Consider the following 56749-nt stretch of genomic DNA (forward strand, 5'->3'; position numbering starts at 1 on the left):
TCGCTTACTGCCGCCGACCGTCAAAACCTTCTTTGGGCTTGGACAATTGCCTGCCCTTGCCCGCCTAACCCGAACTCACGTTATTTAAGCGCTCTCCCCGGTTATGACAATGTCCGCAGGATTTTAAGACCAATATTACTTCATTCCCCGGGGAAACCGGTCTAAAATCTATAGGTTGAGATTAGCATAGCTTAACCCAGAAAAGCTTCTCAGGCAAAGGATCTTGCCGGGATGACCGGCAGATGGAACTCAATTTGTTACAGGAGTATTCTTCATGAGTACACGCCAATATGTTACGATCGACGGCAATGAGGCGGTTGCCCATGTGGCTTACCGTCTCAGCGAGGTGATTGCCATTTACCCGATCACCCCCTCTTCTGCCATGGGCGAATGGTCTGACGAATGGTCGGCCAAAAATGTACCCAATCTGTGGGGCACCGTCCCAATGGTGGTCGAGATGCAATCGGAGGGTGGCGCGGCAGGTGCGGTGCATGGTGCTTTACAGACCGGTGCCCTGACGACCACTTTCACGGCTTCGCAGGGCCTCTTATTGATGATCCCGAACATGTTCAAGATCGCCGGTGAATTAACCCCGGCGGTGATCCATGTTTCGGCCCGCACACTGGCAACCCATGCGCTTTCCATCTTCGGGGATCATTCGGACGTGATGGCCTGCCGCTCCACCGGCTTTGCCATGCTGGCTTCGCGTTCAGTTCAGGAAGCACACGACCTGGCGTTGATCGCCCATGCGGCCACGCTTGAGGCGCGGGTGCCCTTCCTGCACTTCTTTGACGGCTTCCGCACCTCGCACGAGGTTCAAAAGATCGAACAGCTCAGCGAGGAAGATTTGCGCGCCATGATTGACGAAGAACTGGTGGCCGCGCACCGCGCGCGCGCCCTCAACCCCGAACGCCCCGTTCTCCGCGGCACAGCGCAGAACCCCGATGTGTATTTCCAGGCGCGCGAGACGATCAACCCCTTCTATATGCGGGCGCCCGAAGTGGTGCAGAAGACGATGGATAAATTCGCCCGGCTGACCGGCAGGGCCTATCACCTGTTTGAATATGCGGGTGCGCCCGATGCTGAACGTGTGATCATCGTGATGGGCTCTGGCGCTGAGACTGCCGAAGAGACGGCGCTCTATCTCAATCGCCAGGGCGAAAAAGTGGGTGTGATCACCGTGCACCTTTACCGCCCCTTCTCAGCAGATCATCTGCTCAAGGCGCTGCCGGCCACGGTGCGTTCAATTGCAGTGCTCGACCGCACGAAAGAACCCGGTGCGATGGGCGAACCGCTCTACACCGACGTGGTCGCTGCGATCAACGAAGGCCTGGCCAACGGCAAGGCGCCCTTCCAGCAGATGCCCCGGATGATCGGCGGGCGCTACGGGCTTTCTTCCAAAGAGTTCACCCCGGCTATGGTCAAGGCCGTCTTCGATGAGATGAAGAAGGCTGAACCCAGGAACCACTTTGTGGTGGGTATTGTGGATGATGTGACCCACAACAGCCTGGACTTTGATCCTTCCTTCTCGATCAGCGATCCCACCACCGTGCAGTGCGTCTTCTTTGGTTTGGGTTCCGATGGTACGGTGGGGGCCAATAAGAACTCCATCAAGATCATCGGTGAAGAGACCGAGAACTACGCGCAGGGCTATTTTGTATACGACTCGAAGAAATCGGGGTCGGTGACCATTTCGCACCTGCGCTTTGGCCCCAAACCGCAGCGCGCGCCTTATCTGATCGACCAGGCCGATTTTGTGGCCTGCCACCAGTTCTCCTTCCTGGAGCGGCTCGACATTACCCGCTACGCCAAACCGGGGGCGGTCTTCCTGCTCAACAGCATTTACGGGCCGGATGAGGTCTGGGATCATCTGCCGCGCGAGGTTCAGAAAGATATTATCAAAAAGAAACTGCGCTTCTACGTCATTGACGCCTACGAAGTGGCGCAGAAGACCGGCATGGGCGGGCGCATTAACACCATCATGCAGACCTGCTTCTTTGCCATCTCCGGGGTGCTACCGCGCGAACAGGCCATCGAGGAAATCAAGAAATCGATCAGGAAGACCTACGGTAAACGCGGCGAAGCTGTGGTGCAAAAGAACTTTGAAGCGGTGGATAGCACCCTGGCACACCTCTTTGAGGTGAAAGTTCCGGCGCAGGTGACTTCTACCTTCAGCCGCCGGCCGGCAGTGGCGCCGGATGCGCCTGAATTCGTGCGCGCAGTGCTTGCCCCGATGATGGTTTTTGAGGGTGATAACCTGCCTGTTTCGGCGATGCCGGTGGATGGCACCTTCCCCACGGCCACAGCTCAGTACGAGAAGCGCAACATTGCACTGGAAATCCCTGAGTGGGATCCGAACATCTGCATTCAGTGCGGTAAGTGTGTCATGGTCTGCCCCCATGCGGTCATTCGCATGAAGGTTTACGATCCGGCCCTGCTGGAAGGGGCGCCAGCCACCTTCAAGTCTACCGAGGCCAAGTTCCGCGAGCTTCCCGGCACCCGTTACACCATCCAGGTGGCCCCTGAGGACTGCACGGGTTGTGCGCTGTGCGTGGAAGCCTGCCCGGCGAAAGATAAGACGCAGGTTGGGCGCAAGGCGCTCAATATGATCCCTCAGCCGCCGGTGCGGGAGCAGGAACGCGAAAACTGGAACTTCTTCCTCACCCTGCCCGATATTGAACCGGGGAAGATCTCCGTCTCGACGGTGAAAAATGCTCAGCTGCTGCGCCCGCTCTTCGAGTTCTCGGGTGCCTGTGCTGGCTGTGGTGAAACTCCTTACCTCAAACTGCTCTCTCAGCTCTTTGGGGACCGCACGGTCATTGCCAATGCGACGGGGTGTTCCTCGATTTACGGTGGAAACCTGCCCACCACCCCGTGGGCGAAGAACGCCGAAGGCCGCGGCCCGGCCTGGGCGAACTCGCTCTTCGAAGACAACGCCGAATTTGGCCTGGGCTTCCGTCTCACGCTTGACAAGCTCGGTGAATATGCCCGCGAACTGCTGCTCGCCCTGGCGCCGCAGCTGGGCAGCCAGCTTGTGGATGGCCTGCTCAACGCAGACCAGAGCACTGAACCCGGAATCCGCGAACAGCGCGAGCGCGTGGCTGCCCTCAAAGAAGCGCTCAAGAGCGTTAAAGACCCGCGCGCCATTAGCCTTGCGGCAGTGGCCGATTACCTGGTGCGCAAGAGCGTGTGGATCGTCGGTGGGGATGGCTGGGCCTACGACATTGGTTATGGCGGCCTTGATCATGTGCTGGCTTCGGGGCGGAACGTGAACGTGCTGGTGCTCGACACCGAGGTCTACTCCAACACGGGTGGTCAGGCTTCCAAGTCCACCCCGCGCGCGGCGGTGGCCAAATTCGCCGCCAAGGGCAAGGGTTTGCCCAAGAAAGACCTGGGGATGATTGCCATGGCCTACGGCTATGTTTACGTGGCGCGCGTGGCCATGGGCGCTTCTGACCAGCAGACTCTGCGCGCCTTCCTCGAAGCGGACGCGTATGAAGGGCCGTCGCTGATCATTGCCTACAGCCACTGCATTGCTCACGGCATCGATATGCGCAAGGGCCTCGATCAGCAGAAGCTGGCGGTCAATTCGGGTATCTGGCCGCTTTACCGCTACAACCCGATGCTCATTGAGGAGGGGAAGAACCCGCTGATCATCGACTCGAAAGATCCCTCGGTGGATCTCCAGGAATACGCGTATAATGAGACGCGTTACCGGATGCTGGTTCAGGCCGATGAAGCCCGCGCTGAACAGCTCTTGAAGGAAGCGCGCGAGGACGTGCGCAAGCGCTGGAACCTCTATAAACAAATGGCCGCCATCCAGTACAACGGCCACGATAAAGAAGAGTAACCAGATTTGAAGCCCGGGCTCCACTATCCACTGCTGGAACAGTGGAGCCCGGCGGCATTGCTTGAAAGGAGGCCCTTTATGCCAGATTTGACGACAACATACCTCGGTTTGCAGTTGAAAAACCCGGTGGTGGCTTCGGCCTCCCCCATTTCAAAGAAGCTGGAGGGCATCCAGCGCCTTGAAGAAGCCGGCGCCTCGGCAGTGGTGATGTACTCGCTCTTCGAGGAGCAGATCACCCACGAGAGTCTGGCGCTGGATCACTTCCTCAACCGGGGCACCGAGACCTTTGCCGAGTCGCTCACCTATTTCCCCGACCTGGAGCGCTACAATATCGGGCCTGAGGATTACCTTGAGCTGATCCATAAAGCCAAACAAAAGGTCAGCATTCCGGTGATCGGCAGCCTGAATGGAGTCTCTACCGGAGGCTGGGTGGAATATGCCCGAAAGATCGAAGAAGCCGGCGCCGATGCCCTGGAATTGAACGTCTATTACCTGGTTACCGACCCGGCCATCACTGGCGCGGAACTGGAACAGAATTATATCGAGCTGGTCAGGAACGTGCGCGCACAGGTCAGGATTCCTCTGGCGGTCAAGCTCAGCCCCTTCTTTACTTCTTTGCCCAATCTGGCCGCACAGCTGGCGTCTGCCGGGGCCAACGGGCTGGTGTTATTTAACCGCTTCATGCAGCCTGACCTGGATATTGAAACCCTGGAAGTGACCCCCAATCTGCAATTGAGCACGTCGGCTGAGCTGCGCCTGCCCCTGCGCTGGATTGCCATTCTCTACGGGCGTGTGGCGTGTGATTTTGCGCTCACCTCAGGGGTGCATACCGGGCAGGATGTGCTCAAGGCCATGATGGCCGGAGCGAATGTGGCCATGCTGGCCTCAGAGCTGTTGCAGAATGGCATCGGGCGCATCAGTGAGATTCTCGGCGAGATGACCGCCTGGATGGAGCAATATGAGTACGAATCCATTCAGCAGATGCACGGTTCGATGAGCCAGAAGAACGTCGCTGAACCTGCCGCTTATGAGCGTGCCAATTACATGAAGGCCCTGCAGAGCTTCGATAACAAAAAGTTGTATTAAACAAACCACTGGATCGCGTTTGACCCGGGGTAAACGCCCCGGGTTTTTTTATCCTGTGTGTGAGGAGCGGGGGAAAAGTACGTCAAAGATCGGTCAAGGCGAGACCAGCCGTGAGATCTGCTTGTTATAATGGGGAAGGATTGAGGGTATCAGGGAGGTTACCATCCATGTTTCCAGGCCATCCGCTTATCGAGACGGAACATCTGATCAAACGTTACGGTGAGAAGACTGCCGTCGATGACGTCAGTTTCAGCGTTTCAGGGGGAGAAATCTTTGGTTTTCTGGGGCCGAATGGCGCCGGGAAGACCACCACGATCAAGATACTGGTGGGGTTGCTCCAGCCCACCTCAGGGGTGGTGAAGGTAGCGGGTTACGATGTGCTCCGCCAACCTCTGCAGGCCAAGGCTGCCTGCGGGTATGTGCCTGATGAACCCAACCTCTACCCGAAGTTGACCCCGCGCGAATTACTGCGTTTTGTGGGCGACCTCTACGGGCTGGAAAGCTCCCTGGTTACCCGCCGTTCGGAAGAACTGCTCCGGCTTTTTGGTCTGAGCGAAGCCGCCAATGACACCATCGATTCGTACAGTCATGGGATGAAACAGAAGACCTCGCTGGCGGCGGCGCTCGTCCATGACCCACGGGTGCTCATTCTGGATGAGCCAACGGTCGGGCTTGATCCCCGTTCGGCGCGTTTGATCAAGGATATTCTGCGGCAGATGGCCGACCGGGGCGCGGCGGTGATGCTCTCGACCCACATTTTAGAGATCGCCCAGGCGATGTGCGACCGCATCGGCATCATCAACCAGGGTAAGCTGATTGCCGTGGGCACCATGGAAGAACTGCGTCAGCTGGGGAAGGGAGAAAGTAGCCTGGAAGATATCTTCCTCAGCCTTACGGGTGGCGTGGAGTACGCCGAAATTGCCGAGGTGCTTCAATGAATGAGCAGGGAATGCCCTTTCGTGAGCCCGGCCTGTGGGCGAGCGTCTGGAAGTTGCTGCGCCTGCGCTTGCTCATTCAGGTGAATGGCTTTCGGCGGGCAAAATTACGCACCAAAATTGCCCTGATCCTTGGGGTTTTGGGTGTGCTGGCGCTTTCGGGGTCTGTGCTTTTTATCAGTATCTCCCTGCTTCAATTCCTGCGCTCTCCAGAACTGGCCCGGCTTACCGGAGATTTAACCGCCGTGCTGGAAGGTTTCCCGGTGATGCTGGTGAGTGCGTCAGCGGTGGGCATTTTAGTCACCGGGTTTGGGGTGCTCCTGCAGGCACTTTACCTGGCCGGAGATATGGATTTTCTGATGAGCGCGCCCATTCCCATTCGCGCGGTGTTCATTGCCAAGCTGGTGCAGGCCATCCTGCCCAATTTCGGCATCCTGAGTTTGTTTACCCTGCCGCTGCTTTTTGGGCTGGGGGCTTCAGGCGGGTATCATTTCCTTTTCTACCCTTTAACGGTGCTCATGCTGGTGATGCTCACCCTGGCGGCGGCTTCTCTGGCTGGCCTGCTGGTGATGGTTGCGGCGCGCTTTGTCCCCGCGCGGCGTCTGGCTGAGGTGCTCGGTTTTGTGGTAGGGACGGCAGTGTTCGCGTTCTCGCAGGGGTCGCGCTACTATAATTTTGAGCTCAATCCTGAGCAGATGCACTCTCTGCTGAGGGTGGTGGAGCGCTTCGATCAGCCGTGGTCACCGCTGGCATGGGCCGGACACGGGCTGATTGCACTGGGAAAGGGAAACTGGCCTGAGGCAGGGGGGTGGTTGACGGCGGCAATGCTGGTCACCGGCGGGGTGTTTTTCACGGCGCTGAGGTTGAGCGAACGGTTGTATTTTACCGGATGGTCGAGGATGCAGAACAACCGGCGCCGCAGGCTTCCGTCGGCTTCGGAACAGTCGGCGGCAGGGGAGCGTGGACGGCTGACGCAGAGACTGGGCAGGATGATCCCGGCGTATGTCCGCGCCATTCTGGTGAAAGACTGGCTCTCATACCGGCGAGATTTGCGCAACCTCTCGCGCCTGATCACCCCGCTGATTGTGGGAGTGGTGTACGCCATCGGCCTGCTGCGCCCTGAAGGGCGAGGAATCGAGGGAGAGGGGAACGCTCCCGCCTTTGTGACGGAAATGCTACGCGGGATTCTGCTTTACGGCGATGTGGCCCTGGCGCTTTTGCTGGGATGGATGCTGGCGGTGAACCTGGCCGGGCCGAGCATTTCGATGGAGGGAAAGTCGTACTGGGTGATTAAGTCGTCGCCGCTCAGCCCGGGACAATTGCTCACGGCCAAATTTCTGGTGGCTTACCTGCCCACCCTGGGGGTGAGCGGGGTGTACCTGATGGCTCTGCAGTTGCTCAAGGGAAGCCCGCCCCTGACCATGGTCATCAGTCTGTTTGCGGTTGCCCTGGCCTCAGCCGGTCTGGTGGGGTTGTTCATGGCGCTGGGGGTACCCCGTTCAAAGTTTGACTGGGAAGATCCGCGGCAGACCAATACCGTCGGGTGCCTGGGCTCGCTCATCGGGTTTGCTTATTTACCCGTGTGTTTTGGGCTTTTTATTGGCCCGGTTTTTCTGGCCAATCTTCTGAAATTCCCCACCCTGGCGGGGCAGCTGGCAGGGCTGGTGCTGGGTGGAACGCTGGCGGTGATGCTGGTGGTTGTGCCGCGCCCGTGGTTGATCCGCCGCATCCCCCGGCTGGGAGAATGACGGCCCAGGGCAGAAAAAGACGCCGGGAGAAGGTGGATGGGTGAGCCACATTCTCCCGGTTTTGGTTTGCCGGGGGTCTCTCTGACCAGCCCGGCGCCTGCTTGCTTCTCTATTCGGGGAAGTTGCCGATGATCTGCTCGATGGTTTCTAACACATCGTCGGTAAGGCGTTCGACGAGGTCGGCGGCCTGCAGGTTTTCATCGAGCTGTTCCAGACTGGAGGCGCCGGTGATGACCGAGGAGACTTCTTTGCGGCGCAGTACCCAGGCGATGGCCAGCTGAGAGGTGGTTGCGCCGATCTCACCGGCCAGAGCGGTGAGCTGGCGCACGATCTGGATCCGTTCGGGGGTGATACGGTCGCGCATCCAGGCCATGCTTTCAAGCGAGGCGCGACTGCCTTCGGGGATGCCGTCGTTGTACTTCCCGGAGAGGATGCCGTAATACAGCGGGCTGAAGGTAGTCAGGCCGATGCCCTGTTCGCGGCAGACCGGAGCGAGGAAGTTCTCTACCCGTTTGCGGTGGAACATATTGTACTGGGGTTGTTCCATGGTGGGGCCGATGAGGTGATTGGCGCGGGCCACTCCGATGGCTTCCATGATCTGGTGCGGTTCCCATTCAGAGGTGCCCCAGTACAGAACTTTGCCCTGATGGATCAGGTCATTCATGGTGTAGACCACTTCTTCGACCGGGGTGTCGGGATCAAAACGGTGGCAGAAGTAGAGGTCGACGTAATCAGTTTGCAGGCGCCGGAGTGAGGCGTGAATCGACTCGGTGACGTGTTTGCGTGAAAGCCCCCTTCCATTGGGGCCGGGCATGGTGGGCCAGAATACCTTGCTGGAGATGACCAGGGCTTCGCGGGGCAGGTCGCGGATGGCTTTGCCCATCAGCGTCTCAGCCTGCCCGTTGGCGTACATATCGGCGTTATCGAAGAAATTCACGCCCTGGTCATAGGCGGCATGGATGAGTTCGTCGGCAAGTTTTTCGTCCACCTGGTTGCCAAAGGTTACCCAGGCGCCGAGAGAAATTTCACTGACTTTGAGGCCCGAACGGCCCAATCGACGGTAGTGCATGGTTTCCTCCAGAAATGGGTTGGTATGAATCGGCAGACCCTCAACGAGGCCCGCGGTTGAAGGATGGGTTATGGCTCATCAGGATGGTGCACATCTCCGATGCCCAGGGGCTTCCATTTTTCGTCATTGGCGCGCAGGCGGTGAACTCCGCCGCCCCGATTGTGGAGTTCATCGAAGTGCTCCGGTTTGATGAACATGGCTTCGCCCTCCAGCAGGCCGGTGATGCCCGACTGGCCAGGTTCGACGCGCGGGTTCTGGCAATAGGGGCAGGTTTTGGGATCGTGAGGGTGATATTCGATGGGTTCTTCGTAGGTGGTGATGAACCCCTCGTAATTGCGCAGGACAATTTTATGATCAGACATGCTCACCAGGTAGTTGGGCATGAGCGGGATTTTCCCGCCGCCGCCGGGAGCATCTACCACATAGGTGGGCACCGCATACCCTGAGGTGTGCCCGCGCAGCCCTTCGATAATTTCGATGCCTTTGGCCACAGGGGTGCGGAAGTGCCCGGCTCCCTCGACCAGGTCGCACTGGTAGAGGTAATAAGGGCGCACGCGAATGCGCACCAGGTCTTGCACCAGGCGGCGCTGGATGTGCACACAATCGTTCACCCCGGCCAGCAGCACGCTCTGGTTGCCCAGAGGAACACCCGCGCGGGTAAGCCGGTCACAGGCATCGGCCAGTTCCTGGGTGATTTCGTTGGGATGGTTGACGTGAATGTTCATCCATAAGGGATGATACCGGGCCAGCATGTCGCACAATTCCTGCGTCACCCGCTGGGGTAAAAAGACCGGCACACGGCTGCCGATGCGAATGATCTCGATATGCTCAATCTCACGCAGGCGGCTCAAAAGCTCTTCGAGCAGTTTGGGAGCCAGGGTTAGCGGATCGCCACCGGAGAGAAGCACATCGCGTACCTGTGGGGTGCGGCGCAGGTATTCGAGCTGCATTTCAAATTCGGCGCGCGAGAAGGTGGCGCCGGGGTCGCCAACGATGCGGGAGCGGGTGCAGTAGCGGCAGTAGGAAGCACACTGCGTGGTGACCAGCATCAGCACCCGGTCGGGGTAGCGATGCACCAGGCCGGGCACAGGCGAGTGGCGGTCTTCGGCCAGCGAATCTTCCATCATCCCGGTGAAGGGGACAATCTCTTCGGCGCGCGGCACCACCTGCAGGCGGATGGGATCGTGGGGGTCTTCGGGGTTGATCAGCGAGATAAAGTAGGGGGTGATATCCACGCGGAACAGCCCCTGAGCATTGAGAGCTTTGCGTTCGCTTTCGGTGAGGGGGAGAACTTTCTCAAAATCCTCTACCGTATTCAGGCGGTTGCTCAATTGCCAGCGCCAGTCGTTCCATTTTTCATCCGGCACATCGCGGTACAGAGGGGCGCGCTGGTTGGCTTTGAATTTGACTGGAGACATAACACCTCGTAAGATCTTCGCACAGAAAAATCTGTGGATAGAAAGGGCCGCACGGATGCAGCCCTGATATTCACCGGTAGCAAAACCCGGTGTGGTAACTGCTCAACTTGATTCTACGAGACAAAACCTTTCAGGTCAACAGCGTATCGGCCAGGGGTGCGCGGCGGGTTTCGAGGGGTAAAAGCAGGGCGGCAACACCGGCCAGGATGTAGCTGATGGCAAAAACTGTGAGGGGCAGTACCAGCCCCGAACCGAGAAGCACCGCGCCCAGGCTGGGGGCGATGGCGCCAGCGATGCGGGTGAAGCCGCTGGCCGCACCCATGCCGCTCCCGCGCAGGTTGGTGGGGTAGGCTTCAGGGGTGTAGGCATACAGTGCTCCCCATGCTCCCAGGGTGAAGAACGACATCCAGATTCCCATGGCTACGATCCAGTTCAGGGAGGTAGCGGCGGCAAAGAGGTAGGTGAAGACGCCGCTGGCAAGCAGGTAAAAAGCCAGTGTACGGCGGCGCCCCCAGCGCTCTACCAGCCAGGCGGCCGAGAAATACCCCGGCAGCTGCGCCAGCGCCAGGATGAAAGCATTCTGGTACACCGGCAGCAGCGTCATGCCGGAGGCGCGGAAGAACCCCGGCAACCAGGTGAACACCCCGTAATACCCCAGCGAAATGGCAAACCAGATGAACCACAGCAACAGCGAGGTGCGCCGGAGGCGGGGATGAAGCAGGTCGGTGAGGCGGCCTGGGGCCGTTTGGGGGGGCGGGGCCAGGGTGAAGTCGGCCAGGGTACGGCCATTTTCAGCCGCTACCTGCCGTAAAACGGCGGTGGCCTGCTCAGGCTTGCCGCTGATCATCAGGTAGCGCGGCGACTCGGGGATGTAACGGCGGATAAAGAAGATGATCAGGCCGGGAATGGCCGAAATGCCCAGCAGCCAGCGCCACCCCAGGTGAGGGACGATGAGCCAGGCCAGCCCTGCGGCAAAGACGGCCCCCAGTGCCCAGAAGGCTTCCAGCAGTACCAGGTAGCGTCCGCGTTTTTCGGCGGGCAGATATTCCGCGAAGATGCTGTAATCGACCGGGAGCGTTCCCCCCACACCGAAGCCCGTGAGCGCGCGCAGTGCCACCAGCCACCCGAAGCTGGGGGCAAAGGCCGAAGCCAGCCCGAATATGGAATCGATGGCCACAGTGGAAATAAAACCAATTTTTCGTCCAATCAAATCGCTCAGGCGGCCCCACAGCCAGGCGCCGGCCAGCATTCCCAGGAAGATAGCCGTACCCAGCAGGCCCTTCTGAGCGTTGCTCAATCCCCATTCTTCTCCGATGGCGGGCAGGGCGAAAGAAATGAGCAGCACTTCCATGGCGTCTGCTGCCCAGCCAAGCCCGCAAATGATCATCAATTTACGCTGGAAACGACCCAACCCGGCGTGTTCAATCGCCTCGTCAAAGGTTAATAAAGTGGTCATGACGTCTTTTACCTCCGTTGGGGAGGCATTATACACCCATTGTGTGAAAAATACACTAACTATGTGCGAGAAAACCTGGCCCGGTGAGGGTGATTTTTCTCCCCCCGGAGGGGTGCTTCTCCCTTTGTTTACCGCCCAAAGAGCACGTAGCTGACGAGCGCGGTTGCCGAGCCGAGGAGGACGCCGGAGAGCACCTCCAGCGGGGTGTGGCCAATGACTTCTTTAAGTTGTTGCTCGCTGATCGGCTGGCCGCTGAATAACTCCTGGAAAAGCAGGTTGATACGTTCAGCGTGACGCCCGGCTTCGCGGCGCACCCCGGCGGCGTCGTACACCACCACCATCGCCAGCGCCAGCGCCAGCGCAAACAGGGGGGTGTCGAAACCCACAAAAAGGCCAATGGCGAGCATGGCGCTCACCACCAGCGCTGAATGCGAACTGGGGTTTCCCCCTGAGCTGAACCACAGTCCCCACAACCACCGGCGTGTTTCCAGGTACTCCAGGAACGGCTTGAGGAATTGTGCCAGAAACCAGGCGGCAATCGTTGTCCAGAGGACCTGGTTGCGTAATAATTCAGCCAGCATCATCCAGAATCCTCATCGTTTTCTTCCACAACCACCTGCCGCACGCGCAATTCAGCCTGATCGAGCAGGGCGGCGCAATGTTGCAGGAGCGTCTGGCCGCGCTCGAACAGAGCGAGCGACTCTTCCAGCGAAGCCGGGTTTTCTTCGAGGGTGGCAATGATCTCTTCCAGCTTCTGCATGGCTTCTTCATAACTCAGTTGATTCACAGGCTCAAGGGGTTCGCTCACGGTTGAATCTCCACATGGTGAATCTGGGCTTCCAGGGTGCCATCGGCCAGGCGCAGACGAACCTCGTCACCGGGCGCGGCCTGGGCGGCGCGCGTCACCAGCTCGCCGGTAGGGCGCTCAATGACGGCAAAGCCGCGCTGAAGCACTGAAAGGGGATTTAAAGATTGCAGGCGTGCCCGGTGCGCGGCCAGAGATGCCCGGGAAAGTTCGAGACGGCGGTAGAGAGCACGTGCAAGCCGTTCGCCACGGGCATCGAGGCGCTGACGTTCTTCGCGCACCAGGCCCAGGGGTGAACGGCGTTGCAGGCGTTCCCGGTGGAGCGACAACGCTGCCCGCGCCCACGTCAGGTGTTGCCGCATGGCCCCTTCCAGGCGGCGCTGCTGGCGTTCCAGCTCGATGCGCAAATCGGCGCGGTCGGGGGTGGCCAGCGTGGCGGCGGCGGTAGGGGTGGGGGCACGCAGGTCAGCGGCAAAATCGGCCAGGGTAAAATCGGTTTCGTGCCCCACACCGGTGATCACCGGCACTGCGCACGCGGCGATGGCGCGTACCACCTGCTCATCGTTGAAGGCCCACAGGTCTTCGAGAGAGCCGCCTCCGCGTGCCACCAGAATCACATCCGGCTGTTCTTCGAGGCGCTGCAGGGCCTTCAGGGCGCGCACAATTTCGGCGGGGGCTTCTTCTCCCTGCACCGAAGTGGGGGCCAGCAAGACCTCGGCCAGGGGGTACCGGTGCCGCAGGATATTGAGCATGTCCTGAAGGGCGGCGCCAGTGGGCGATGTAACCAGCCCAATGCGGCGGGGAAAGGGGGGAATCTTCCGCTTGCGGGCGGGATCGAAGAGCCCCTCGGCTTCGAGGCGAGCCTTAAGGCGCAGGAAAGCCTGGAAAAGGGCCCCCTCACCGGCTGGCCGTACAGCATCAATGTAGAGCTGGTAAGCGCCATCGCGCTCGTACACGCTGATCGCCCCGTGTGCTTCGATGGCCATCCCGCTCTGTAAGGCGATGGGAAGATGCGCGGCGGTGGTGCGCCAGATGACACAGCGCAGAGCCGCCTCGGCATCCTTGAGGGTTAGGTAGATATGCCCCGACGTGGCGCGGGTGTAATTGGAAATCTCGCCCTGCACCCATACATCCTGCAGAAGCTCGTCGCCTTCCAGCAGGTCACGCAGGTAACGCGTCAGTCGGCTGACGGTAAGCGAGGGGGGAGGAAATAAGGGTAGGGTTTCCAAGAGGCGGTGCGGCTCCTTGTGCGGTATTAAGATACCAGCCCTGCTTCAAGCTGTCAATTCAAATTCAATTGTATGCTACAATTGGCGTGAGGGTTGGTCGAATGATCTCAAATTAAAGAGAGGATGTAGCCTCGAATGGAAACGTTATGGTCTCCATGGCGCATGAAATATATGATGAACCCGGACCCAGTGCAAGATTGTATCTTTTGCAAAGCCCTCCGCGAAGAAGATGGCCCTGAGAATCTCATTGTTCTTCGTCGCAATCATGCTTTTGTCATCCTGAACCGGTATCCCTATACCACAGGGCATATTATGGTGGTGCCTTATGCCCATGTCGATTCGATTGAGGCCCTGACTCCTGAAGCGCGGGCCGAATTAATGGACCTCATGGCCGAAATGATGGTTCTCCTGCGTGATCTTTACCAGCCTCAGGCTTTTAACATCGGTGCTAACATCGGCAAGGCCGCCGGTGCCGGTGTGGCCGGGCATGTGCACATGCATGTTGTGCCGCGCTGGTCGGGAGATACCAATTTTATGTCCACCATCGGCGAAACCCGTGTCCTCCCGGAGGAGCTGGAGGTCACCTATCGCCGGATTCGAGAACGATTGGCGCGCTGAACGTCAGCGGGAGGGGTGATAGCCGCCCCTCCCGCTCTGTTTTTAGAGGTGGATGCCCTGTTCGGCACGGATCTGCGCGATGCGCGGATGGCCGCTGTAAAAGCCGTGGTAAGAATCGGGCAGGAGGGCGGCGATGCGCAGCATGATCTCGTCGGCGTACGCTTTCAACTGTTCGCTGCGGTTTTCCCGTGAGAGGGGTTCCAGCCAGAAGGGCTGGCCAAAACGCAGGGTGACCTTCGGAAAACGCAGGGTGAGCGCTCTGGCGAAGAAAACTTCTGATCCGGCGATGCCCACCGGAACGATCGGCACATTGGCGCGTAAGGCCACCAGCGCTGTACCCGGTTTGCCCTCCTGAAGTTGAGCATTCCGGCTGCGGGTTCCTTCAGGGGCGATCCCCAGCGCCAGCCCCTTTTTCAGAGCCTCGACGGCGGCGCGCATGGCGCCAAAATCGGCGTTCTCGCGGTCGAGCCAGATGATCCCCCCTGTGTCGAGAATCCATTTGAAAAAGGGATAGCGTTTGTATTTGTCGGCCACCAGGGCGGTGATGTCGGTGCGTACGGGGTTAATGAACAGCATGAGGGTATCGATGCGGCTCATGTGGTTGGTGGCAATGATGACCCCGCCGGTGGGAGGGATGTTTTCTACCCCCAGAAAGACAGGACGGCTGAGGGTGTGTAGCAGACGGTGTAAAATGCGGCGAAGCGTTTCTCGTTGCATAAAGGTTCAAACCTACTCAGCAGGCGCTGGCCTTGCTTTGAGTTTCTCTTTGACAAACTCAAAAACGGCCGGCATCAATGAGATCAGAATGATGGCGATGATCACCAGAGAGAAATTGTTTTTGACGAAACTCAGGTTCCCGAAGAAATACCCCAGGCCGATGAAAAGCCCCGTCCAGACGATGCCCCCGATGACGTTGTAGCTGATGAAATAACCGTAGCTCATGCGCCCGATGCCCGCCACAAAGGGGGCAAAGGTGCGGATGATGGGGATAAACCGCGCCAGGAAGATGGTCTTCCCGCCGTGTTTCTCATAAAAGGCGTGGGTTCGTTCCAGATATTCGCGCTTGAACCAGCGCGACTCCTGGGTGAAGACTTTCGGTCCGACGAAGTGACCGATCCAGTAATTGGCGGTGTCTCCCAGAATGGCTGCCCCTGCCAGTAAAAGGAACATGGGAAAGGGAGAAAGGTGGGTGGTGGCCGCGACTGCCCCGGCGGCGAAGAGGAGTGAATCGCCGGGAAGGAAGGGGGTAACCACCAGCCCCGTTTCGATGAAGATGATGACGAAGAGCACCAGATAGGCCCAGATGCCAATATCGTTGACGATCTGCGGCAGGTGCTTGTCCATGTGAAGGACAAAATCGATGAACCAGTGGATCAGTTGTAAAAGTGTTTCCATGGGATGACCTTTATCGGATGAATTAACCCGCCTGCGGAGGGATAGTGACGCTTAATGATCGCCGCAGGAAGCGATTGAACGACAGGAGAAGCACGAAGCAAAGCCCGGCCAGCAGACCCAGCCCATAAGGGGCCAGTTGTCCCAGGGATTGAAGGACGGGTGCTTCACCGGGAGAAGCCAGTGCGGCCAGGGTGTTGAGCACGCTGAGGGCATTCCACAGGCCGTGGAGGCAAACCACGCCGAAATAGATCAGGCCGAGGCGGAGGAAGCGCCCTTCAGACCAGGCTGATACCAGAGCATAGCCCATCCATGCGGCGGTGGTGATGTGCAGCAGGCCAGTCCCTGCCCGACCGATGGCCAGCCAGAGCCAGCCGTCTCCGAGGGGGGAGACGAGGGAGAAGAGCGTCTCCAGCAGGGCAAAACCTGCCCCTGAGAGTGCCCCCACCACAAAGCCCCCGGCGGGGGTCAGCTTCCGGGCTCCCAGTGCCCACACGGCCAGAGGTTTCAGGGCTTCTTCAATGAGCGGAATGACCCCGCACAGACCGGCGAGCAGGGCAAAAATGACCCACGGGTTGGTCAGGAAGGGCCGGTAGAGGCGCAGAAGTGCCTCAGGGTTGGAGAGTGAATTGAGAACCCGGCGTGAGAAGGCTTCGAAGGCTTGTTGTAATTCGGGCGAAGTGCTGATGACAAATACCCCCACGGCCAGGACGCACAGGGCAAGGATCACCTCCACCAGGATGACCAGCGGGGTTGAGATGAAGAGGCTGAAATTAAGCACGCCCCAGGTGCGCTGTGGACTGAAGTCCGGCAGGTGGTGGCGTGCCAGTTCTACCAGCCACCAGAGCGGCAACCCCACGGCCAGAGCCTGCAGGGGGGGTAAAAAGATCCAGGCCAGCTCGCCGCTTTTAGAGAGGGCCTGCCCGGCTGCCAGCACCACAGGCCAGAGCAGCATGGCCAGGCTGGCGCGCCGCAGGGAAGACTGCCCCGAATGGCTGGCTGGCGGCTGGCCTGCGATCTGACGGGAGGCGTGTACCAGAGATGGCAACCCCACCAGCGAGAGGAGGGTTAACGTCCAGGTGAGGGAGATGAGGATGCCGGCCTGCTCGCGATAGAGAGCGTTGCCCGAGGCCAGGAGCATCAGCGCAGAGACGAGGGTGAAACCGGCGCCCACGGCGCAGGCCGCCACCCCCAGGGCGCTGACGAGCGCCTGGAGGAGCGAACCTGTGGGGAAACGGGAGGCCGGTGGGTTCATTTACTTCTCGACGATGGTCACGGTGAGGATCTTATCTGCGGGGGGCAGGTTGCCGCCCTGTTGCGGGTCGCGCGGGGTGAGGTTTTTCACCACGTCCATGCCGTTGATGACCTCGCCAAAGATGGTGTACCCACCGTTGAGGTTGTCTGCCGGGGCATAGGTGATGAAAAACTGGCTGCCGTTGGTGTCGGGCCCGGCATTGGCCATGGCCATCAGCCCTTCGCGGTCAAATTTGGCCTCGGTGTTTTCATTCTTGAAGAAATATCCCGGCCCGCCATAACCACTTCCAGAGGGGTCTCCGGCCTGAGCCACGAAGCCGGGCAGCACGCGGTGGAAGGGAACGTTGTTGAACCAGCCCTCGCGCGCCAGGAAGACGAAGCTATTCACGGCCAGCGGGGCTTTATCGGCATAAAGTTTTACGGTGAATGCGCCTTTGCTGGTCTCAAAGCTGGCTTCGTATTGCTTCTTGGGGTCGATGACCATGGGCGGGCAGGCGGTGTACTGGCGCTTTTCCAGTTTGAACAGTTCTACAATGCCGGTCAGCCCATCCAGGCTCATGTCTGACTGGTAAGGCAGGCCGTTGATGAACAGGAAAGGCGTGCCCGGGAGCTGGGCGGCGGTTGCTTCGTCGAGGTTGCGCTGTACCCGGTCTTTGACCTTCTGGCTGTCGAGGTCGGTTTCGAACCGGGTTGTGTCGAGCCCAAGGGCGCCTGCCTGGTCGATCACCCATTTGCGGGCGGTTTCAGCGTCACTGCCGGCCCATTGATCCTGGCTGGCGAAGATCACTTTTTCCATCTCGTAAAACTTGCCCTGCAGGGCGGCGGCTTCGCTGGCGTAGGCCATGAGCAACGAGTTGGGATGGGTGCTTAACGGAAAATGACGGTTGACGATGAGCAGATCATCCGGGTAGCGTGCGGCAAGCTGTTCCATCACCGGCGCCACCATGGCGCAGTACGGGCACTGGAAGTCGCTGTATTCGATGATGGTAATGGGGGCATTTTTTGGCCCGCGGGTATGGTCATCGGCCTGCACGGGGGGGATTTTCGCCTGCAGGGTGGGGTCGGGGGTGGGGAGCAGAGGCGTGACGGAACAGCCTTCCATCGGCGGCCCGCTGACGGGCTGGCCGGTGCTCTTCTGCGGCTGGCAGGCCGTCAGCAGGAAAGCAAGGATGAAGGTTAAAAAGAGAACGCGCTTGATCATGCGGTGGTCATCTCCTGAGTTTCGAAATGCGGGAAAGTTGCGGCAGGAAAGACACCGCAAAAGCCAAACGGATCCATCCTGTACATCCCCGCTGGGGATTCTAACAGAGAAATCTTAATTTTGTTTAAGCCAGCTTTCTCTCTGTTCATCGTTCTTCGATGACCACGGTTTGCAGAGTATCGCCGTCGGGTAACGCATCGGCGGCGGAAGGGTCGCGCGGGGTGAGGCGATGGAGCACGTCCATGCCTTCCAGCACCTGCCCGAAGATGACATAGCGGCCATCCAGCTCAGACGCCTGGCGCATGGTGATGAAGAACTGACTGCCGTTGCTGTTGGGGCCGGGGCTGGCCATGGCCAGCCTTCCGGGGCGGTCGAAACGCAGGTCGTTGACGTCGTCGGGGAAGGCATAGCCCGGGCCGCCGAGGCCGGTGGCGGAGGGGTCGCCACTCTGAGCCAGCAGGCCGGCTACCACCCGGTGAAAAGTCAATCCATCAAACCAACCCTGGCGTGCCAGGAAGACGAAATTATTCACTGCCAGCGGGGCCTGCCGGGGGAAGAGCTCGAGGGTGATTTCTCCCTGTGCGGTTTGCAGGCGGGCAAAATACCGCTTCTGCGGGTCGATGATAAAAGGCGGGCAGGCCTCGAACTGGCGCTCTTCAAGCAGAAGCAGGCGTACCAGCTGATCCAGTGAGCGTTCGTCACGCGGCCCCTGGTAGATCTTCCCGTTGACCAGCAACCACGGCATGAGGGGAATGCCGGTCTCGATTCCGAACTGACGGGCGCGCAGAAGCTTTTGCTCTACGGCGGTGTCTTCAAGGGTGGCAACGAAGCGAGCCACGTCGAGACCCATGCCCTGCACCTGATCCGTCAGCCAGGAGCGGAAATCTTCTGTCGAAAGGCCCACCCATGCTGGCTGGTTTTCCAGCAGAAGCGCGTTCATTTCCCAGAAATGCCCCTGTTGTCCGGCGGCTTCGGCGGCAGCGGCGGCCAGCAGAGACTGATCGTTGCCGGGCAGGGGGTAGTGGCGAAAGACCCGCCTGACCCGGGTGGGATATTTCTGGAGCAGGTGGGAAAGGCTGCGGTGAAGGATGGCACTGGCTTCAGTGGTGTAGTCGGTGTATTCCACGAAGGTTACGGGAGCATCCGCGGGGCCAAGAGACCAATCTTCGGGGGAAGGCGGGGGGAAGAGAGAAGGTTCGGTGGTTTCAGGGTCAGCACGGGCAGAAACCACCACGCAGGTCATTTCGGCGGGCAACGCGGTGATGGCGAGGCGGAGCGGAGGGGTGGGGGTGATGGAATTTTGCGGCGAAGTCAACGGGGCGCAGGCCGCCAGCAGGGGGATGGCAAAGCTCCACATCCAGTGGAAACAACGTTTGAAAAAGGTTACCGGGAACACTCCACCCCCCGTGATCATCGCCTCAACTTCTTCAGGATGGTTGCAATCGAGCGAGCACGGCCCGGCGGATGGCCGCCTGGACTTCCTCGCAGGGGCGCGATGCGTCAATGATCACCCAGCGTTGCGGGTCGCGCGCGGCCAGTTCCAGGTACCCGGTGCGCACCCGATGGTGAAAGGCTTCGGCGTAAGCATCCAGACGGTTCCATTCGCCGCCGTGCCGTTTTCGCGCCAGCCCGATGGCGGGGTCGATATCCAGCAGGAGGGTGAGATCGGGCCAGAGGCCATCGGTGGCAAATTCGAGCAACAGGCGCAGGCGGTCGAGGTCGTAGCCGTGACCATACCCCTGGTAAGCGAGGGTGGAATCGGCATAGCGATCAGAGATTACCACGTTTCCCGCACGCAACTGCGGGCGGATCACCTCTTCCACCAGCTGGGCGCGGGCCGCCAGGAAGAGAAGGATTTCGGTGCGGGGGTGCATGGCGGTGTTTTCCAGGCTGGTGAGAATGGCGCGTATCTGATCGCTGATGGTTGTGCCGCCGGGCTCGCGAGTGGTGCACACCCTCACACCCAGAGATTGCAGGTGGGCCTGTAATGCTCTGATCTGGGTGGTCTTTCCGCTGCCTTCCGGGCCTTCAAAAGTGATGAACATGGGTTGGGGTTCCGTTGGACGTGACCGAAAACAGGGCTTCAAAATCCTGCAGCCGGAAAAACCTTTCCGGCTGCAGGGGAGAGTCATTCGCGGTAAATCCGCACCCTGCGGTTGGGTTCTTTGCCGTAGGAGTGCGAGGTGAGGTCGGCCTGGCGGGCCATTTCGTGCTGCATGCGCCGGATGGCGGCTGAGGCGGGGGCCAGGTCTACATACCGTTCGCCGTTCATCACCAGTTGAATGGCGCGCTGGGTTTGCATGGCGGTTTCTTCCCAGTTGTCCAGCGCGGAGGGGTGGTACGTGAGGTTGAAGAGCTCGGCGAGCATCTGTTCGATCTGACTGTTGGTGTTGGCGCGGAGCACGTAAATGGGCAGACCGCGTTGTTCAGCCTCCAGGATGGTTTGCTGGCGTCCGCGGTAATAGGTGCGCAGGGTGATGAGCGCCTCGGCTTCGGAGAGTTCTCGCACCACAATTGCCGGCACGCCAAGCCGCTTGGCGCTCTGTTGCAGGCGGTTGCGGGCCACACCGTAGGGGTAAATGTGCACCGGCTGGAGGGGAGCTCCGGGCTGGGCGCTGGCGGCGGGCAGCTCAAGGTTCAGGCCGTTGGCCGAGCGGAGGGGTTGTTCCGCGGCGGGGCGGGGCTGAGTGGGCTGTTCAACGCCGCTGGAACGGCGCATACCCCCCAGCGGGGCGGGTGCGCTGCTGGCCATGCCCATTCCCACGGGGCGTACTGTGGTGGGCGGGGCTTTTTCGATGTGAATTTCGCCGTTCTCGTCGCGGTAGCGGATCTCCGGCGGGAGCGGGTAACTGCGCACCAGAGCGTCTACCGCGGCGGCCACATCGGCATGGATGGCCAGCCGGTCGCGTTCCTGAATTTCGATGAGCACGTCAAAGGTGGGCGGGGCCCGGCGTTCGAGAACGGTCTTCTGGGTGCCGCGGCGGCGGGCTTCGTCATCTGAGAGCGTCACGGCCTCAATCCCCCCCACCAGGTCTGAGAGGGTGGGGTTGAGGAGCAGGTTCTCGAGGGTGCGGCCGTGCGCTGTGCCGATGAGTTGCACGCCGCGTTCGGCAATGGTGCGTGCGGCGGCGGCTTCCAGTTCGCGTCCGATCTCGTCGATGACGATCACTTCGGGGTTGTGGTTCTCAACCGCTTCGATCATCACCTCGTGTTGCAGAGAAGGTTTGGCCACCTGCATCCGGCGGGCGCGGCCCACGGCCGGGTGGGGGACATCGCCATCTCCGCCGATTTCGTTGGAGGTATCTACGATGATCACCCGTTTTTTCTCGGCCAGAATACGCGCCGCTTCGCGCAGCATGGTGGTCTTCCCGATGCCCGGGCGCCCCAGAATGAGGATGCTCTTGCCGGATTCGATCAGGTCTTGAATGATGTCAATCGTGCCATAGACGGCACGCCCCACCCGGCAGGTGAGGCCCACAATATGCCCGCGCCGGTTGCGGATGGCCGAGATGCGGTGAAGGGTTCGCTCCAGCCCGGCGCGGTTATCGGCATCGAATTCACCAATGCGCGACACCACGTACTCGATCTCAGCATGGGTCACTTCTTCCTGGAGAAGCTCGTGTTCACCGGAAGTGAAGCGCACCATCGGGCGACGCCCCAGATCGAGGACAATCTCTAAGAGATGATCGCTATCGTTTGCCTGGATGACCGCCTGCGCGATTTTTGGGGGCAGTACCCCCAGCAGGGCTTGCAGGTCATCGGTTATTCGTCGTTGAGTCATAAGTTTCTGTCTTACCTTCAATCCACTTTCATTAATTATCGTGAATGGTCGAATGTTGAACGAGAGGAACAGTTACCTCAGGATTATACAACTCTCTCCCGGATTGGCGGGCAAGCAAAGCCGCACGCTGTGCCACGGCCAGGTGCCGCACCAGAAGCGCCCGGCGCGAGGAGGCCCGCCCCTGCAGGCGGTGAAGAGAGGGTTCGAGCCACGCCTGATACGAACGCGCGGCAATGTATACTGGCCGCTGCGGCTGGAGAGGCTGACGTGCCAGCAAGCCGCCGAGGACTTCGTCGAGGTTTTCCACGGCGGGATGAATCACCGGTTGCAGGTAGATGCCCTGTGGGCCGAAGACGGCATCGGCATAGGCTACCAGCTCGTGCCCTTGGTGGTAAACCAGCCGCAGCCCTGGCTGGAGCGGGATGGGTTCGGCGCTCTGCACGAGGGGCGGCACGAGGAGCTGGTAAAGGCTGCGCACGGCGTTTTCATCGGTGGCAGACGCCGGTTGCCAGAGCTCACTGAAGAGGCTTTCGGGCCGGGTGAGGAATTGCCAGTTGGTCTGCCAGGCATACACACTGAAGCCGTTCTCGCGGATGGCATCCAGCGCCGGGCTGTGTTCTTCTACCTCGATGAGCAAATGGAATGCCCCCCACCCACCGGCCGTCTCGGACATAGCCTCGAGGAGATCGGCCAGGTTGGGGTGCTCCAGCCCGTCGGCGGGGAGCAGGAAGGAGATGCGCGCCGAACGTTCACCGGCGGGGTAGATCATCTGCCCGATGAGGGCGGCGCGTCCGTTGCGCGACGGACAGACCCCCGTAAAGATGCCGCGGGTGGGGTCGAGGTGGGTGAGGATGGCCAGTGCCCCCACCGGGGTGCCGCGGGTAAGCGCGAGGGCGCTATCGGTGCAGAGGATGCGGTGGCGGTACCGATAGAGGGTAATCAGATCATGCCAGGCGAAAGATCGAACGTTTATCGTGCCAGCTCCAGAAAATAACGATGAAACCGGTTGTCTCCCGTAAGCTCCGGGTGAAACGAGGTGGCCAGCCAGCGTCCCTGCCGCGCCGCCACGATGCGCCCATCAGGCAGGGTGACCAGCGCCTGCGCCTCTCCTCTGACCTGCTCGATGATGGGAGCGCGGATGAAGATGGCCCGGAAGGGGCGTTGATTGGCCTGGCCCATGAAGTGTACATCCAGATCGGCCTCAAAGCTATCCACCTGGCGGCCAAAGGCGTTGCGCGCCACAACGATGTCCATGAGCCCCAGCAGAGGTTGCTCACGGCGGGCATCGGAAGAAAGGAAGATCGCCCCGGCGCAGGTGCCCCAGATGGCGTGTTCCTTGCCAAAGGCACGCAGAGGCTCGATGAGGCCGAAATCGACGGCGAGCTTGCCAATGGTGGTCGACTCGCCTCCGGGGATGATCAATCCCTGCAGGCCCTCCAGATGGCGGGGGAGACGCACCTGAACCACTTCTGCCCCCAGGCTTTCCAGCATGGCCTGGTGTTCGTGGAAATCGCCCTGTAATGCTAGGACGCCTATTCTCATGGATACCGACTACCACCCCCTCCCGGCGAGCAACTCGGCCTGCGGAATGGCGGAAACCTGGCGCCCAACCATGGGCTCGCCCAGGTTGCGGCTTACCTCGGCCAGAATCTGCGGGTCGTTGAAGTGGGTGACGGCTTTGACAATGGCGGCCGCCCGGCGAGCGGGGTCGCCAGACTTGAAGATGCCGGAGCCGACGAACACCCCGTCTACCCCGAGCTGCATCATCAGGGCGGCATCGGCCGGGGTGGCCACACCGCCAGCGGCAAAGTTGACCACCGGCAGACGTCCGAGCTGCTTCGTCTCAACCACCAGTTCGTATGGAGCGCCGATTTCCTTGGCGAAGGCCATTAACTCTTCTTCGGGCATGGTTTGCAACCGGCGGATTTCACCGAGTACGGCGCGGGCATGGCGCACGGCTTCAACCACATCTCCTGTGCCCGCTTCACCCTTGGTGCGGATCATCGCCGCTCCTTCCCCAATACGCCGGAGCGCCTCTCCGAGGTTGCGCGCCCCGCACACAAAAGGCACTTTAAAGGCGTGTTTGTTGATATGGTGTTGTTCATCAGCCGGGGTCAGCACTTCAGATTCGTCAATGTAATCTACCCCGATGGCTTCAAGGATTTGTGCCTCAACAAAGTGACCGATGCGGCATTTGGCCATGACGGGAATGGTGACCGCCTCCATGATCTTCAGAATCAGCTCGGGGTCACTCATGCGTGCCACGCCGCCCTGAGCGCGGATGTCTGCGGGGACGCGCTCCAGGGCCATCACGGCCACAGCACCGGCGTCTTCAGCAATGCGGGCATGTTCCGGTGTTACCACATCCATGATCACGCCGCCTTTGAGCATCTGCGCCAGACCCTTTTTAACAGCAAATGTTCCGGTAATGGTCTGGTCCATGAAACAATCCTCCATAAACTAAGTCAATCTTTCATTCTGATTCTACCACGCAGGGAGAGGGCGATCAACCGGGTGGCCGGGTTCCAGAAACGGCGGCAGATTAGGATTTTATTAATGAAAGGAAGGATGGCGGGTGGGGTCTTCACGGCGTAAGAGCAACGGGCCGAGGAGATCGATAACCCCGCCAAAGAGCCGCTCCAGCCAGGGGCTGAGTGCCAGGATAGGGGGCACGTAAGCTACCCTGCGCGGGTGGTTCATCACTGACCAGAGACACTCCGCCACCCGCTGCGGCGGCACAGCGAAACGTTCGGCGGGTACGGCGCGCCCGTTGGGGTGGCGCAGGGCCTGCTCAAAAAACTCGCTGGAAACCGGCCCCGGGCGAATACTGCACACCTGCACCCCGCTCCCCCGGGTTTCACGGTAAAGCGAGGTGGTGAAGCTATCGAGAAAGGCCTTGCTGGCGGCATAGACGGCCACACCCTGGTTGGGCATATTACCGGCAATCGAGGAAATGTTCAGAATACAGCCCCATCCGCGGGCCAGCATGGCGGGCAGGAAGAGCCGGGTGAGGTGGGCCGGGGCTTCTATGTTGACGCGGATCATGCTCTGCGCGGTTTCCCAGGGCATGTCATGATAGTAGCCGTACCAGCCGAACCCGGCGTTGTTGACCAGCACATCCGGGCAACCGGTTGATTCCATCACCGCCTCTGCCAGGCGCTGACGTTCCTCTTCCACAGAGAGGTCGGCAGGCCTGACGTCTGCCTGACCACCGGCATGGATGATTTCTTCCGCCAGGGCTTCGAGCCGGTCAACCCGGCGGGCGGTAAGGATCACCCGCAGTCCCTTGCGGCTGAGGAGACGGGCGGCGGCTTCACCAATGCCGCTGGAGGCACCGGTGATGAGGGCGGTTTTTCCCTGCCAGGATGGAATGCGTTTCATCATGCCTCTGTTGAAAATCAGACCGATCGGTCTTATTTTACTCCGGTTTGCCTTGCAGGGAGAAGATGGCCGCGAGTAAACCTGGCAGATTGGTTTATACTCAAGTCAGGTGTCCAATCCTCTTCAGGGGCATAGAGATGGATCTGCAGGAGGCGCCTGTTTGTGGCCAGGGGGTGGTGGTAGATGCCTGCCCGGTGATTCCCGGGCCGAAAGGCTGGCACCGGTATGGAGCTTGATGGGGGTGCGGGCGATCTTCGAACGTGCAGGCCTGGTGGAATGCCCCCGGCCCCCAGACAATCAAGCCATCCTGCACGGTTTTGTCGAGCCGGAAGCAGGAGGGGAGATGGAGAAAGTTCAGGGGTTGTGAAAAACCCCGCAATCTTGACTAAAATGATCAATGAATTTACACTGAGGATAGTCCAGCTTTTCGTTTCACGTTTTTGACTTCTAAGGAAGGTAGTAGGGCTCTATGTCTCGCCATCCCATTTCATGCATTCTCCCACCGTATATGCTCGATCAGATCGCGCAAAATGGTACACCCGAACAGCGCCAGAAAGCTGAGGTGACCGCCACACTCACGGCTCAATTCCGTGCCAGCCGGTTAGAAATGGCCGCGCGGCCTTCCGCAGTTCCCCGGGCGCCGGGGGTCGCCATGCGCCAGCGTGCAGTGTACACCGCCAATTTTGGCTCCAGCCTGCCCGGGCAGCTGGTGCGCGCCGAGGGCGCCCCGCCTTCAGGAGACGCGGCTGTCGATGAAGCCTACGACGGTTCAGGGGCAACGTATGACCTGTACTGGGATGTGTATCAGCGCAATTCCATTGATGGCAGCGGGATGCGTCTGGATTCAACCGTGCATTACCAGCAGGGCTACGACAACGCCTTCTGGAACGGCCAGCAAATGGTCTATGGCGATGGCGATGAAGACCTGCCGCCCGCTCAGCGCCTCTTCAACCGTTTCACCATTTCAATTGATGTTATCGGGCATGAATTGACCCACGGCGTTACCCAGTTCACCGGCAACCTGATCTATTCCAATCAGCCGGGGGCGCTCAATGAATCGTTCTCTGATGTGTTCGGTACGCTGGTGAAACAGCGCGCGCTCGGGCAAAGCGTTGATCAGGCCGACTGGCTCATCGGGGCAGGGCTGTTCACCGCCAACGTCCAGGGGGTGGCCTTGCGTTCCATGAAAGAACCCGGCACGGCGTATAACGATCCGGTGCTGGGGAAAGACCCACAGCCCGGGCACATGAGCGGTTACGTGAATACAACCAGTGATAATGGGGGGGTGCACATTAATTCAGGCATTCCCAATCACGCTTTTTACCTCACCGCTATGGAAATCGGCGGCTTTGCCTGGGAGAAGGCCGGGCGCATCTGGTACGTGACTCTCCGCGACCGCATCCGCTCCACTACCAATTTTCAACAGGCTGCTGACCTCACCTATACGGTGGCGGGAGAGCTTTTCGGCGTCAACAGCCTTGAGCAGATGGCAGTGAAGCATGGCTGGGCGGGGGTGGGAATTACCGTGGGATCATCTTCAGACGGCGACACTCCTCAGGGTTGCCTGCAGAGCGTGCTCAAAGTGTTTGGCATTCGCTGACCCTGGCAGAAAGGCGCGGGGCAGGAAAGGGAGGGTTCGGTTGATCATTATCTTCGAGCGGACGGGCGGATTTGCCGGCATCACGCAGCGTGCCGTGATTGACACGGCCAGCCTCAGCCCGGAAGAACGGCAGGCACTGGAAGCCCTCCTCGAACAGGCGGGATTCTTTGACCTTCCTCCCCGGCTGGCCCGGGAGGGGGAAGGCGTGGATCGCTTTCAATATCTGGTGACGATCGAGCATGGTGATCGAAAGCACACCGTGGTGTTGAGCGAAGAAGCCATGCCAGAGAGCCTGCAACCGCTCATGCGCAGGCTATCTCTGCTGGCACGGCGGTTTCGTTCACCCTGAACCAACCCCGCCTGGCAGGGGAAAGACCCATTTGTCAGACATGAAGGATGTACCCCCTTGCAGGGGAGGGTTATCACTATCCTCCCCTTCTTCTTTTGTTCATAATGAAGGTGTGCGGGAATCCGCATCATTTTTGCCCGATTTCTCGAACTAAGGAGGAATCTGAATGCCCGTTCAGGGACGTGTGGTGATCAGCGAGTTGTATTGTAAAGGCTGTGAGCTGTGTGTGGGGGCCTGTCCGCAGGAGGTCTTGCGGCTCTCCACCGAGCGTATCACCTCTAAAGGCTATCATCCGGCTGAGCTGGCCGGAGAGGGCTGCACCGGGTGCGGCATTTGTGCAGTGGTTTGCCCGGAAGCGGCGATTACGGTCTATCGTCAGGTGATTCGCCGTTCTACAGCGGCGGTGGGAGCGTAGGAGGTTCCAATGGCCAGGGAACTGCTGAAAGGAAATGAAGCCATTGCCGAAGCGGCCATTCGTGCCGGATTACAGGCCTACTTTGGGTACCCGATTACCCCCCAGACGGAGCTTCTGGAATGGATGGCCCACCGTATGCCCGAGCTCGGGAGGGCCTTTGTACAGGCAGAAAGCGAGCTCGGGGCGATCAACATGGTCTACGGGGCCGCATGTACCGGGGCAAGAGTGATGACATCCTCATCCAGCCCCGGTATTAGTTTAATGATGGAAGGATTGTCCTACATCGCCGCCACCGAAGTCCCCGCGGTGCTGGTGGATGTGATGCGCGGTGGGCCGGGGCTGGGGAACATTGCCCCCGCCCAGTCAGACTACAACCAGATGGTGCATGGCGGCGGTCACGGCGATTACCACACCATTGTGCTGGCCCCGGCGACGATCCAGGAGGCCATTGACCTGACCGTGCTGGCCTTTGACCTGGCCGAGAAGTACCGCTCCATTGCGGTGGTGCTTCTGGATGGGAGCCTTGGCCAGATGATGGAGCCGGCGGAACTGCCCCCCATGCGCCCGGTGCGGCAGACCTTCCCGGCCTGGGCGGCCACGGGAGCGGCTGGGCGTGAACGCAATGTGCTTACCTCCATTTACCTTGATCCCCCCAAAGAAGAGGAGGCCAATCTGCGCCTGTTGCGCCGCTGGCAGGAAATTCAGGCCAATGAGGTGCGCTTCCGCGAGTATTTCATGGAAGATGCCCGCTTTGTGGTGGTTGGTTTTGGTTCAGCGGGGAGGGTGGCGCTTTCGGCAGTACGGCAGGCGCGTGCTGAAGGTATCCCGGTGGGGTTACTGCGCCCCATTTCGCTCAGTCCCTTCCCCACCCGGCAGATTGCCGCTCTGTGTGAGCGCGCCGAGGCTTTCCTGGTGGTGGAAATGAACGCCGGACAGATGCTTGAGGATGTGCGCCTGGCGGTGAACGGGAAGCGCCCGGTGGAGTTCTACGGGCGGATGGGCGGGGTGATGCCCTTCCCGGATGAGATTCTGGGTGAGATTCGCCGCCTGGCCGCCGGAGAAGCCAGCTTTGAGGGGCATCCCCGCGACCGCTGGCTTCAGCGCCTGACTGGATCCAATTAATTACGAGGAATAACGATGGTCGTCGAACAGATCGTACCTGAAGAAATTGTCTATCAGCGGCCCAGATCGCTGGTGGAATGCGCCACCCACTACTGTCCCGGCTGTACACACGGGGTGGCTCATCGAATTATCGCGGAGGTGATTGACGAAATGGGCCTCCGTGAACACACCATCGGGGTGGCCTCGGTGGGATGCTCGGTGTTTGCCTATAACTATTTTGATTTTGACTGGGTGCAGGCCCCCCACGGGCGTGCTCCGGCCATGGCCACGGGTGTCAAGCGGGTGCTCCCCGACCGCATGGTGATCACCTATCAGGGCGACGGCGATATGGCCTCCATCGGCATGACGGAAGTCGTTCACGCTGCCGCGCGTGGTGAGAATATCACCGTGTTTTTTATCAACAACGCCAATTACGGTATGACCGGTGGCCAGATGGCTCCCACCACCCTGCCCGGTCAGAAGACCACCTCTTCGCCGCACGGGCGTGATGTGGAGCTGGCGGGGTATCCCATTCGCGCCAGCGAATTGCTGGCCACCCTGGAGGGAGCGGCTTACGTCGTCCGCCGCAGTCTGCACGACCCGAAGAACATCCGCCTGGCCAAGAAGGCCGTACGCACCGCGCTGGAGGTTCAGCGCCAGGGGCTGGGCTTTTCGATGGTAGAAATGCTTTCCATTTGCCCCACCAACTGGGGCATGAGCCCCAACCAGGCGCTGCAATGGCTGGCCGAGAAGATGATTCCCTACTATCCGGTGGGCGATTACAGGGTCAGTCCTTCGGTGGCTCAGCTCAAGGTGTAAAGGAGGCGGCAGATGCAAACGGAAATCATCATCGCCGGTTTTGGCGGTCAGGGTGTGTTATTTGCGGGCCAGTTGCTGGCCTACGCCGCGATGGACGAAGGGCGCGAAGTCACCTGGATTCCCTCTTACGGGCCCGAGATGCGCGGAGGAACGGCCAATTGTACGGTGATTATTGCCGATGAGGAGATCGGCTCTCCGCTGGTCAGGCACCCGGCGGCGGTCATTGCCATGAACCTGCCATCCCTGGATAAATACGAAGCGCTGATCCAGCCGGGCGGGGTGCTGGTGGTGAATGCCTCGATGGTCAACCGGAAACCTGCGCGCGGCGATCTGCGCGCGGTGATGGTGCCGGGCAACGAGATTGCCGAAGCAATGGGGGATCGCCGTATGACCAATATGGTGCTGCTGGGGGCGCTGCTGGTCAATTTGCCCGTTCTGCCGGTAGAAGCAGTGGAACGGGCGCTGGAGGCGCACCTGCCGGCGCGGCACCACCGCCTGTTGCCGCTCAACTTCCAGTGCCTGCGCAAAGGGGCCGAGTTTGTAGCTGAGACCGTGCGTTAGGTTCGTAAAATCACTCCGGGCGGGGTTTTCTCCCCTGAATCAGCCCCGCCCTGTGCCCCTGCTTCTGAGGCAGGGGCTTTTGATTCCTTTGCCGGGGCAGGTTCAGGGATGCCGGGGTTCGTCCTCGTCTTCTTCTTTTCCCAGGTCGTACATGTACCAATCGCGTGGGCGAGCCAGGCCGGTGAAGGCGGCCATGCGGGTGAGTTCACGCGGGGGTACCCCTTTGGAAATGGCCCAGGCGCGCCAGCGTTTGGTAGAAATGGACCACCATCCCCACCCTAAAAGGACTGCCCCTATCAGGGCAATCCACGGGTCGTTGGGGAAGAAGATGCCGCTGAGGATAAAAAGAACAAGCACGATGAGAAAGAGGGGAAAATTCACCACCAGTTGACCGATGAGAATGGCACGCATGACGCTCATGCGGGGGCGATCGGGTTGAGAAGGAGAAGGGTTCATGGTTCGTTTCCTGTCATTGAGGGTTGGGGGTGGAAAGCGGATGGAGCACAACGGAAAGCGAGGGGCTGGCTCTGCTTTTCCGCCCGGTGTTCCAGAAGGATTATACGCTAACGGACGGGTGAACGGGGCGTGAGGCCAGCCTGTGTTTAAAAACTCTGGCACGGGCCTGCCCGCCGATGCCTGGCCTGCAGAAATACAGTACAATCTTAACATCTCTTGCGTTGTTTTTAAAGGGGTAAGCCGGGGTGGTTTTACCCGTTGGCTCTGAATGAGGGCGGAGCTGGTTATGGAAAACAGAAAGCCGTACAACATTTTTGATATGGCGCAACAGCAGTTCGACCGCATTGCCGATTTGCTCGGGCTGGATCAACCCACGCGCGATTTTCTCCGCATTCCCATGCGGGAATATCAGTTCAGTTTGCCCGTCTTCATGGATGATGGCGAAGCCAGGGTTTTCCGCGGGTATGTGGTGCAATACAATGATGTGCTCGGGCCTACCAAAGGTGGAGTTCGCTTCCATCCCCAGGAAACCATTGATACCATCCGGGCGCTGGGAATGTGGATGACCTGGAAATGTGCCGTCACCAATTTGCCGCTGGGTGGGTCGAGCAGCGGGGTGGTGTGCGACCCACACACGTTAAGTTTTGCCGAGCAGGAGCGCATTTGCCGGGGGTTCGTGCGCAGGGTGGCGCACCTCACCGGGCCGACGTGGGATGTGCTGGGCCCCGATGTGATGACCGGGCCTCAGCACATGCTGTGGATGCTCGATGAATATGAAGCCATTCATCAACAGAAAAGCCCCGGTTTCATCACCGGAAAGCCCGTCGGGCATGCCGGGTCGAAAGGACGCCAGGAAGCCTGCGGCTACGGGGTGATGATCACCGTCCGCGAGGCTCTGAAAGACCTGGGGCTGGCCATTGACCAGACCAGCGCCAGTTTTCAGGGCTTTGGTATGGTCGGAATGTACGCGGCTCAGCTTTACCAGCAAATGGGCGGAGTCATTGCCTGTGTTTCCACCTGGGATCATGCTGACCGCACGGCCTACGCCTATCGAAAGAAGGGCGGGATTGACTTTGAGGAGCTGGCTTCGATCACCAATCCGTTTGGCGAGGTGGATAAAGCCAGGGCTGAAGCCCTCGGTTATGAGCGCCTGCCGGGTGAAGCATGGCTGGCGCAGGATGTCGATATCCTCGTGCCGGCGGCGCTGGAACATCAGATCCATGCAGGCAATGTGGGGCAGATCAGCCGGCGGGTGAAAATCATCGCCGAAGGTGCCAACGGGCCGACCGATTCGGATGTGGATGAGGTTTTGCGTGAGCGGGGAGTGATGATCATCCCCGATATTCTGGCCAATGCGGGAGGCGTGGTTTGCAGTTATTTTGAGCAGGTGCAGTCGAACATGAATTACTTCTGGAGCAAGGACGAAGTATTGAGCAAGCTCGATTCGCACATGACCTCGGCGTATATCGATGTCAGTACGTATGCCAACCGCCACCGGCTTTCACTGCGCGATGCGGCCTACATCCTGGCTGTGGATCGCGTGGCCCGTGCCTGTCACGAGCGCGGCTGGGTCTAACATTTTTTCGCCAGGAAAAGCCGATGATTTATGGTGATGCTCCGTTTCGTCTCATTTCAATGCGGCGTGGTTACCGGCCTGAGGAGCCCCTTCTGGATGGACTTGAGGAAATGGGAGGGAAGGCCCATGGCCTGCTGACGATTCAACAGGCGATTGCTGACCTTTCCATGAATGAAATTGTGGTCAGCATTCCCCGCATGACGGTGCTGGGCACGAGCGTCTTCGATGCGTTTATGCAGCGCAACCGATTGTGGGATGTGGCTCTTTCAGACTTGCCCGATGAGCGCATTGCCTACGCTTTTTTACGCGGCGATTTGCCCTTTGAGGTGCTGGGCGAACTGCGTGCCCTGATTCAGGAATGGAAGACTCCCCTGGCGATTCGCTCTTCAGGGCTGATGGAAGATACCACCCGCAGGCCGTTTGCGGGTGTGTACAAAACCAAGATGATCCCCAACAACTCGCACGATCCTGATGTGCGGTTTCAGAAGCTCGTCGAGGCGATCAAGTATGTGTGGGCTTCCACGTTTTTTCAAATTGCCAAGGATTACTGCCGGGCCACCGGGCTGCACCTGGGCGATGAAAAAATGGCGGTGATCATTCAGGAGATCGTCGGCAAGCGCTATCATGATCGCTTTTATCCGGAGCTTTCAGGAGTGGCGCGCTCGTTCAACTTTTATCCCGTCTCACCGGCCCGGCCAGAAGACGGGGTAGTGAGCCTGGCGCTGGGGCTGGGAAAGACAATTGTGGATGGTGGCAAAGTGTGGATGTATTCGCCTGCTTTTCCTCAGGCGCCGCCGCCGTTTAAATCGATGCAGGATATGCTCGAAGAAACTCAGAATGAATTCTGGGTAGTCCACATGGGTGAGCCGCCTGAATATAACCCGGTGAAAGAAACCGAGTATATGCGCCTGGAAAACCTGATGACCGCCGAGCGGGATGGCGCATTGAAGTATCTGGTTTCAACGTATGAGATAGAATCCGGGCGGCTTTCGATGGGAATGGGCGCCCGCGGCCCACGGGTGTTAACCTTCGCGCCCCTGCTGGTGTTGAATGAAATCCCTTTTAATGCGATGATTCGCGACCTGCTTGCCCGGTGTGAGCAGGTTCTTGACGGGCCGGTAGAGATTGAATTTGCCATGACCTTCGACCCGCACCGTCTGGGTTTTCTCCAGGTGCGCCCCATGATGATCCCGGGCGGCGAAATGAACCTTTCTCTGGAAGAGATGCATCAGCCGGACGTTTTCCTCGCGTCCGAAACGGTTCTGGGGAATGGGATCACCCGGGAGATTGAAGATGTGGTTTATGTGATTCCAGAACGGTTTGAATTGAAAAATACCCGTCAGATTGCCGATGAGCTGGAGAAGCTGAATCGACACTTGCTGGATGAAAAACGTCCCTACGTGTTAATCGTTTTTGGCCGCCTGGGGACGCTCGACCCGTGGCTGGGCATTCCGGTGACGTGGGGGCAAATTTGCGGGGCGCGTGTGATCGTTGAGGCCACCCTGGAGAACGTGAGGGTTGAATTGAGCCAGGGCTCCCATTATTTTCATAACATCATCAACCTGGGCATTTTGTATTTTTGTATGCCCTATACCGGGGCCTATCGGGTTGACTGGGAGTGGCTCAAAAGTCAGCCCGCCTGCTACGAAGGTGAATTTGTCAGGCATGTGCGTTTGCCTGCCCCGCTGGATGTGAGGGTGAATGGCCGATCCAGACGCGGGGTGATTTTCAAGCCCTGAGGGTTCCACCCGCAGGCAGCAGGGCCGGGGAAACTCAGGCCGCACAGACCCCCGCCCCGGCTTATGTTCTTCAACTCGGGTTTAGTATAGAAATTTACACCACTTTTTGGCCAAATGTGATATAACTGGCGAAATTAAAATCCATCCCCACCGCTAGATTGGAAAACTAAATATGAGCGCGATTCAGGACGTCATCGCCAGAGTTAAGGAGAAGGACAGCGGCCAGCCTGAGTTCCTTCAGGCCGTGCAGGAAGTCCTCACGTCGCTTGAGCCTACGGCTCAGAAGCACCCCGATTTTGTCAGAGCCAAAATTTACGACCGCATTGTCGAACCTGACCGGGTGATCATGTTCCGGGTTGCCTGGGTGGATGACCGGGGCGAAGTGCAGGTTAACCGGGGCTTTCGAGTTCAATTCAACAATGCCATCGGGCCCTACAAAGGCGGCCTGCGCTTCCATCCGTCGGTCAATCTTGGGATCATCAAATTCCTGGGGTTTGAGCAGACCTTTAAAAATTCGCTCACCACACTGCCCATGGGTGGCGCCAAGGGTGGTTCTGATTTCAACCCCAAGGGTAAATCGGATCAGGAAGTGATGCGCTTCTGCCAGGCTTTCATGCGCGAGCTGTACCGCCATATTGGGCCCGATACCGATGTGCCTGCCGGGGACATTGGTGTGGGTGAGCGCGAGATTGGATATCTGTACGGCTATTACCTCAAGATCGTCAATGCCAACACCAGTGTGCTCACCGGAAAAGGGCTGGAATATGGCGGAAGCCTCATTCGTCCTGAAGCTACCGGTTACGGGGCCGTCTATTTTGCCGCCGAAATGCTCGCCACGCGCAACCTGGATCTGCGCGGGAAGACCGCCGTGGTGAGTGGTTCCGGGAATGTGGCACAGTACACTGTGGAAAAACTCCTTCACATGGGAGCTCGCCCCATCACCCTTTCGGACTCGGACGGCACGATTGTGGACGAGGCCGGCATTGACGGTGAGAAACTGCGCTTTGTTTTTGAATTGAAGAATTATCGGCGGGGACGCATCCGGGAGTATGCCGAAAAATACAACGTGCCTTACTTTGCCAACCAGAGCGTCTGGGATGTGGTGCGTGAGCAGGGTCTGAAGGTGGATGTGGCGTTCCCCTCAGCCCATGAAAATGAGATTGATGGCCCCAGCGCCGAAGCCCTGGTGAAGAACGGCTGTTATTGCGTGGCCGAAGGTGCCAACATGCCCTCCAATCTGGACGCGGTGCGCGTTTTCCAGGAAAACCACGTGCTTTACGGGCCGGGCAAAGCCGCCAATGCGGGTGGAGTGGCAGTTTCGGGGCTGGAGATGGCGCAGAATGCCATGCGGCTTTCGTGGTCGCGCGAAGAGGTTGACCAGAAATTACAGGGCATCATGCGCAACATCCATCGGGCGGCGCTGGAGGCTTCGGAGGCCTACGGTTGCAAGGGGAACTACGTGATGGGGGCCAATATTGCAGGATTCCTGAAGGTGGCCAAAGCCATGCTGGCCTATGGGATTGTGTGAGTGACATCGCTTCAGCGCCGGGCTGACTGTGCCCGGCGCATGACCTCACCCAGCCGCCGGATGCCCTCTTCGATGCGCTCAGGCGGCTGGGTGGCAAAATTGAGGCGCAGGTAGCGTTCGCCTTCTACGGGGTCAGGGAAGAACCAGCTCCCCGGTGTAAACTCAACCCCGGCCTGAAGTGCCAGAGGGAGCAGCTGAAGGGTTGAGAAACCCTCAGGCAGGCGCAACCAGAGATACAACCCCCCCTGCGGGGGATCGAAGTGCACCCCCGGGGGCAGGTATCGGCGGATGGCGCTGAGCATGGCATCGCGGCGGGTGCAGTGAATGCGGCATGAACGCCTCAGGTGTGCCTGGTAGCGCCCCAGGCTTACATATTCGTCGAGCGTCCTCTGGATGAGCGTGGATGTGGTGAAATCGGTGACCCATTTTTCACTCAGCAGGCGGTAAAAGATGGGGCCACTGGCAATGAGAAAGCCCAGGCGTAACCCCGGCATCAGCATTTTGGAGAAAGTCCCCGTGTAGATGACATCGCCGCTCTGGTCGAGGGCTTTAATGGCCGGCAGGACACGCCCTTCATAACGCAGGTCTCCAGCGTAATCGTCTTCGAGAATGGGCACGTTGTAGCACCGGGCCAGCTCCAGGAGCATGCGGCGGCGCGCACTGCTCAGGCAAACCCCGGTGGGGTTCTGAAAGTTGGGAATGGTATAGATGAGGCGGGGATGCCATTTTTGCAGGAGAGATTCGAGGGTTTCTACCTTCATCCCGTGCTCATCGACCGGCACCCCCAGGATTTTAAGCCCCAGCGAACGGAACAGCTCCAGCGCCAGGTTGTAGGTGGGGCTTTCGACGAGAATGGTATCGCCGGGCTTCAGGAGCACCTGGCAGACGAGAGCAATTCCCTGTTGAGAACCTGAGGTGATGAGCACTTCATTCGGAGAGGCCCGAATCCCCTGACTGGCGAGGATGTGGGTGATGGTCTGGCGTAAGGGAGGATACCCGCTGCCAAATTCTCCATAATCGAGGGCTTCGACGCCATCACGCCGGATGACGGTCTGGATGGCTTTGAGAAAATCTTTCACCGGGAAAAACCGGGGGTCACCCACGCCCGTAAAGCGGATCAGGGATGGGCCCAGTTTCTGGTAATCGGGGATGGGTTCCTGATAGATGGCTTTGGAGAACACCGATGTATTCGAAGCCTCTTGCTGCCAGAGGGGCCAGGGAGCTTCGGCTTCTGAGCGGGGAGTACTGGCAGGGGTGAGGGGCGGGGCGACAAACGTGCCGCTGCCTTCGCGGGCAACGATTAACCCATCGCTCTCCAGGTTAATGTAGGCATTCTGGATGGTGATGCGGCTGACGCCAAGCTGGCGGGCCAGCTCGCGTGTGGCCGGCAGGGCGGCGCCGGGTGGCAGGCTGCCAGAGAGGATGCTCTGGCGCAGGTAGTCCTCAATTTGTCGGTAGAGGGGAATTTCACTCTGGCGGTCGATTGGGATACGCACGGGAACTCCGCAAAGGATTGAAAAGGCTAAAAAAGACATATTCATAATACCACTTGGGCTGAAATTGGCAAGTGGAATTAATAAAATTGCCTAATTCTGGCACTACCAATCGTTCCACTGATCCTCTACAATTCCAGAGCATCAAGTGAGTGTGCCAAAGGAGGTTGTCATGATCAGTCCCTGGATGTTTGCCTGGCTGGCCCGGGAGCGGGAGTTTGAATTGCGGCGCGAACTGGAACGGTTGCGCTGCCAAAAAGACAGCAAAGAGGTGTGCAAAGAGCCCCGAATTCGGGGTACGATATTGATGACGCTGGCAGGGTGGTTTCGTCAGCGCGCAGAGCGTATTCCTGCGGATAAGTTGGGTTGTTAATCAAAGGAGGTTGTCATGGAATTTCGTTTTCTTGGAAAGACCGGTTTGAAGGTGAGTGTTCTCTGTCTGGGGGCGATGACTTTCGGGCGCGAAACCAGCGAGGCCGAGAGTTATCAGATGCTGGATCTTTTTGCCGAAGCCGGGGGTAATTTTATTGATACGGCGAATGTGTACAGCCGCGGTATTTCGGAAGAGATTGTCGGGAAGTGGTTGAAGGGAAAGAAGCGCTCAGACTGGATCATTGCCACCAAAGTGCGCTGGCCGATGGGAGATGGCCCCAATGAGGTGGGTTTGAGCCGCAAGCATATCCTGGACGCGGTGGATGCCAGCCTGCGCAGGCTGGGCACCGATTATATCGATCTGTACCAGACACACGGCTGGGATAGCGCCGCCCCGCTGGAGGAGACGCTCAGTACGTTGAACACCCTGGTTCAGGCGGGTAAGGTACGCTACCTTGGGGCGAGCAATGTCTCGGGCTGGCAGCTTCAGAAGGCGGTTGACCTGAGCCGGGCGCACGGCTGGGAGCCTTACGTTTGCCTTCAACCCCTCTACAACCTGCTCGACCGTGAGCTGGAATGGGAACTGGTGCCGGTTTGCCTGAACGAGGGGATCGGCATCATCCCATGGAGCCCTCTACGGGGCGGGTGGCTTTCGGGGAAGTACCAGCGGGGGATGCAGGCCCCGCCGCCGAACACGCGTGTTGAAGATGCTGGCAAGTACAACTGGGGCGAAGCCTGGGAGAAGTATAACAACGAGCGCACCTGGAAGGTCATCGATGCGTTGATGGAAGTTTCGCGGCGCACGGGCAAAGAGCCCGCACAGGTGGCCCTGCGCTGGCTGCTGCAGAAGCCCGGCGTCACCGCGCCTATCATCGGGGCGCGCACCCTGCGGCATCTGGAGATCAACCTTGGGGCCACCGACTGGACGCTTGGCGCAGAAGAAATGGCTCTGCTGGACGGGGTGAGCGAGAAGGAATTACCTTATCCCTACGGCATTGCGAACAGCCGCCGGGAGTAAGCCCCCGGAGGGGATGTTATGGCGGGGTGGATGGCTGGCGGGCAGCCGGTTCTCTGGAGAGGCTCGGACGTGCAGGCCAGCTACCCACCACCGCCCCGGTTACGATGAGCACCAGGGCCGCGCCATGCACCCAGGTGAGGCGCTGGCCGGCCCAGAGCGCCAGGTTAAGGGTGGAGAGGAGCGGGGTGAGGTAGGCCAGGGCGCCGATGGTGCGCGGATCGCCCTTTTTGAGCGCCGCATCCCAGAAAAAGAAGGCCGCGCCCATGGGGCCTGTCCCTACGAGCAGGAGCAGGAGCCAGTCGTGGAAGGGGAGCGTAGCCAGTGCGGTCAGAGAACCACCGCTGGCCAGGTGAAAGGCGAGCGCCAGCAGACTGCCCGCCGCACAGAAAGCAGTCACCGCAGCGGTTGGAAAGGGCGACAGGCGCCGGGATAGAAGGGAATACAGCGCCCAGGTGAGGGCCGCCGCCCCTGCCAGCAGGTAACCGGGCAGGTAGCGAGCCTGGAGCGACCACTGCCCGCCGGTGATGATGAGCGCTGCGCCTGTCAGCCCGAAGAGCGCCCCCCACGCGTGCCGCCAGTGCAGGCGCATCCCTGGAAGCACCAGCGGCGAGAGCAGGACGATGAGGAGTGGCCAGAGGTAGTTGATTAAATTGGCTTCCACCGCTGGCGCCAGGGCGAAGGCGCGGAAGTAGAGAAAGTGATAGCCGAAAATGCCTCCCACCCCTACTGCCAGGGTCTTCCATGGAATTTGCCAGGCCTTTGGCCAGAAGAAGCTGACCAGCCCGCTGACCCCCAGGGCGATTCCCAGCACGAGGAAGGGCGGCAAATGGGTTAGCTGTGATCCCAGCAGTGCCAGGGTGCTCCACAGCAGGATGGCGACCAGAGCGAAGAGCGTGGGCATCACGGGGCGGGGTCAGCGCGAGAAGGCGCGGAAGGGGTTGTCCACAGTGAGGGCGTGGATGGTGCCCGGGTCGGCGCCCGCAGCGCGTAATTTTGGCAGGAAGATTTCACTCAGGTAATCGTAGGGTTGAATGTTTTCGCCGCCGGGGTGGGCGGGGTCGTACCAGCCGCGGTCCATGCTGAGCAGGATCTGATCGCCAAAACCGGCATCCAGCAGGTCGAGAATACGCCGGATGGTTCGATCATCGTCATCGCCCCAGCCAATGCCGTCGTAAGAAATCCACGCCCCGCGGCGGGCCACCTCAAGGTTGAGGGAGAAATCGGCCTCAGCCTGGGCGTGAATGGAAATGAAGCGGTGGGGATCGAATCCGCAGCGTTCGAGGATGTCCAGCTGGTCATGCACCACCCGCCCGCGAATGGTATGGCTTCCGATGGCCGCGCCACTGGCGGCCCCGGCACGCCCGGCCGCCCGCAGGATTTTCTTTTCGATCTCGGTCAGGCCTTCATCTCCGGCGCTGACCTTGATGAACCCCGCGCGCACGCCGGTTTGCCCGATGCCCACTTCCAGTTCGCCGAGCATCCAGCCCTGCAAAATGTCTTCCGGGGCAGTTCTGGCCCAGTCGGGCACCCATGGTTCACGATAGATGCCGGTTGCCACTACCACCGGCAGGCCTGCGGCCAGTGAAACCGCCTTTACCAGGTCAACCCGGCGCCCCACACCTTCGGGGGTGCATTCCACCAGCACCGAGACGCCCAGAGAACGGGCGCGCGCCAGCTGTGGCACCATGAGCGCCAGAACGTTGTCGATGCGCGCCTGCCCGTGCCCGGGAGCATCGAGGGTGCGCAGGTCAACAAAGATATGTTCATGCGGAAGGATCATGCCAACGCGGCTGGCATCCAGGGCTCCAAACGTGGTGTAGAGAACGCTCATACGGTGCTCCTTTCCGTTAAAGAAGACGAGGGGCAAATTCCGAGAAGGTATTCCAGTTCAGGGGCGAACGTTTCGGTCAGCGGGATGGCTTCGGCGGCGGGACGCAGGCAACTGCCTTCTTCGCTTAACAGCGCCTGGGTTTCATCGAGGGTGATGCGTCCCTCTTCGTCCAGATCAAGGGGATGAAGCACGCAGTAAAAAGGTTTAAAGCGCCAGGGGTGAAAGCCGGCGCTCTCACCGGCCACCTGAAGGGCGCATTTGTAATCATCGCGCAGGAAGATACAGGCCGTTCCACCGTAGTGAGCCGGGTCGGGTAAAACGGTGGTGTGGATGACCCACCCGCTGGGAGAGAATTCATCGGCTTCCTGCGGGCCGCTGAACCAGGCGGCCGGGTCGCGCAGGGCGGGCGGCAGGTGGGGGGTGATCAGTTCTGCGTGCGCCAGCAGATCGGCCTGTTCAGTAAGGTCTACCCAAACCCCGTGCAGGCAGCAGGCGCCGCGGCATTCGTGCAGACGGCAGCGCTGCATGGGTTCAGCCCGCAACATGCGCGGGTTCAGGCCGGTGGGGAAACGACGAGAGGTGTGCATAACCGGCTCGATTCTAGCATGAATCGGGCCGGGGTTGAGGGACGGCTGACTGGGTCAGCTCCCTGGAAAGGGGCTGAGGCGCATGGGCCTGCTCCAGCCGGTGAGGGAATGGTGCTGCTTGTCTAGACATTAAATCGAAGAAAGAGCACCCAAGTTTTCGGATGTAAGGTAAAATCATAAATTGAGTGTGCTCTCAAAGACCCAATTCCCAGCAGGAGAAGATGCAGAATGACCCCTTGGAAAATTCTCATCACCGACGGACTTGACGCGAAGGGCAAGGCCGTACTGAGCGAGGTCGGTGAAGTCATCGACCGTAACGGTATCACCGCCGACGAATTGCTGAAAGAAATCGGCGAGTACGATGCGCTGATCGTGCGCAGCCGCACCAAAGTAACCCCGGCTGTTTTTGAAGCCGGGGTGAAGTTGAAGGTGGTGGGGCGGGCCGGCATCGGCGTGGATAACATTGACCTCAACGCGGCCAAGGCTCACGGCGTGCGTGTGGTCAATTCACCGCTGGCCACCACCATCACCGTGGCCGAGCTGACGCTGGGCCTGATGCTGGCCCTGGTGCGCGAGATTCCGCGTGCCGATAGCGCCATGAAGGCTGGAAAGTGGCTGAAGAAAGAGCTGGAAGGGGCCGAGCTCTACGGGAAGACGCTTGGCATTGTGGGGTTTGGGCGCATCGGTTCAGCTGTGGCTGACCGGGCGCGCGCGTTTGGAATGCGGATCATTGCTTATGACCGCCTGAAGGCCGCTGAAGCCATTACCCAACGCGGCGGTGAACCGGTGAGCTGGGAACAGCTCCTTGAACTTTCAGATGTCATCACCCTGCACCTGCCGCTCACCAACGAGACCAAAAATATGCTCGATGCGAATGCCTTCGCCCGGATGAAGGACGGGGTGTACCTGGTCGATGCGGCGCGGGGCGGCATTGTGGACGAAGATGCCCTGCTGGCCGCGCTGGAGTCGGGCAAGGTGGCCGGGGCCGCCCTGGATGTTTTCACCACCGAACCCCCCGGTGTGACCGCCCTGGTGAGTCACCCGCGCGTGATCTGTACGCCGCATATTGGGGCACAGACCCAGGAGGCTCAGGCGCGCGCCGGGTACGACATCGCTACTGAGATCATCGCCGCGCTGAAGGGAGAGCCCTTGCGCTGGCGGGTCATCTAAACCCATCGCACAGCCGCCTGGAAGGGCGGCTGAATCTTCATTGTAGAGAGGATGTACAGGAATGGAAGAAAAACTGCAACGTTTGAAAGGCCTGCTGGCAGAGATCGATGATCTGAGCCACGCCCAGGCCGTGCTGGGCTGGGATCAGCAAACGTATATGCCACCCGGTGGTGCGGAAGACCGCGGCAACCAGCTCGCCACCCTGGCGCGGCTGGAGCATGAGCGCTGGGTCTCGGATGAAATGGCCCACCTGCTTGACGATTTAGCTCCCCTGGCCAGCCAGCTCGATCCGGACTCGGAGGAGGCCTGCCTGTTGCGGGTTACCCGCCGTTTGCAGGAAAAACATGCGCGCGTTCCCGCGCGCTGGGTAGAGGCATTCTCGCAGGCTACCACCCTCGGGCAGGAAGCCTGGGTGAAGGCGCGCCGGAACAATGATTTTGCATCTTTCCGCCCGTATCTGGAAGAGATCATTCAACTGCGTCGGGAATATTCTACCTTCTTTGCCCCTTTCACGCACATTTACGATCCCCAGCTCGACGATTATGAGCCGGGCATGAAGACGGAGGAAGTTCAGGCCATTTTTGCTCGCGTGAGGCCCGTTCAGGTGGAGCTGGTGAAAGCCATTGCCGCGCGCCCGCAGGTAGAAGCAGGCTTCCTGCATCAGGCGTTCCCCGAACAGGCCCAGTGGGATTTCGGCGTGGAGGTGATCACCCGCTTTGGGTATGACTGGGAACGCGGGCGCCAGGACAAAGCCGCCCACCCCTTCACCACCAGCTTCGGCCTGGGTGATGTGCGTATCACCACCCGCGTTGATCCGCAATTCTTCAACACCATGATTTTTGGCACCATGCACGAGTGCGGTCATGCCCTCTACGATCAGGGGATCGGCCAGGCGCTGCGCCGCACACCCCTGGCGACCGGGGCATCGATGGCGGTGCACGAGTCACAATCGCGCATGTGGGAAAACCTGGTCGGGCGCTCTTTGCCTTTCTGGAAGTTTTTCTATCCGCGGTTGCAGGAGATCTTCCCGGGTCAGCTGGGGAACGTGAGCCTGGAAGCGTTCTACAGGGCGGTGAACCGTGTGGAGCCTTCTCTGATCCGTGTGGAAGCCGATGAGGCTACCTATAACCTGCACATTATGCTGCGCCTGGAGCTTGAAATTGCACTCATGGAAGGCAGCCTGGAGGTGAAAGACCTGCCTGAAGCCTGGAACAGCCACATGCAGGCCTTCCTCGGCCTCACCCCGCCCGATGATGCGCACGGGGTGCTTCAGGATATTCACTGGTCGAGTGGGCTTGTGGGGTACTTCCCCACTTACGCGCTGGGGAACCTGGTTTCGGTACAGCTCTGGGAAAAGATGCATCACGATCTGCCTGACCTGGAAGAGCAAATTGCCCGCGGGCAGTTTGCCAACCTGCTGGCCTGGCTGTGCGAGAAGGTGCATCGCCATGGGGCAAAATACGAGCCGCAGGTGCTGGTAGAAAAAGCAACCGGCTCTCGAATTGACCCGCAGCCTTATCTGCGTTATCTGCGGGAGAAATTTGGCCAGATTTACGGTCTGTAATCGTTAATCGGAGGGGCCGGGGAGGGAAGGCGAGAAAGCCCCCGGGTGCGTTCCCAGTCCCTGGCCCCTCTTACGTGCAGATGGCGCTTTCTGGAAGGATTCGGTGATGAAGTTTGGCGTGATTCTCCCCAATTATGGCCCTCAGGCCGGACGCCTGGCGGTACTCGATACCGCCCTGGCCGCTGAAAGCCTGGGCTTCGATTCGGTCTGGACGACCGATCATTTTGCCCAGCCTGAGAGCGATGGCCCCACTTATGTTCCCATTCTCGAAGCGGTTTCTACCCTGGCCTACCTGGCGGCCAGCACGGGTTCGGTGCGGCTGGGAATTTCGGCCCTGGTGTTGCCGCAAAGAAACCCGGTTGAAATGGCAAAGGTGCTTGCCACCATCGATGTGCTTTCGGGAGGGCGGCTGGTGGTGGCAGTGGGGATTGGCTGGTCCAAGGGAGAATATGCCAACCTTGGCTACGATTTTACCAACCGTGGCAGGCGGATGGATGAGGCCATCCAGGTTCTGCGTACCCTCTGGCGGGGTGGGCGCATCATCTCTTTCGAGGGGCGGTATTATCACTTTGAGCGGTTGCAATTTGCACCGGCACCGGTGCAGGCGGGGGGGCCGCCTCTCTGGACGGCGGGGAACTCTCTGCGCGCCCTGCGCCGGGCGGCCCTGCTCACCGATGGCTGGCATCCCGTAGGACTGACCGCCGGGGAACTCGGTGACCGGTTGCAGATTGCCCGGCCCTTCCTGGCAGGGCGCCCCTTTGAAGTGGCTCCAAGGCTGACGGTGGCGCTCAACGGCGAACCTCGCGAGGGAGTGGCGCTGGGGGGAGATGTGGACGTGCTGGTGCAAGGCCTGCGCGCCTATCAGCAGGCGGGTGCCACCTGTGCTGTGCTGCATTTTCTGGCCGAGACTCAGCCAGAGCGGGAGCGCGCGATGCGGCTCTTCGCGCGCGAGGTGATGCCGCAACTGGAAGGGTGAAATGAAAGCCCGGGGCTGGTTGTTTCTCGGGTGGATGACTCTGGCAGTGGGGCTGCTGGCGGGGTGCGGTGAAAACCTTTCGCTCTCCAACCTGTTCACCCCCACCCCCAGCCCGTCGGTGACTGCCACAGTTACCTTCTCACCTTCACCTGAACCCAGCCTCACAGATACCCCGCCGCCGCCCACGGCCACGCCTGCGCCCACGTTTACCCCCGAGCCCAGCGCTACGCCCACGCCGACTCTTACCCCAAGCGAAACCATCACTCCCGGGCCAAGCCCTACCCCCACCCGCACCCCTACGCGCACGCGCATTCCCACCCGCACGCGCACTCCCACGCGCACGCCTACCATCACCCTCACTCCCACCATTACCAATACCCCCACTCCACCGCCACCGCGCCTGGGCATCCTGCGGCCGGGGCTTCTCTCCCGGGTGCTTTCGCCCATTCAGGCGGAGATCAACGCCATTCCTGGCGAGGACGGGGTGGTGCGGGTGGAATTGCTCGGTGAGGATGGGCGTACCCTCTACCGGGAAGATTTCAATTATGTTCAATATCGCGGGCGTTCGATTTCTTTCTACCCCCAGATTCCGTATCAAATTGTAGCCATGGCCGAAACGGGCCGACTGCAGGTTTCAACACGCGACCGATTCGGGCGGCTCATGGATTGGATGTCGGTGGAGGTGGTGCTCATGCGCGTGGGTCGGGCGGAAATTTACCCCCCGGTCATCACCCAGCAGCCGTATCTGATACGCTTTCCTCAGGAAGGACAGCGGGTGCGCGGAGGTTCTCTACTGGTGAGCGGACTGGCAAGGCCGGTGAACGAGTCGCCCATCGTGGTAGAATGTATTGCGGAAGATGGCCGGGTGGTGGCTTCTCAGCAGTTTACGGTAGCTCCACCAGGCGGAGATCAGAGCCACACTCCCTTTTTGCTGGAAATTCCCTACCGGGTAGAGTCCCCCACGCCGGTGCGCCTCACGTTTTATCAGGAAGACCCGCGCATTCCCGGGCTTGCTGCGCTTGCCTCGATGCAAGTCGTTCTTGAACCGTAAAACCCAAAGGATGGTTGCCCATGGAAAAGCCTTCACCAACTTTCTGGCGCGTGCTGGATACGGATTATCTTTCCACTTTTTCTGCTACCAGCATTGGCACCGTCTGGGGAATACTCGTGCTCTTTAAGATTTTCCGCTGGACTTTCCGCGATGAAACATTCTATTTGCTCTTTGCGGCGGGGGTCAGCGTGCTGGCGCTGGTGGTCATTCTGTGGCGCTTTTTGCGCATCCGACATCTTTTTGAGGTGGGGCAGGAAGTGCGTGCCAGGGTGGTGAGCGCATCTTTCTACCGCGACCGCGGGCGGGTGGTGGTTGAGTACGGGCAAAAGAAAGAAAAAGCCCGTGCGGTCTGCCATCTGCACACCAACCGGCGTACCCGAAAGATCCAACCTGGAGACTGGGTGACGCTTTTGGTGGACCCGGAGCATCCGCGCAGTACGGTGGTTCGCGAAGCCTACCTGGACGTTTGAGAGGCGGGTGGTTGCCTGCTGCCCGGCCGTGAGAAACGTGATTTTAATCACGGCGAATCATCTATCAATGATCTGATTCATCGTGTTACATTCCGTTTATAATAGGGTATCCCTGGAATACGGAGACACAGGAAACCATGGATCCCCTTTGGATGGTGGCGCTGATCACCGGCCTGACTACAGGCGGTTTGAGTTGTATGCTCGTGCAGGGCGGGCTGTTGACCACTTCGCTCGCCAGCCAGCTGGAAGCCGAACTGCGTACCCGGAAACCCGCTCGCTCGGGCCAGGGAACGCGGGGTTCTGCCGCGGGGCGCAACCTTTTACAGCCCATTCTCCTGTTTTTGGGAGCAAAGCTGTTTGCCTATACAGTGCTGGGGTTTGCCCTGGGAGCGCTGGGTTCGGTGCTTTCGCTCACGCCCGGGATGCGCGGGGCACTTCAGATTGCGATTGGCATCTTTATGGTGGGCAATGCCCTGCGTATGCTTCAGGTGCATCCGGTTTTCCGGTATTTCAACCTCGAGCCGCCCGCGCGGGTAACCCGCGCTCTGCGCAGAAAGTCCAAACAGGCCACCGGGCTGACTCCGCTGGTGCTCGGAGCGATGACAGTGCTCATTCCCTGCGGGGTGACTCAGTCGATGATGGCGCTGGCCATGGGGACGGGCAGCCCTCTGCTGGGGGCGGGCATCCTCTTTGCGTTTACGCTGGGCGCCAGTCCGGTTTTCTTCGGGCTTACTTACCTTGCCATGCGCCTGGGGGCACTGCTGGAGAAGAACTTCGCCCGGGTGGCTGCCGCCGGGTTGATCCTGCTGGGACTCTGGACGCTGGATGGCGGGTTGAACCTGGTGGGTTCGCCGGTGTCGCTTTCACGCCTGCCGCGCATGGTGGCCGAGGCCGTTTCGCCGGGGACAGGCCTGCAGTCCTTTTCAGCCTCTGGCGACGGGGGGATTTCTCCCTTCGCCCGGCAGGACGCGGTCCCCGTTTCGGATAAAATCACCATTGAGGTGGGTGACAACGGCTACACCCCCGACCGGGTGCGGGCTCCGGCCAACCAGCCCGTCCAGCTCCAGCTGGTTACCCGGGGAACCTATTCGTGTTCGCGGGCGTTCCTGATCCCATCGCTTGATCTCTCAGCTCTCTTGCCTGCCAGGGGCGTCGAGACGCTGGATATTCCCCCTCAAAAGCCCGGTACCCGCCTGCAGTTCACCTGCTCGATGGGGATGTTCACCGGGGTGATTACCTTTCAATAGGGCGAGGCGAATGATGGTGAAGAAAACCTTTGTCATTTCAGATATGCACTGCGCTAACTGTGTCATGCGCCTGGAAGGGTTGGAAGATGACCTGCCGGGCATCCGGTACATCCGGGGGAGTTATCACCGCCAGACTCTGGAAGTGGAGTTCGACGAAACACAGTTAAGCGAGGAACAGCTGCGCGCAGCCATTGCCCGGCTGGGATATACTGCGCAGGCGTAGCGCCATTTTTTAAGTTTTGGGGGTTTCACCTTCAGGTATAATGAGCCCTCGCACCACGGGTGCGTCTGGATCGAAAAATCACCCATTTTCTAATCAGGCTTACAGGCCAACATGATTATAATGAGCTTATCGAGAGAGGCAGAGCACTCTGCCGCTGATGGTCTGATCCTGCCTTCCGAACTCAGGGGCACAACCCGATGACGTCCTTCGTGCATTTACACGTCCACTCTCAATACTCCCTGCTCGATGGCTTCTCTGACCTGAAGAAGCTGACCGCGCGCGCCAAAGAACTGGGGATGCCTGCTGTGGCTCTCACCGACCACGGTACGATGTTCGGGGTGATCGAATTCTACAACGCCGCGCTTGCCAGCGGGGTGAAGCCGATCATCGGGCTGGAAGGCTATATGGCCGCCCGCGGGATGAAAGATCGCGACGCCCGGCTGGATAAACAGTCGAGCCATTTGCTGCTTCTGGCATATAACCAGACGGGCTACCAGAACCTGCTGAAAATTGCCAGCGCCGCACAGCTGGAGGGGTTCTACTACTACCCGCGTATCGATCACGATTTCCTGGCGACTCACAGTGAGGGGTTGATCTGCACCACGGGGTGCCTCTCGGCAGAGGTGCCGCGCATGATCCGCGAAAAAGGCCCCGAAGAGGCTACCCGGTTGCTGGACTGGTATTACGAGGTCTTTGGCGCAGAAAACTTCTTCTTTGAATTACAGGAACACGCCATTCCTGAATTGCAGGAAGTGAACCGGGCGCTGATGCAACTGGGGAAACGTTATCGGGCGCGCTATATTGCCACCAACGATGTGCATTACATCCAGCCGGAAGATGCCCGCCTTCAGGACATTCTGCTGTGCATTCAAACGGGCAACCTTCTCACCGAAGCCAACCGCATGCGCATGAGTGTGGATAGCTTTTATCTGCGCCCGCCCGAAGAAATGGCGCGTTTGTTCGCCGAGGTGCCCGAGGCGCTCAGCAATACTCTGTTGATTGCCGAGCGCTGTAATGTGGATCTTTCCAACAAGGGGTATCATCTGCCGCGCTTTCCGGTGCCTGAGGGTCACACGGCCGAGACTTACCTGCGGGAATTATGCGAAGCAGGCCTGAAGCGGCGCTTTGGTGAACGCGCCGGTGACCCTGAGGTGCGCCAGCGGTTGGATTATGAGCTGAGCGTCATTCACCAGATGGGCTTTGATGCCTACTTCCTCATCGTCTGGGATCTGTGCCGCGAAGCCACCCGGCGGGGCATCTGGTACAACGCGCGCGGGTCGGCAGCCGGATCGCTGGTGGCCTACACCCTCAATATCACCCTGGTGGAGCCGATCCATCACGGGCTGATCTTTGAACGCTTCCTGAACCCGGGGCGTATTTCCATGCCCGATATTGACCTGGACTTTCAGGATGACCGCCGCCCTGAGATGCTCGAATATACCGCGCGCAAATATGGCGATGACCGGGTGGCGCAGATCATCACGTTTGGCACGCTGGGCGCGCGCGCGGCCATTCGCGATGTGGGCAGAGTGATGGATATTCCCCTGACAGAAGTAGACCGGGTGAGCAAGCTCATCCCGAACATCCCCGGCAAGCCGGTGAGTGTGAAGGATGCTCTTGAGCAGGTGCCTGAGCTGAAGAAAATCTATGATGAACAGGATTACCTGCGCACCTTGATCGATACGGCGGCCAAAATGGAAGGGGTGGTGCGGAATGCCGGTACCCATGCGGCGGGAGTGGTCATCAGCGATGAGCCGGTGATTAACTATATTCCGTTGCACCGCCCTACCGGCAACGCCGATGAGAGTTCGCCGATCAAGACGGTCACTCAGTTTGAGATGTCGATCATCGAATCGCTGGGGCTGCTCAAGGTGGATTTCCTCGGGCTGGCAACGCTCACCATCATGCAGCGCGCCTGCGACCTGATTGAAAAACGCCACGGGGTGCATTACGATCTGAGCACCATTCCCATCGATGACCCGGAAACGTTCGAATTTCTCAGCCAGGGGCACACCGCAGGGGTCTTCCAGCTGGAAGGCACGGGGATGACGCGTTTTCTGGTGCAGATGCGTCCGCGCAACCTCGATCATGTGATCGCGATGGTGGCGCTTTACCGCCCTGGACCGCTGGAGTTCATTCCCACCTACATTCGGCGCATGCACGGTGAAGAGCCGGTGAAATACCTGCATGAAAAGCTGGAGCCGATCTTCCGTGAGACGTACGGCATTCCGGTTTACCAGGAACAGATCATGCGCGCCGCGGTTGATCTGGCGGGCTACACCCTTTCGGAATCGGATGAGCTGCGCAAGGCAATCGCCAAAAAGCAGAAGGATAAACTGGTCAAACACCAGGAGAAGTTTGTTAAAGGGGCGGTTGAGCGGGGCATACCCCGCGAGACGGCAGAAGCCATCTTCGCCGAGTGGGAAGAATTCGCCCGGTACGGGTTCAATAAATCGCACGCGGCCGATTACGGCGTGATCGCCGTGCAGACGGCTTACCTGAAAACCCACTTCACGGTTGAATATATGACCGCCCTTCTCTCGGCCTCCAAGAACGATTCGGCCAAGGTGGCGTTTTATGTGGCCGATTGCCGCAGTATGGGCATCCCCGTCCTCCCGCCGGATATCAACACCAGCGGGTATGATTTCACCATTGAAGATCTGCCGGACGGCAAGAGCGCCATTCGTTTTGGGTTGGGGGCGGTGAAGAACGTCGGTCAGGGGCCGGTAGACCTGATTTTGCAGGCGCGTGAAGAGGGTGGGGCTTTTACCTCGCTTCACGATTTCGCTTTGCGGGTGGATCTGCGGGCAGTCGGGAAACGTGCCCTGGAATGTCTGATCAAAGTGGGAGCGCTGGACCGTTTTGCTTCACGGCGCGCCCTGCTGGAAGCTCTGGACCAGATTCTGGCGGTCAGCGCCAGCCATTTCCGCGCGTTGCAGAGCGGCCAGCTGAGCATTTTTGGTAGCCTCGGTGGAGAGGTCGATTCGATCTCCCTGCCGTCCTTCAGTGCCTCTACCGATAGCCGTGAACAGCTCGAATGGGAGCGGGAATTAATCGGCCTGTATGTTTCAGATCATCCGCTCAACCCGTATCTGCCGGTGTTACGCCAGCGGGTGACCCATTTTTCCGCCCAGCTGCACGAGGCCCCCAACCGTGCCTCGGTGACGGTGGCCGGGATGGTGACCCGTTTTCGCAACCACCAGACCAAGAAAGGCGATACGATGGGCTTCGTCACCCTGGAGGATTTTCAGGGAAATATTGAGCTGGTGATTTTCCCCAAAGCCTGGGAAAAATACCATACGCTGGTGCAACCTGATGCCGTGCTGATCGCCGAAGGCAAGGTAGACCAGGAGGGAGCCGACCCCAAGGTGCTGGTGGATAAGCTGAGCGAGGTGCCGCTCGAGGAACAAAACCTGGCAGGTGAGGAACCGCTCTTCCTGCCCTCGAACGGTTTTGCAGTGGACGAAGAAGAAAACCCCGCTCCGGAGGAGGAAGAACCGTACCCGGTTCCCGCTGTGACCGGTGAAACCCACCGTGTGGCCGAACCCTCTCCGGTCTCTGCTCCCTATCAGCCGGTGGATGATCTGGTGCCGCCGGAAGAACCGCCGGATTGGGAACAGTACCTCCCCGGCTGGTCGGCCCCGGTAGATACCCCGCCGCCCGCTCCGCAGAAGGATGAGAAACCGGCTGTGGAGCAGAAGATGGCCCCAGAACCGCTGGCGCCTTCCAGAGCCGCGGCGCTGCAGGGGTTGGAACAACGGGTGATGGGGCAACCCCCGCCGCCGATCCTCGCGCCGACCATTCTGCCGGTGGTGGACCCTGAGAGTGATGAGCCGCGGATGGTGGTGGTGGTGCTTCACGCGACGGGTGACCGCGAGCGCGACGTGCGGCGCTTGAAGATGGTCTACGGGCGGTTGCGCTCCTTCCCCGGGCACGATCGGTTTGCGTTCCTCATCTGTGAGGGGAGTCGCCGCTATCAGCTGGAGTTTCCCAATGACTCTACTGGCATTTCGCCGCTGCTGCTCCAGAAACTGGCCGAGCTGGTGGGCGAGGAAAATGTGCGCATCACCCCGTTGCGCATTCATTAGATCATTCTGCATTCTTTTGAGGAGGAAGCCATGTTTCGCTCCAACATTCATACAATCGGTGTTATGACTTCGGGGGGAGATTCACCGGGGATGAACCCCGGCATTCGGGCTGTGGTGCGCGCAGGCCTGGCGAATGGGTTGCGGGTGATTGGCATTGAAGACGGGTACGAAGGATTGCTCAATGCGCGCTTCAAGGAACTCGGCGCGCGCGATGTGGGGGGAATCCTGCAGCGCGGCGGTACGTTCCTGCGCACTGCACGGAGCATGGAATTCAAAACCCCGGAAGGCCAGCGCAAAGCCATTCGCAACCTCAACAATGCCGGGATCGATGCGCTGGTGATCCTGGGTGGAGATGGCTCGCTCACCGGTGGAATGGCGCTGGCCGCCCAGGGGGTTCCGGTGGTGGGTATTCCGGCCTCGATTGACAATGACATTTTCGGCACCGATATGTGCATCGGGGTGGATACGGCGCTCAATACCATTGTGGATGCCATCAATAAACTGCGCGACACCGCCTCTTCGCACAACCGGGCTTTCCTGGTGGAGACAATGGGGCGCCACTGTGGTTACCTGGCGGTGCAGGCAGGCATTATTACCGGCGCGGAAATGGTGGTGGTGCCCGAGTTTGAGACCCCCTTTGAAGAGGTGGCCACCGCAGTGGACGAAGCGTATAAGCGTGGGAAGCTCCACTGTATCATTGTGGTGGCGGAAGGCGCTAAACTGAACGCGACCGAGCTGGCGCAAAAGCTGGAAGAAATGAAGCTGGGGTTCGATACCCGTGTGACCGTGCTCGGGCATGTTCAGCGCGGCGGGAAACCGACGGCCTTTGATCGCTTCCTGGCCACCCGTTTTGGTGTAAAGGCGGTTGAATTTCTGCTGAGTGGGCAAACCGGGGTGATGACCGGCCTGGACGGGCGTGAGATTGTGCCCGTACCGCTTTCCCAGGTGGTCTCTCGCCCGCGCACGCTCAGCGAAGAATATATGAAGATGGCGCGGATGCTGGCGCGATGAGGGATTAAAAAGCCCCTGAAGGTTTTGGCCTTCAGGGGCTTTTTTCGTCCATGCTATTATTCGCCGGACTCGCGCAGGTGTGGGAAGAGAATCACTTCGCGGATGGTGTGGCGGTCGGTGAGCAGCATGGTCAGTCGGTCAATGCCCATGCCAAAACCGCCCTGGGGCGGCATGCCGTAAGACATGGCCCGCAGGTAATCTTCGTCCATGGGATGGCGTTCTTCATCCTCGGGGTTGTAGTCGCGTCCCATCTCCAGAAAACGCTGTTCCTGATCGAGAGGGTCGTTGAGTTCGGTGAACGCATTGCACAGCTCCATACCACCCACATACCCTTCAAAGCGCTCGGTAATCTGGGGGTTGCCGGGCATGGATTTGGCCAGCGGTGAAATGTCGCGCGGGTAGTTATAAAGGAAAGTGGGCTGGATGAGGGTGGGCTCCAGAAAATCTCCCAGCAGTGAGTCGATCAGCTTTCCGCGAGAGTAGCCCGGTTTGGGCTGCATTCCATGCGCGCGCATGGCCTCGGCCAGTGAGTCGGCAGTGGGGTGAGCGTCGATGTCAATACCGGTCACTTCGAGGATGCCCTGGCGCAATTCCAGCCGCCGCCACGGGGGGGTGAGGTCAATTTCATGCCCGTTGAAAGAGATCACCCGTTTGCCGAGCACCGTCTCTGCCACGTGAGCGATCATGTTTTCGGTAATTTCCATGATCTTCAGGTAATCGGCATAGGCCATATAGAATTCGAGCTGGGTGAACTCGGGGTTGTGCTTGTAAGAAACGCCCTCATTGCGGAAGTCGCGGCCGATTTCGTAGACGCGATCGAGCATGCCCACCAGCAGGCGCTTCAGGTACAGCTCAAAAGAAATGCGCAGATAAAGGTTCTGTTTGAGCTGATTATGGTAGGTGACGAAAGGCCGCGCCGCCGCACCCCCATAAATGGGCTGAAGGATGGGGGTTTCGACCTCAAGGAACCCCAGGTTATCCAGGTAATCGCGTAGAGCCTTCACCACACGTGCGCGGGTGCGGAAGACCTCGCGCACCTCAGGGTTGACGGCCAGGTCGGCATAGCGCTGGCGGTAGCGGGTTTCGGGGTCGGTGAGGGCCGCGTGGCGCACCACCTCACCATCGACCACCTCGTCTTTGGCGGCAGGCAGGGGGGTGATAGCCTTGGCGAGCATTTTGTAATGGCGCACATGCAGGGTGATTTCGCCCGAACGGGTGCGGAACATTTCTCCGCCGGCCTGAATAAAGTCGCCCAGATCGAAGAACTCGCGGAACTGTTCCATGGCTTCTTCGCCCAGGTCGTTGATGCGGAAGAACAGCTGGAGCCGCCCCCAGCCATCCTCGATATGCGCGAAATACACCTTGCCCATCAGGCGGATGGAACGCAGGCGCCCGCCAACGGTCACCTGAACGGGGTCGGTACGGCCGGCCTGTTCACCCTCGGTGAAAAGGCGGATGGCCTCGGCGGTGGTATGGGTGACTTCACTGCGGGTAGGGTAAGGCTCAATACCCGCCTGGCGCATACGTTCGATTTTTTCAACACGAATTTTTTCAAGATCGGTAAATTTCATCTCGGTTTTTTACTCCTTCAGCTCAACGGGTTACCCCGGTGAGGAGATGCGAGTGGTTTGCGAAAGAAAACCCCGCCCAGATGGTTCGATCCGGGCGGGGTCTGAACACTTCGACCCCGTGGTTACTCTACCTTCAAGATGGTCACTTCAAAGGAGCCCTGAGGGGCATCCACCACGGCCCGGTCACCGGCTCTTTTGTTTAATAAGGCGCGGCCCAGCGGCGACTCATTGGAAATGCGTCCCTGGGTGGGGTCGGCCTCAGCCGCTCCGACGATGGTATAGACCTCAGGCTCGCTGTCTCCTTCCTGAATGGTGACCGTAGAGCCAACCTGAACCGTGCCGCTGGAAGGGGGCTTTTCGTCAATCACACGCGCCGTAGCCAGGAGTATCTCCAGTTCTTTGATGCGCCCTTCGACGAAAGCCTGCTCGTTTTTAGCGGCTTCGTATTCAGCGTTTTCAATCAATTCCCCGCCCTCCAGTGCTTCGTGGAGGCGCTGGGCAATCTCCTCGCGCTTTTTGGTGCGCAGGAACTCAAGCTCCTCTTGCAATTTGGCGTAGCCTTCACGCGTCAGGAATGAGGTGGGCATCTTGTCATCCTTCCAGGTTGCATAGTTGAGTGATTGCACTGGCCTTAAAAGATAAAAAACACTCCAGAGCGGAGCGATAGGCGTTTCTTTTCAGACCAGACGTCCTTCCCCTCTGAAGGACGCTTCTATATTAGCATAGAAGTTGCCAGTGTGCAAGATCATTCGAACAGGTGTCCGTCAGAGCCGCTCGACCACCCAGAAATGAGAAAGCCCCAGCCCGCGCAGGGGGGTGCGCTCCAGCCATTGCAGTAAAGAACGCAGTCCCCGCCCCACCCGGGGGAGGCGAGCGATGATGTTGTCGTAGGCGCCGAAGATGATCGTGCGGGAGACGATACGTACGGGCAATCCGTGGAAGAGGTGTTGCAGATCGCGCGTGGAATAGACGCGTACGTGCGGGGCAAGGTGATTGCGCAGGGCGCGGGGCAGGTAATTGACCAGAGGAATATTGCCAAAGTGATACTCTCCGCGCCAGAAGATGCCATGGGTTTCAAACGGGTAGCCGCGGTTGGGGCAGAAGAGAATCAACCGCCCCCCGGGGCGCAGCACCCGGATGATCTCTTCCAGCGCGCGGCGGTCATCTGCCACATGCTCCAGCACTTCGTGGCTGAGCACCAGGTCAAAGGTTTCGGCCGGGAAGGGCAAAGCCTCGCCAGCGGCGCAGGCCACACATGCGGCGCGAGCCAGAGCCGAAACGGCGCGCTCGTGTTCGTATTCCACCCCCACCGCACAGCGGGCCTGTTCGGCCAGCCTGCCGAGGTACATGCCCACCCCGCAGCCGTTATCCAGAACCATTCCAGAAGCGAGCGCACCGGCGGCGTCCAGAATCATCCTCAGGCGGCGTTCCTGCCCGGCACGCCACACGTAAGAAGGTTCGCCGCGCAGGGCGGCTTTGGCAGAAGGAGTTGTGCTCATCTTTTTCCCCGGTGGGGCGGCCCGATTCTCACGCCAACCCCGCAAGTGCCTGTTCTAAATCGGCAATGAGGTCGGCGGCGTTCTCGATGCCCACCGAAAAGCGCACCAGGCCGTCGCTGATGCCCATGGCGGCGCGGTCTTGCGGCGAGACTGCCGAATGCGTCATGCTGGCAGGGTGGCAGATGAGCGAATCGGTGTTGCCCAGGCTGACAGCCAGTGTGGAGACGCGCACACCTTCCATGAGCTTTTTACCGGCTTCCAGGCCGCCTTTGAGTTCAAAGGAGACCATGCCGCCGTAATCGAACATTTGCCGCCGTGCCAGTGCATGGTCGGGGTGACTCTCCAGGCCGGGATAATGGACTGTGGCCACAGCCGGGTGGTGCTCCAGCCAGCGGGCCACTTCAAGCGCATTGGCGCAGTGCCTGGCCATGCGCAATTCGAACGTCTTCAGGCCGAGGTTGGTCAGCCAGGCATCAAAGGGGCTGGGGCTGCCGCCGTAAATCTTGAGCGCAGTATAGAGGGGGCCAGCGATAAACCCCACATGCCGGCTGATCACTGCCCCGCCAACCACCACGCCGTGCCCGGCCAGATATTTGGTGGTGGCGTGAAGTACCACGTCGGCACCCAGGCTGAGGGGGCGCTGGCAATAGGGCGAGGCGAAGGTATTGTCAACGAACAACCACGCGCCAGAATGATGTGCGATTTCTGCTACAGCCGACAGATCAATCAACCGCAGGGTGGGGTTGATGGGGGTCTCGGCGTAAGCGATGCGCGCGCCGGGGTTCTGGCTGAAGGCCGCTTCCCAGCCAGCGGGGGAAGGATCGTGCACCCAGACAACGCGGATGCCAAAGCGCGGGGCAACATCGTGAAGGAAGTTGTAGGTCGCCCCGTAGAGCGAGTTCTGAGCGATGATGGTATCTCCGGCCTGAACGCAGGCGAGAATGGCACTGGTAATGGCCGCCATGCCGGAAGAAAAGAGACGGGCCGAGACGACCTCTTCCAGCGGGGCAGCTGGCTGATGGTGGATCAGGTCGAGGCCTTCGAGGGCTGCCAGTTTGGCCACTACAGGCCGAAAGCTGGGGTTGTCGTAGCGGGTGTAGATGAAGCCATCTTCTTCGCCGCGAAACATGGCCGCCCCGCTTTCGACGTCAGGGAAGCGAAAGGTGGACGTCTGATAGATGGGTGCGATGTGGGCGTGCAGGGGGTCACCC

Annotated in this window: 53 protein-coding genes (1 of these 53 running past the window's edge); 27 read left to right on the plus strand and 26 right to left on the minus strand. The window is 59.8% G+C overall.

Features of this window, described 5'->3' with window-relative positions:
- Positions 1–274: 274 nt before the first annotated feature.
- The 4 genes from nifJ to ATHL_RS16035 all read left to right on the plus strand — a co-directional run bounded on the left by nifJ (position 275) and on the right by ATHL_RS16035 (position 7619).
- Positions 275–3850 (plus strand): pyruvate:ferredoxin (flavodoxin) oxidoreductase, encoded by a 3576-nt coding sequence (gene nifJ / locus ATHL_RS16020; RefSeq protein ID WP_062195886.1) that lies wholly within the window; start codon positions 275–277, stop codon positions 3848–3850.
- A 78-nt stretch (positions 3851–3928) separates the two neighbouring features.
- Positions 3929–4936 carry a dihydroorotate dehydrogenase-like protein gene (locus ATHL_RS16025; RefSeq protein ID WP_062195889.1) on the plus strand — a complete coding sequence of 336 codons (1008 nt, stop codon included), beginning with the start codon at positions 3929–3931 and terminating at the stop codon, positions 4934–4936.
- A 167-nt stretch (positions 4937–5103) separates the two neighbouring features.
- Positions 5104–5874, plus strand: coding sequence for an ABC transporter ATP-binding protein (locus tag ATHL_RS16030; RefSeq protein ID WP_062195890.1), 771 nt, complete (start codon positions 5104–5106; stop codon positions 5872–5874).
- An 11-nt stretch (positions 5875–5885) separates the two neighbouring features.
- Positions 5886–7619 (plus strand): putative ABC transporter permease subunit, encoded by a 1734-nt coding sequence (locus ATHL_RS16035; RefSeq protein WP_162787770.1) that lies wholly within the window; start codon positions 5886–5888, stop codon positions 7617–7619.
- 109 nt (positions 7620–7728) lie between these two features.
- Here the strand turns inward: ATHL_RS16035 and ATHL_RS16040 are convergent, their stop codons facing one another.
- From ATHL_RS16040 to xseA, 6 genes are all read right to left on the minus strand, one after another.
- Positions 7729–8688 carry an aldo/keto reductase gene (locus tag ATHL_RS16040; protein WP_062195894.1) on the minus strand — a complete coding sequence of 320 codons (960 nt, stop codon included), beginning with the start codon at positions 8686–8688 and terminating at the stop codon, positions 7729–7731.
- Positions 8689–8756: 68 nt separating this feature from the next.
- Complete coding sequence (gene kamA, locus ATHL_RS16045) at positions 8757–10106, minus strand: lysine 2,3-aminomutase (RefSeq protein ID WP_062195896.1); 1350 nt, start codon at positions 10104–10106, stop codon at positions 8757–8759.
- Positions 10107–10236: 130 nt separating this feature from the next.
- Positions 10237–11562: an MFS transporter gene (locus ATHL_RS16050; protein WP_062195898.1), complete on the minus strand. Its 1326-nt coding sequence runs from the start codon at positions 11560–11562 to the stop codon at positions 10237–10239.
- 128 nt (positions 11563–11690) lie between these two features.
- Positions 11691–12146, minus strand: a complete 456-nt coding sequence (locus ATHL_RS16055) for a divergent PAP2 family protein (RefSeq protein ID WP_062195899.1) — start codon at positions 12144–12146, stop codon at positions 11691–11693.
- Positions 12143–12370, minus strand: a complete 228-nt coding sequence (locus tag ATHL_RS16060) for an exodeoxyribonuclease VII small subunit (protein WP_084001616.1) — start codon at positions 12368–12370, stop codon at positions 12143–12145. The genes ATHL_RS16055 and ATHL_RS16060 overlap by 4 nt, the downstream gene beginning before the upstream one ends.
- On the minus strand, positions 12367–13596 hold the full coding sequence (gene xseA, locus ATHL_RS16065) for an exodeoxyribonuclease VII large subunit (protein WP_062195901.1): 1230 nt from the start codon (positions 13594–13596) through the stop codon (positions 12367–12369). Before xseA ends, ATHL_RS16060 begins: the two co-directional genes overlap by 4 nt.
- Positions 13597–13731: 135 nt before the next feature.
- Between xseA and ATHL_RS16070 the strand changes: the two genes are divergently transcribed.
- Positions 13732–14214 carry an HIT family protein gene (locus ATHL_RS16070; RefSeq protein ID WP_062195902.1) on the plus strand — a complete coding sequence of 161 codons (483 nt, stop codon included), beginning with the start codon at positions 13732–13734 and terminating at the stop codon, positions 14212–14214.
- Positions 14215–14256: 42 nt separating this feature from the next.
- Here ATHL_RS16070 and ATHL_RS16075 read toward each other — a convergent pair whose 3' ends face one another.
- The 11 genes from ATHL_RS16075 to ATHL_RS16125 all read right to left on the minus strand — a co-directional run bounded on the left by ATHL_RS16075 (position 14257) and on the right by ATHL_RS16125 (position 25226).
- On the minus strand, positions 14257–14931 hold the full coding sequence (locus tag ATHL_RS16075; RefSeq protein ID WP_062195904.1) for a lysophospholipid acyltransferase family protein: 675 nt from the start codon (positions 14929–14931) through the stop codon (positions 14257–14259).
- Between the two features lie 12 nt (positions 14932–14943).
- Positions 14944–15609 (minus strand): DedA family protein, encoded by a 666-nt coding sequence (locus ATHL_RS16080; protein ID WP_062195906.1) that lies wholly within the window; start codon positions 15607–15609, stop codon positions 14944–14946.
- A 22-nt stretch (positions 15610–15631) separates the two neighbouring features.
- Positions 15632–16861 carry a PrsW family glutamic-type intramembrane protease gene (locus ATHL_RS16085; protein WP_062195908.1) on the minus strand — a complete coding sequence of 410 codons (1230 nt, stop codon included), beginning with the start codon at positions 16859–16861 and terminating at the stop codon, positions 15632–15634.
- Positions 16862–18061: a peptidylprolyl isomerase gene (locus ATHL_RS19005; protein ID WP_162787771.1), complete on the minus strand. Its 1200-nt coding sequence runs from the start codon at positions 18059–18061 to the stop codon at positions 16862–16864.
- Positions 18062–18206: 145 nt separating this feature from the next.
- The gene (locus tag ATHL_RS19405) at positions 18207–19475 is read right to left on the minus strand and encodes a peptidylprolyl isomerase (protein ID WP_236822414.1); all 1269 of its coding nucleotides are present in this window, start codon (positions 19473–19475) and stop codon (positions 18207–18209) included.
- 13 nt (positions 19476–19488) lie between these two features.
- The gene (gene tmk, locus ATHL_RS16100; protein WP_062195909.1) at positions 19489–20106 is read right to left on the minus strand and encodes a dTMP kinase; all 618 of its coding nucleotides are present in this window, start codon (positions 20104–20106) and stop codon (positions 19489–19491) included.
- Positions 20107–20189: 83 nt separating this feature from the next.
- Positions 20190–21842 (minus strand): R3H domain-containing nucleic acid-binding protein, encoded by a 1653-nt coding sequence (locus ATHL_RS16105; RefSeq protein WP_062195911.1) that lies wholly within the window; start codon positions 21840–21842, stop codon positions 20190–20192.
- Between the two features lie 31 nt (positions 21843–21873).
- Complete coding sequence (locus ATHL_RS16110; RefSeq protein WP_062195913.1) at positions 21874–22710, minus strand: hypothetical protein; 837 nt, start codon at positions 22708–22710, stop codon at positions 21874–21876.
- 101 nt (positions 22711–22811) lie between these two features.
- Entirely contained in the window at positions 22812–23384 is a 573-nt protein-coding gene (gene pdxT, locus ATHL_RS16115; protein ID WP_062195915.1) for a pyridoxal 5'-phosphate synthase glutaminase subunit PdxT, read from the minus strand.
- Between the two features lie 9 nt (positions 23385–23393).
- Positions 23394–24284: a pyridoxal 5'-phosphate synthase lyase subunit PdxS gene (gene pdxS / locus ATHL_RS16120; protein ID WP_062195916.1), complete on the minus strand. Its 891-nt coding sequence runs from the start codon at positions 24282–24284 to the stop codon at positions 23394–23396.
- Between the two features lie 111 nt (positions 24285–24395).
- Complete coding sequence (locus ATHL_RS16125) at positions 24396–25226, minus strand: SDR family NAD(P)-dependent oxidoreductase (protein ID WP_084001618.1); 831 nt, start codon at positions 25224–25226, stop codon at positions 24396–24398.
- A 157-nt stretch (positions 25227–25383) separates the two neighbouring features.
- On the opposite strand from ATHL_RS16125, the gene ATHL_RS19010 reads away from it, so the two are divergent.
- The 7 genes from ATHL_RS19010 to ATHL_RS16155 all read left to right on the plus strand — a co-directional run bounded on the left by ATHL_RS19010 (position 25384) and on the right by ATHL_RS16155 (position 30068).
- Positions 25384–25590 carry a hypothetical protein gene (locus tag ATHL_RS19010; RefSeq protein ID WP_162787772.1) on the plus strand — a complete coding sequence of 69 codons (207 nt, stop codon included), beginning with the start codon at positions 25384–25386 and terminating at the stop codon, positions 25588–25590.
- 102 nt (positions 25591–25692) lie between these two features.
- Positions 25693–26823 carry a M4 family metallopeptidase gene (locus tag ATHL_RS16130; RefSeq protein WP_062195919.1) on the plus strand — a complete coding sequence of 377 codons (1131 nt, stop codon included), beginning with the start codon at positions 25693–25695 and terminating at the stop codon, positions 26821–26823.
- 40 nt (positions 26824–26863) lie between these two features.
- On the plus strand, positions 26864–27172 hold the full coding sequence (locus ATHL_RS16135; RefSeq protein WP_062195921.1) for a protealysin inhibitor emfourin: 309 nt from the start codon (positions 26864–26866) through the stop codon (positions 27170–27172).
- Positions 27173–27338: 166 nt separating this feature from the next.
- Positions 27339–27587: a 4Fe-4S dicluster domain-containing protein gene (locus ATHL_RS16140; protein ID WP_062195923.1), complete on the plus strand. Its 249-nt coding sequence runs from the start codon at positions 27339–27341 to the stop codon at positions 27585–27587.
- Between the two features lie 9 nt (positions 27588–27596).
- Positions 27597–28709 (plus strand): 3-methyl-2-oxobutanoate dehydrogenase subunit VorB, encoded by a 1113-nt coding sequence (gene vorB / locus ATHL_RS16145; protein WP_062195927.1) that lies wholly within the window; start codon positions 27597–27599, stop codon positions 28707–28709.
- 15 nt (positions 28710–28724) lie between these two features.
- A complete protein-coding gene (locus ATHL_RS16150) occupies positions 28725–29507 on the plus strand; it encodes a thiamine pyrophosphate-dependent enzyme (protein WP_062195929.1) in 783 nt (260 codons plus the stop codon).
- A gap of 12 nt (positions 29508–29519) precedes the next feature.
- Positions 29520–30068 (plus strand): 2-oxoacid:acceptor oxidoreductase family protein, encoded by a 549-nt coding sequence (locus ATHL_RS16155; protein ID WP_062195931.1) that lies wholly within the window; start codon positions 29520–29522, stop codon positions 30066–30068.
- 102 nt (positions 30069–30170) lie between these two features.
- On the opposite strand, the gene ATHL_RS16160 is transcribed toward ATHL_RS16155, so the two are convergent.
- A complete protein-coding gene (locus tag ATHL_RS16160; protein ID WP_062195933.1) occupies positions 30171–30524 on the minus strand; it encodes a SoxR reducing system RseC family protein in 354 nt (117 codons plus the stop codon).
- On the opposite strand from ATHL_RS16160, the gene ATHL_RS19540 reads away from it, so the two are divergent.
- The 4 genes from ATHL_RS19540 to gdhA all read left to right on the plus strand — a co-directional run bounded on the left by ATHL_RS19540 (position 30523) and on the right by gdhA (position 35367).
- A complete protein-coding gene (locus ATHL_RS19540) occupies positions 30523–30657 on the plus strand; it encodes a hypothetical protein (RefSeq protein WP_272897358.1) in 135 nt (44 codons plus the stop codon). The two genes, ATHL_RS16160 and ATHL_RS19540, sit on opposite strands and share 2 nt — an antisense overlap.
- A gap of 153 nt (positions 30658–30810) precedes the next feature.
- Entirely contained in the window at positions 30811–32100 is a 1290-nt protein-coding gene (locus ATHL_RS16165; protein WP_062195935.1) for a Glu/Leu/Phe/Val family dehydrogenase, read from the plus strand.
- A 23-nt stretch (positions 32101–32123) separates the two neighbouring features.
- Entirely contained in the window at positions 32124–33839 is a 1716-nt protein-coding gene (locus ATHL_RS16170) for a PEP/pyruvate-binding domain-containing protein (RefSeq protein WP_062195936.1), read from the plus strand.
- 172 nt (positions 33840–34011) lie between these two features.
- The gene (gdhA, locus tag ATHL_RS16175) at positions 34012–35367 is read left to right on the plus strand and encodes an NADP-specific glutamate dehydrogenase (protein WP_062195938.1); all 1356 of its coding nucleotides are present in this window, start codon (positions 34012–34014) and stop codon (positions 35365–35367) included.
- 11 nt (positions 35368–35378) lie between these two features.
- Here gdhA and pdxR read toward each other — a convergent pair whose 3' ends face one another.
- Entirely contained in the window at positions 35379–36863 is a 1485-nt protein-coding gene (gene pdxR / locus ATHL_RS16180; protein ID WP_162787773.1) for a MocR-like pyridoxine biosynthesis transcription factor PdxR, read from the minus strand.
- Positions 36864–37032: 169 nt separating this feature from the next.
- Here pdxR and ATHL_RS16185 point away from each other — a divergent pair, with 169 nt between their 5' ends.
- Together ATHL_RS16185 and ATHL_RS16190 are read left to right on the plus strand one after the other, a co-directional pair.
- Positions 37033–37233 carry a hypothetical protein gene (locus tag ATHL_RS16185; RefSeq protein WP_062195944.1) on the plus strand — a complete coding sequence of 67 codons (201 nt, stop codon included), beginning with the start codon at positions 37033–37035 and terminating at the stop codon, positions 37231–37233.
- Positions 37234–37248: 15 nt separating this feature from the next.
- Positions 37249–38250: an aldo/keto reductase gene (locus ATHL_RS16190; RefSeq protein WP_062195946.1), complete on the plus strand. Its 1002-nt coding sequence runs from the start codon at positions 37249–37251 to the stop codon at positions 38248–38250.
- Between the two features lie 16 nt (positions 38251–38266).
- Here ATHL_RS16190 and ATHL_RS16195 read toward each other — a convergent pair whose 3' ends face one another.
- From ATHL_RS16195 to ATHL_RS16205, 3 genes are read right to left on the minus strand one after another with little or no spacing between them, the layout of a single operon-like run.
- A complete protein-coding gene (locus tag ATHL_RS16195; protein WP_062195948.1) occupies positions 38267–39151 on the minus strand; it encodes a DMT family transporter in 885 nt (294 codons plus the stop codon).
- A gap of 12 nt (positions 39152–39163) precedes the next feature.
- Positions 39164–40081, minus strand: a complete 918-nt coding sequence (locus ATHL_RS16200) for a phosphotriesterase family protein (RefSeq protein WP_062195949.1) — start codon at positions 40079–40081, stop codon at positions 39164–39166.
- Complete coding sequence (locus ATHL_RS16205) at positions 40078–40668, minus strand: DUF3109 family protein (protein WP_062195951.1); 591 nt, start codon at positions 40666–40668, stop codon at positions 40078–40080. The genes ATHL_RS16200 and ATHL_RS16205 overlap by 4 nt, the downstream gene beginning before the upstream one ends.
- Before the next feature lie 228 nt (positions 40669–40896).
- Here ATHL_RS16205 and ATHL_RS16210 point away from each other — a divergent pair, with 228 nt between their 5' ends.
- From ATHL_RS16210 to pfkA, 9 genes are all read left to right on the plus strand, one after another.
- On the plus strand, positions 40897–41838 hold the full coding sequence (locus tag ATHL_RS16210; RefSeq protein ID WP_062195953.1) for a hydroxyacid dehydrogenase: 942 nt from the start codon (positions 40897–40899) through the stop codon (positions 41836–41838).
- 61 nt (positions 41839–41899) lie between these two features.
- Positions 41900–43402, plus strand: a complete 1503-nt coding sequence (locus ATHL_RS16215) for a carboxypeptidase M32 (protein WP_062195954.1) — start codon at positions 41900–41902, stop codon at positions 43400–43402.
- Positions 43403–43508: 106 nt separating this feature from the next.
- Positions 43509–44378, plus strand: a complete 870-nt coding sequence (locus tag ATHL_RS16220) for a TIGR03619 family F420-dependent LLM class oxidoreductase (RefSeq protein ID WP_062195956.1) — start codon at positions 43509–43511, stop codon at positions 44376–44378.
- Between the two features lies 1 nt (position 44379).
- Positions 44380–45429 carry a Gmad2 immunoglobulin-like domain-containing protein gene (locus ATHL_RS16225; protein WP_062195957.1) on the plus strand — a complete coding sequence of 350 codons (1050 nt, stop codon included), beginning with the start codon at positions 44380–44382 and terminating at the stop codon, positions 45427–45429.
- A gap of 20 nt (positions 45430–45449) precedes the next feature.
- Positions 45450–45899 (plus strand): DUF3592 domain-containing protein, encoded by a 450-nt coding sequence (locus tag ATHL_RS16230; RefSeq protein WP_062195959.1) that lies wholly within the window; start codon positions 45450–45452, stop codon positions 45897–45899.
- Positions 45900–46036: 137 nt separating this feature from the next.
- On the plus strand, positions 46037–47146 hold the full coding sequence (locus tag ATHL_RS16235; protein ID WP_062195961.1) for a sulfite exporter TauE/SafE family protein: 1110 nt from the start codon (positions 46037–46039) through the stop codon (positions 47144–47146).
- 10 nt (positions 47147–47156) lie between these two features.
- Positions 47157–47369 (plus strand): heavy-metal-associated domain-containing protein, encoded by a 213-nt coding sequence (locus tag ATHL_RS16240; protein ID WP_062195963.1) that lies wholly within the window; start codon positions 47157–47159, stop codon positions 47367–47369.
- A 197-nt stretch (positions 47370–47566) separates the two neighbouring features.
- On the plus strand, positions 47567–51457 hold the full coding sequence (locus ATHL_RS16245; RefSeq protein ID WP_062195965.1) for a DNA polymerase III subunit alpha: 3891 nt from the start codon (positions 47567–47569) through the stop codon (positions 51455–51457).
- 45 nt (positions 51458–51502) lie between these two features.
- Complete coding sequence (gene pfkA, locus ATHL_RS16250; protein WP_162787793.1) at positions 51503–52468, plus strand: 6-phosphofructokinase; 966 nt, start codon at positions 51503–51505, stop codon at positions 52466–52468.
- Positions 52469–52524: 56 nt separating this feature from the next.
- On the opposite strand, the gene lysS is transcribed toward pfkA, so the two are convergent.
- The 4 genes from lysS to ATHL_RS16270 all read right to left on the minus strand — a co-directional run.
- On the minus strand, positions 52525–54039 hold the full coding sequence (lysS, locus tag ATHL_RS16255; RefSeq protein WP_062195969.1) for a lysine--tRNA ligase: 1515 nt from the start codon (positions 54037–54039) through the stop codon (positions 52525–52527).
- Positions 54040–54161: 122 nt separating this feature from the next.
- The gene (gene greA, locus ATHL_RS16260) at positions 54162–54626 is read right to left on the minus strand and encodes a transcription elongation factor GreA (protein WP_062195971.1); all 465 of its coding nucleotides are present in this window, start codon (positions 54624–54626) and stop codon (positions 54162–54164) included.
- Positions 54627–54803: 177 nt separating this feature from the next.
- Positions 54804–55538 carry a class I SAM-dependent methyltransferase gene (locus ATHL_RS16265; RefSeq protein WP_062195972.1) on the minus strand — a complete coding sequence of 245 codons (735 nt, stop codon included), beginning with the start codon at positions 55536–55538 and terminating at the stop codon, positions 54804–54806.
- A 28-nt stretch (positions 55539–55566) separates the two neighbouring features.
- Positions 55567–56749: the 3' portion of a trans-sulfuration enzyme family protein gene (locus ATHL_RS16270; protein WP_062195974.1), read on the minus strand. 59 nt of this gene lie beyond the right edge of the window; only the last 1183 of its 1242 coding nucleotides appear in the window; the start codon falls outside the window, past its right edge; it ends in the stop codon at positions 55567–55569.

This window comes from Anaerolinea thermolimosa (assembly GCF_001050195.2).
Classification (GTDB): Bacteria; Chloroflexota; Anaerolineae; order Anaerolineales; family Anaerolineaceae; genus Anaerolinea; species Anaerolinea thermolimosa.

Excerpts from the sequence above, each read along its gene's own strand:
- ATHL_RS16075 (WP_062195904.1), bottom strand. The coding sequence starts at position 14,931 with ATGCAACGAGAAACGCTTCGCCGCATTTTACACCGTCTGCTACACACC.
- ATHL_RS16130 (WP_062195919.1), top strand. The coding sequence starts at position 25,693 with ATGTCTCGCCATCCCATTTCATGCATTCTCCCACCGTATATGCTCGAT.
- ATHL_RS16265 (WP_062195972.1), bottom strand. The coding sequence starts at position 55,538 with ATGAGCACAACTCCTTCTGCCAAAGCCGCCCTGCGCGGCGAACCTTCT.
- lysS (WP_062195969.1), bottom strand. The coding sequence starts at position 54,039 with ATGAAATTTACCGATCTTGAAAAAATTCGTGTTGAAAAAATCGAACGT.
- ATHL_RS16230 (WP_062195959.1), top strand. The coding sequence starts at position 45,450 with ATGGAAAAGCCTTCACCAACTTTCTGGCGCGTGCTGGATACGGATTAT.
- ATHL_RS19540 (WP_272897358.1), top strand. The coding sequence starts at position 30,523 with ATGGTTCGTTTCCTGTCATTGAGGGTTGGGGGTGGAAAGCGGATGGAG.
- ATHL_RS16240 (WP_062195963.1), top strand. The coding sequence starts at position 47,157 with ATGATGGTGAAGAAAACCTTTGTCATTTCAGATATGCACTGCGCTAAC.
- ATHL_RS16085 (WP_062195908.1), bottom strand. The coding sequence starts at position 16,861 with ATGAACCCACCGGCCTCCCGTTTCCCCACAGGTTCGCTCCTCCAGGCG.
- ATHL_RS16070 (WP_062195902.1), top strand. The coding sequence starts at position 13,732 with ATGGAAACGTTATGGTCTCCATGGCGCATGAAATATATGATGAACCCG.
- ATHL_RS16150 (WP_062195929.1), top strand. The coding sequence starts at position 28,725 with ATGGTCGTCGAACAGATCGTACCTGAAGAAATTGTCTATCAGCGGCCC.
- gdhA (WP_062195938.1), top strand. The coding sequence starts at position 34,012 with ATGAGCGCGATTCAGGACGTCATCGCCAGAGTTAAGGAGAAGGACAGC.
- kamA (WP_062195896.1), bottom strand. The coding sequence starts at position 10,106 with ATGTCTCCAGTCAAATTCAAAGCCAACCAGCGCGCCCCTCTGTACCGC.
- ATHL_RS16185 (WP_062195944.1), top strand. The coding sequence starts at position 37,033 with ATGATCAGTCCCTGGATGTTTGCCTGGCTGGCCCGGGAGCGGGAGTTT.
- ATHL_RS16140 (WP_062195923.1), top strand. The coding sequence starts at position 27,339 with ATGCCCGTTCAGGGACGTGTGGTGATCAGCGAGTTGTATTGTAAAGGC.
- ATHL_RS16215 (WP_062195954.1), top strand. The coding sequence starts at position 41,900 with ATGGAAGAAAAACTGCAACGTTTGAAAGGCCTGCTGGCAGAGATCGAT.
- vorB (WP_062195927.1), top strand. The coding sequence starts at position 27,597 with ATGGCCAGGGAACTGCTGAAAGGAAATGAAGCCATTGCCGAAGCGGCC.
- ATHL_RS16225 (WP_062195957.1), top strand. The coding sequence starts at position 44,380 with ATGAAAGCCCGGGGCTGGTTGTTTCTCGGGTGGATGACTCTGGCAGTG.
- ATHL_RS19405 (WP_236822414.1), bottom strand. The coding sequence starts at position 19,475 with ATGATCACGGGGGGTGGAGTGTTCCCGGTAACCTTTTTCAAACGTTGT.
- ATHL_RS16205 (WP_062195951.1), bottom strand. The coding sequence starts at position 40,668 with ATGCACACCTCTCGTCGTTTCCCCACCGGCCTGAACCCGCGCATGTTG.
- ATHL_RS16165 (WP_062195935.1), top strand. The coding sequence starts at position 30,811 with ATGGAAAACAGAAAGCCGTACAACATTTTTGATATGGCGCAACAGCAG.
- ATHL_RS16210 (WP_062195953.1), top strand. The coding sequence starts at position 40,897 with ATGACCCCTTGGAAAATTCTCATCACCGACGGACTTGACGCGAAGGGC.
- ATHL_RS16195 (WP_062195948.1), bottom strand. The coding sequence starts at position 39,151 with ATGCCCACGCTCTTCGCTCTGGTCGCCATCCTGCTGTGGAGCACCCTG.
- ATHL_RS16245 (WP_062195965.1), top strand. The coding sequence starts at position 47,567 with ATGACGTCCTTCGTGCATTTACACGTCCACTCTCAATACTCCCTGCTC.
- greA (WP_062195971.1), bottom strand. The coding sequence starts at position 54,626 with ATGCCCACCTCATTCCTGACGCGTGAAGGCTACGCCAAATTGCAAGAG.
- ATHL_RS16235 (WP_062195961.1), top strand. The coding sequence starts at position 46,037 with ATGGATCCCCTTTGGATGGTGGCGCTGATCACCGGCCTGACTACAGGC.
- tmk (WP_062195909.1), bottom strand. The coding sequence starts at position 20,106 with ATGTTCATCACTTTTGAAGGCCCGGAAGGCAGCGGAAAGACCACCCAG.
- ATHL_RS16155 (WP_062195931.1), top strand. The coding sequence starts at position 29,520 with ATGCAAACGGAAATCATCATCGCCGGTTTTGGCGGTCAGGGTGTGTTA.
- ATHL_RS16200 (WP_062195949.1), bottom strand. The coding sequence starts at position 40,081 with ATGAGCGTTCTCTACACCACGTTTGGAGCCCTGGATGCCAGCCGCGTT.
- ATHL_RS16050 (WP_062195898.1), bottom strand. The coding sequence starts at position 11,562 with ATGACCACTTTATTAACCTTTGACGAGGCGATTGAACACGCCGGGTTG.
- nifJ (WP_062195886.1), top strand. The coding sequence starts at position 275 with ATGAGTACACGCCAATATGTTACGATCGACGGCAATGAGGCGGTTGCC.
- ATHL_RS16055 (WP_062195899.1), bottom strand. The coding sequence starts at position 12,146 with ATGATGCTGGCTGAATTATTACGCAACCAGGTCCTCTGGACAACGATT.
- ATHL_RS16170 (WP_062195936.1), top strand. The coding sequence starts at position 32,124 with ATGATTTATGGTGATGCTCCGTTTCGTCTCATTTCAATGCGGCGTGGT.
- ATHL_RS16190 (WP_062195946.1), top strand. The coding sequence starts at position 37,249 with ATGGAATTTCGTTTTCTTGGAAAGACCGGTTTGAAGGTGAGTGTTCTC.
- ATHL_RS16105 (WP_062195911.1), bottom strand. The coding sequence starts at position 21,842 with ATGACTCAACGACGAATAACCGATGACCTGCAAGCCCTGCTGGGGGTA.
- ATHL_RS16160 (WP_062195933.1), bottom strand. The coding sequence starts at position 30,524 with ATGAACCCTTCTCCTTCTCAACCCGATCGCCCCCGCATGAGCGTCATG.
- ATHL_RS16080 (WP_062195906.1), bottom strand. The coding sequence starts at position 15,609 with ATGGAAACACTTTTACAACTGATCCACTGGTTCATCGATTTTGTCCTT.
- ATHL_RS16125 (WP_084001618.1), bottom strand. The coding sequence starts at position 25,226 with ATGATGAAACGCATTCCATCCTGGCAGGGAAAAACCGCCCTCATCACC.
- ATHL_RS16220 (WP_062195956.1), top strand. The coding sequence starts at position 43,509 with ATGAAGTTTGGCGTGATTCTCCCCAATTATGGCCCTCAGGCCGGACGC.
- ATHL_RS19005 (WP_162787771.1), bottom strand. The coding sequence starts at position 18,061 with ATGATCAAGCGCGTTCTCTTTTTAACCTTCATCCTTGCTTTCCTGCTG.
- ATHL_RS16030 (WP_062195890.1), top strand. The coding sequence starts at position 5,104 with ATGTTTCCAGGCCATCCGCTTATCGAGACGGAACATCTGATCAAACGT.
- ATHL_RS16025 (WP_062195889.1), top strand. The coding sequence starts at position 3,929 with ATGCCAGATTTGACGACAACATACCTCGGTTTGCAGTTGAAAAACCCG.
- pdxT (WP_062195915.1), bottom strand. The coding sequence starts at position 23,384 with ATGAGAATAGGCGTCCTAGCATTACAGGGCGATTTCCACGAACACCAG.
- pdxS (WP_062195916.1), bottom strand. The coding sequence starts at position 24,284 with ATGGACCAGACCATTACCGGAACATTTGCTGTTAAAAAGGGTCTGGCG.
- ATHL_RS16035 (WP_162787770.1), top strand. The coding sequence starts at position 5,886 with ATGCCCTTTCGTGAGCCCGGCCTGTGGGCGAGCGTCTGGAAGTTGCTG.
- ATHL_RS16040 (WP_062195894.1), bottom strand. The coding sequence starts at position 8,688 with ATGCACTACCGTCGATTGGGCCGTTCGGGCCTCAAAGTCAGTGAAATT.